This window comes from Rahnella sp. GSA61A (genome assembly GCF_019969905.1).
Lineage (GTDB): Bacteria > Pseudomonadota > Gammaproteobacteria > Enterobacterales > Enterobacteriaceae > Rahnella > Rahnella aceris.
On sequence record NZ_JAHXYO010000009.1, the window covers coordinates 1 to 57109 of the forward strand.

Annotated in this window: 54 protein-coding genes and 2 pseudogenes; 30 read left to right on the forward strand and 26 right to left on the reverse strand. The window is 51.7% G+C overall.

What is annotated here, in order from left to right; genetic code table 11:
• Nucleotides 1-90 precede the first annotated feature (90 nt).
• Nucleotides 91-612, reverse strand: coding sequence for a hypothetical protein (locus tag LC431_RS12960; protein ID WP_223509960.1), 522 nt, complete (start codon nt 610-612; stop codon nt 91-93).
• A 373-nt stretch (nt 613-985) separates the two neighbouring features.
• Between LC431_RS12960 and LC431_RS12965 the strand changes: the two genes are divergently transcribed.
• Nucleotides 986-1837, forward strand: coding sequence for an aldo/keto reductase (locus tag LC431_RS12965; protein ID WP_223509962.1), 852 nt, complete (start codon nt 986-988; stop codon nt 1835-1837).
• A gap of 26 nt (nt 1838-1863) precedes the next feature.
• The gene (locus LC431_RS12970) at nt 1864-2853 is read left to right on the forward strand and encodes an aldo/keto reductase (RefSeq protein WP_223509964.1); all 990 of its coding nucleotides are present in this window, start codon (nt 1864-1866) and stop codon (nt 2851-2853) included.
• 34 nt (nt 2854-2887) lie between these two features.
• Here LC431_RS12970 and LC431_RS12975 read toward each other — a convergent pair whose 3' ends face one another.
• Complete coding sequence (locus LC431_RS12975; RefSeq protein WP_064558686.1) at nt 2888-3781, reverse strand: LysR family transcriptional regulator; 894 nt, start codon at nt 3779-3781, stop codon at nt 2888-2890.
• A 148-nt stretch (nt 3782-3929) separates the two neighbouring features.
• Here LC431_RS12975 and LC431_RS12980 point away from each other — a divergent pair, with 148 nt between their 5' ends.
• Entirely contained in the window at nt 3930-4715 is a 786-nt protein-coding gene (locus LC431_RS12980) for an SDR family oxidoreductase (RefSeq protein ID WP_223509965.1), read from the forward strand.
• 34 nt (nt 4716-4749) lie between these two features.
• Here LC431_RS12980 and LC431_RS12985 read toward each other — a convergent pair.
• Nucleotides 4750-4866 (reverse strand): annotated as a pseudogene (locus LC431_RS12985) (helix-turn-helix domain-containing protein); the annotation flags it as partial.
• A gap of 611 nt (nt 4867-5477) precedes the next feature.
• On the reverse strand, nt 5478-6128 hold the full coding sequence (locus LC431_RS12990; protein WP_013574980.1) for a DUF1028 domain-containing protein: 651 nt from the start codon (nt 6126-6128) through the stop codon (nt 5478-5480).
• 143 nt (nt 6129-6271) lie between these two features.
• On the opposite strand from LC431_RS12990, the gene LC431_RS12995 reads away from it, so the two are divergent.
• Genes LC431_RS12995 through LC431_RS13015 form a run of 5 tightly spaced genes read left to right on the forward strand, consistent with a single transcriptional unit; the run spans nt 6272 to nt 12173 of the window.
• The gene (locus tag LC431_RS12995; protein WP_112151785.1) at nt 6272-7846 is read left to right on the forward strand and encodes an ABC transporter substrate-binding protein; all 1575 of its coding nucleotides are present in this window, start codon (nt 6272-6274) and stop codon (nt 7844-7846) included.
• A 14-nt stretch (nt 7847-7860) separates the two neighbouring features.
• Complete coding sequence (locus LC431_RS13000) at nt 7861-8808, forward strand: ABC transporter permease (protein WP_013574978.1); 948 nt, start codon at nt 7861-7863, stop codon at nt 8806-8808.
• Nucleotides 8805-10601 carry a dipeptide/oligopeptide/nickel ABC transporter permease/ATP-binding protein gene (locus LC431_RS13005; protein WP_223509967.1) on the forward strand — a complete coding sequence of 599 codons (1797 nt, stop codon included), beginning with the start codon at nt 8805-8807 and terminating at the stop codon, nt 10599-10601. The genes LC431_RS13000 and LC431_RS13005 overlap by 4 nt, the downstream gene beginning before the upstream one ends.
• Nucleotides 10598-11383 carry an ATP-binding cassette domain-containing protein gene (locus LC431_RS13010; RefSeq protein ID WP_013574976.1) on the forward strand — a complete coding sequence of 262 codons (786 nt, stop codon included), beginning with the start codon at nt 10598-10600 and terminating at the stop codon, nt 11381-11383. The genes LC431_RS13005 and LC431_RS13010 overlap by 4 nt, the downstream gene beginning before the upstream one ends.
• A gap of 16 nt (nt 11384-11399) precedes the next feature.
• On the forward strand, nt 11400-12173 hold the full coding sequence (locus tag LC431_RS13015; protein WP_013574975.1) for a FadR/GntR family transcriptional regulator: 774 nt from the start codon (nt 11400-11402) through the stop codon (nt 12171-12173).
• 274 nt (nt 12174-12447) lie between these two features.
• Here LC431_RS13015 and LC431_RS13020 read toward each other — a convergent pair whose 3' ends face one another.
• Nucleotides 12448-13152 carry a B3/4 domain-containing protein gene (locus tag LC431_RS13020; protein WP_223509968.1) on the reverse strand — a complete coding sequence of 235 codons (705 nt, stop codon included), beginning with the start codon at nt 13150-13152 and terminating at the stop codon, nt 12448-12450.
• A 43-nt stretch (nt 13153-13195) separates the two neighbouring features.
• Here LC431_RS13020 and LC431_RS13025 point away from each other — a divergent pair, with 43 nt between their 5' ends.
• The 5 genes from LC431_RS13025 (at nt 13196) to LC431_RS13045 (ending at nt 18674) form a co-directional block, all read left to right on the forward strand.
• A complete protein-coding gene (locus LC431_RS13025; RefSeq protein WP_126124754.1) occupies nt 13196-13792 on the forward strand; it encodes an XRE family transcriptional regulator in 597 nt (198 codons plus the stop codon).
• A gap of 338 nt (nt 13793-14130) precedes the next feature.
• Nucleotides 14131-15045: a GGDEF domain-containing protein gene (locus LC431_RS13030; RefSeq protein WP_013574972.1), complete on the forward strand. Its 915-nt coding sequence runs from the start codon at nt 14131-14133 to the stop codon at nt 15043-15045.
• Nucleotides 15046-15258: 213 nt separating this feature from the next.
• Nucleotides 15259-16296, forward strand: a complete 1038-nt coding sequence (locus LC431_RS13035; RefSeq protein ID WP_013574971.1) for an extracellular solute-binding protein — start codon at nt 15259-15261, stop codon at nt 16294-16296.
• On the forward strand, nt 16280-17968 hold the full coding sequence (locus tag LC431_RS13040) for an iron ABC transporter permease (RefSeq protein ID WP_013574970.1): 1689 nt from the start codon (nt 16280-16282) through the stop codon (nt 17966-17968). Before LC431_RS13035 ends, LC431_RS13040 begins: the two co-directional genes overlap by 17 nt.
• 10 nt (nt 17969-17978) lie before the next feature.
• Nucleotides 17979-18674, forward strand: a complete 696-nt coding sequence (locus LC431_RS13045) for an ABC transporter ATP-binding protein (RefSeq protein WP_015689650.1) — start codon at nt 17979-17981, stop codon at nt 18672-18674.
• Here LC431_RS13045 and LC431_RS13050 read toward each other — a convergent pair.
• Nucleotides 18671-19153 (reverse strand): glutathione peroxidase, encoded by a 483-nt coding sequence (locus LC431_RS13050; protein WP_013574968.1) that lies wholly within the window; start codon nt 19151-19153, stop codon nt 18671-18673. The genes LC431_RS13045 and LC431_RS13050 overlap by 4 nt on opposite strands.
• 136 nt (nt 19154-19289) lie before the next feature.
• The gene (locus tag LC431_RS13055) at nt 19290-19907 is read right to left on the reverse strand and encodes a dTMP kinase (RefSeq protein WP_112151781.1); all 618 of its coding nucleotides are present in this window, start codon (nt 19905-19907) and stop codon (nt 19290-19292) included.
• Between the two features lie 337 nt (nt 19908-20244).
• On the opposite strand from LC431_RS13055, the gene LC431_RS13060 reads away from it, so the two are divergent.
• The 3 genes from LC431_RS13060 (at nt 20245) to LC431_RS13070 (ending at nt 21937) form a co-directional block, all read left to right on the forward strand.
• Complete coding sequence (locus LC431_RS13060; protein ID WP_013574966.1) at nt 20245-20541, forward strand: chorismate mutase; 297 nt, start codon at nt 20245-20247, stop codon at nt 20539-20541.
• 4 nt (nt 20542-20545) lie between these two features.
• Entirely contained in the window at nt 20546-21085 is a 540-nt protein-coding gene (locus tag LC431_RS13065; RefSeq protein ID WP_223509969.1) for a LysE family translocator, read from the forward strand.
• 228 nt (nt 21086-21313) lie between these two features.
• Nucleotides 21314-21937, forward strand: a complete 624-nt coding sequence (locus tag LC431_RS13070; RefSeq protein WP_015689647.1) for a pyridoxamine 5'-phosphate oxidase family protein — start codon at nt 21314-21316, stop codon at nt 21935-21937.
• Nucleotides 21938-22284: 347 nt separating this feature from the next.
• Here the strand turns inward: LC431_RS13070 and LC431_RS13075 are convergent, their stop codons facing one another.
• Genes LC431_RS13075 through LC431_RS13085 form a run of 3 tightly spaced genes read right to left on the reverse strand, consistent with a single transcriptional unit; the run spans nt 22285 to nt 24257 of the window.
• Nucleotides 22285-23343, reverse strand: coding sequence for an aldo/keto reductase (locus tag LC431_RS13075; RefSeq protein WP_223509970.1), 1059 nt, complete (start codon nt 23341-23343; stop codon nt 22285-22287).
• Nucleotides 23344-23387: 44 nt separating this feature from the next.
• Complete coding sequence (locus LC431_RS13080; RefSeq protein ID WP_223509971.1) at nt 23388-23666, reverse strand: YciI family protein; 279 nt, start codon at nt 23664-23666, stop codon at nt 23388-23390.
• A gap of 15 nt (nt 23667-23681) precedes the next feature.
• Nucleotides 23682-24257, reverse strand: a complete 576-nt coding sequence (locus LC431_RS13085; protein WP_223509972.1) for an NAD(P)H-dependent oxidoreductase — start codon at nt 24255-24257, stop codon at nt 23682-23684.
• Nucleotides 24258-24397: 140 nt separating this feature from the next.
• Between LC431_RS13085 and LC431_RS13090 the strand changes: the two genes are divergently transcribed.
• Nucleotides 24398-25297: a LysR family transcriptional regulator gene (locus tag LC431_RS13090; protein WP_013574959.1), complete on the forward strand. Its 900-nt coding sequence runs from the start codon at nt 24398-24400 to the stop codon at nt 25295-25297.
• 488 nt (nt 25298-25785) lie between these two features.
• On the opposite strand, the gene LC431_RS13095 is transcribed toward LC431_RS13090, so the two are convergent.
• Nucleotides 25786-26721: a zinc-binding alcohol dehydrogenase family protein gene (locus tag LC431_RS13095; protein WP_223509973.1), complete on the reverse strand. Its 936-nt coding sequence runs from the start codon at nt 26719-26721 to the stop codon at nt 25786-25788.
• A gap of 70 nt (nt 26722-26791) precedes the next feature.
• On the opposite strand from LC431_RS13095, the gene LC431_RS13100 reads away from it, so the two are divergent.
• Complete coding sequence (locus LC431_RS13100; protein WP_013574957.1) at nt 26792-27274, forward strand: MarR family winged helix-turn-helix transcriptional regulator; 483 nt, start codon at nt 26792-26794, stop codon at nt 27272-27274.
• 98 nt (nt 27275-27372) lie between these two features.
• Here the strand turns inward: LC431_RS13100 and LC431_RS13105 are convergent.
• Nucleotides 27373-27516, reverse strand: a pseudogene (locus LC431_RS13105) (TolC family protein); the annotation flags it as partial.
• A 42-nt stretch (nt 27517-27558) separates the two neighbouring features.
• Here LC431_RS13105 and LC431_RS13110 point away from each other — a divergent pair.
• Nucleotides 27559-27762, forward strand: a complete 204-nt coding sequence (locus LC431_RS13110) for a hypothetical protein (protein WP_015689645.1) — start codon at nt 27559-27561, stop codon at nt 27760-27762.
• 21 nt (nt 27763-27783) lie between these two features.
• Here the strand turns inward: LC431_RS13110 and LC431_RS13115 are convergent, their stop codons facing one another.
• A complete protein-coding gene (locus LC431_RS13115; protein WP_119261458.1) occupies nt 27784-28839 on the reverse strand; it encodes an SDR family oxidoreductase in 1056 nt (351 codons plus the stop codon).
• A gap of 97 nt (nt 28840-28936) precedes the next feature.
• Between LC431_RS13115 and LC431_RS13120 the strand changes: the two genes are divergently transcribed.
• Nucleotides 28937-29833 carry a LysR family transcriptional regulator gene (locus tag LC431_RS13120; protein WP_119261457.1) on the forward strand — a complete coding sequence of 299 codons (897 nt, stop codon included), beginning with the start codon at nt 28937-28939 and terminating at the stop codon, nt 29831-29833.
• 325 nt (nt 29834-30158) lie between these two features.
• On the opposite strand, the gene LC431_RS13125 is transcribed toward LC431_RS13120, so the two are convergent.
• The 3 genes from LC431_RS13125 to LC431_RS13135 are packed head-to-tail and all read right to left on the reverse strand — an operon-like array spanning nt 30159 to nt 32871.
• Nucleotides 30159-30587, reverse strand: a complete 429-nt coding sequence (locus tag LC431_RS13125) for a cyclophilin-like fold protein (protein ID WP_013574954.1) — start codon at nt 30585-30587, stop codon at nt 30159-30161.
• A 48-nt stretch (nt 30588-30635) separates the two neighbouring features.
• A complete protein-coding gene (locus tag LC431_RS13130) occupies nt 30636-31664 on the reverse strand; it encodes an alpha/beta hydrolase (protein WP_217244271.1) in 1029 nt (342 codons plus the stop codon).
• 10 nt (nt 31665-31674) lie between these two features.
• Nucleotides 31675-32871 (reverse strand): MFS transporter, encoded by a 1197-nt coding sequence (locus tag LC431_RS13135; RefSeq protein WP_119261456.1) that lies wholly within the window; start codon nt 32869-32871, stop codon nt 31675-31677.
• A gap of 229 nt (nt 32872-33100) precedes the next feature.
• On the opposite strand from LC431_RS13135, the gene LC431_RS13140 reads away from it, so the two are divergent.
• A complete protein-coding gene (locus LC431_RS13140) occupies nt 33101-33991 on the forward strand; it encodes a LysR family transcriptional regulator (protein WP_112197735.1) in 891 nt (296 codons plus the stop codon).
• 86 nt (nt 33992-34077) lie between these two features.
• Here the strand turns inward: LC431_RS13140 and LC431_RS13145 are convergent, their stop codons facing one another.
• Nucleotides 34078-34590, reverse strand: coding sequence for a GNAT family N-acetyltransferase (locus LC431_RS13145; RefSeq protein ID WP_112151772.1), 513 nt, complete (start codon nt 34588-34590; stop codon nt 34078-34080).
• 54 nt (nt 34591-34644) lie between these two features.
• A complete protein-coding gene (locus tag LC431_RS13150; RefSeq protein WP_037035909.1) occupies nt 34645-35517 on the reverse strand; it encodes a LysR family transcriptional regulator in 873 nt (290 codons plus the stop codon).
• Nucleotides 35518-35553: 36 nt separating this feature from the next.
• On the opposite strand from LC431_RS13150, the gene LC431_RS13155 reads away from it, so the two are divergent.
• Both LC431_RS13155 and sacB read left to right on the forward strand, forming a co-directional pair.
• Entirely contained in the window at nt 35554-36816 is a 1263-nt protein-coding gene (locus LC431_RS13155; protein ID WP_112151771.1) for a multidrug effflux MFS transporter, read from the forward strand.
• A gap of 299 nt (nt 36817-37115) precedes the next feature.
• A complete protein-coding gene (gene sacB, locus LC431_RS13160; protein ID WP_126124746.1) occupies nt 37116-38363 on the forward strand; it encodes a levansucrase in 1248 nt (415 codons plus the stop codon).
• 96 nt (nt 38364-38459) lie between these two features.
• Here sacB and LC431_RS13165 read toward each other — a convergent pair whose 3' ends face one another.
• The 4 genes from LC431_RS13165 to LC431_RS13180 form a co-directional block, all read right to left on the reverse strand.
• The gene (locus tag LC431_RS13165; protein ID WP_223509974.1) at nt 38460-39248 is read right to left on the reverse strand and encodes an alpha/beta fold hydrolase; all 789 of its coding nucleotides are present in this window, start codon (nt 39246-39248) and stop codon (nt 38460-38462) included.
• Nucleotides 39249-39359: 111 nt separating this feature from the next.
• Entirely contained in the window at nt 39360-42434 is a 3075-nt protein-coding gene (locus LC431_RS13170) for an efflux RND transporter permease subunit (protein ID WP_223509975.1), read from the reverse strand.
• A complete protein-coding gene (locus LC431_RS13175) occupies nt 42431-43573 on the reverse strand; it encodes an efflux RND transporter periplasmic adaptor subunit (RefSeq protein WP_223509976.1) in 1143 nt (380 codons plus the stop codon). The genes LC431_RS13170 and LC431_RS13175 overlap by 4 nt, the downstream gene beginning before the upstream one ends.
• 26 nt (nt 43574-43599) lie before the next feature.
• Entirely contained in the window at nt 43600-43764 is a 165-nt protein-coding gene (locus LC431_RS13180; protein WP_013574943.1) for a hypothetical protein, read from the reverse strand.
• A 140-nt stretch (nt 43765-43904) separates the two neighbouring features.
• Between LC431_RS13180 and LC431_RS13185 the strand changes: the two genes are divergently transcribed.
• Nucleotides 43905-44690, forward strand: coding sequence for a MipA/OmpV family protein (locus LC431_RS13185; RefSeq protein ID WP_112151765.1), 786 nt, complete (start codon nt 43905-43907; stop codon nt 44688-44690).
• A 290-nt stretch (nt 44691-44980) separates the two neighbouring features.
• Here the strand turns inward: LC431_RS13185 and LC431_RS13190 are convergent, their stop codons facing one another.
• The 3 genes from LC431_RS13190 to LC431_RS13200 all read right to left on the reverse strand — a co-directional run bounded on the left by LC431_RS13190 (nt 44981) and on the right by LC431_RS13200 (nt 49150).
• Complete coding sequence (locus tag LC431_RS13190) at nt 44981-46333, reverse strand: carbohydrate porin (RefSeq protein WP_223509977.1); 1353 nt, start codon at nt 46331-46333, stop codon at nt 44981-44983.
• A 123-nt stretch (nt 46334-46456) separates the two neighbouring features.
• A complete protein-coding gene (locus tag LC431_RS13195) occupies nt 46457-47890 on the reverse strand; it encodes a sucrose-6-phosphate hydrolase (protein ID WP_013574939.1) in 1434 nt (477 codons plus the stop codon).
• Nucleotides 47891-47908: 18 nt separating this feature from the next.
• Nucleotides 47909-49150, reverse strand: coding sequence for an MFS transporter (locus LC431_RS13200; protein ID WP_015689639.1), 1242 nt, complete (start codon nt 49148-49150; stop codon nt 47909-47911).
• Nucleotides 49151-49394: 244 nt separating this feature from the next.
• Here LC431_RS13200 and LC431_RS13205 point away from each other — a divergent pair, with 244 nt between their 5' ends.
• The 5 genes from LC431_RS13205 to shiA all read left to right on the forward strand — a co-directional run bounded on the left by LC431_RS13205 (nt 49395) and on the right by shiA (nt 54791).
• A complete protein-coding gene (locus tag LC431_RS13205; protein ID WP_013574937.1) occupies nt 49395-50411 on the forward strand; it encodes a LacI family DNA-binding transcriptional regulator in 1017 nt (338 codons plus the stop codon).
• Nucleotides 50412-50602: 191 nt separating this feature from the next.
• Complete coding sequence (locus LC431_RS13210) at nt 50603-51376, forward strand: SDR family oxidoreductase (RefSeq protein WP_013574936.1); 774 nt, start codon at nt 50603-50605, stop codon at nt 51374-51376.
• A gap of 133 nt (nt 51377-51509) precedes the next feature.
• Nucleotides 51510-52418 carry a LysR family transcriptional regulator gene (locus tag LC431_RS13215; protein ID WP_126124738.1) on the forward strand — a complete coding sequence of 303 codons (909 nt, stop codon included), beginning with the start codon at nt 51510-51512 and terminating at the stop codon, nt 52416-52418.
• A 150-nt stretch (nt 52419-52568) separates the two neighbouring features.
• On the forward strand, nt 52569-53267 hold the full coding sequence (locus tag LC431_RS13220; RefSeq protein ID WP_013574934.1) for an RluA family pseudouridine synthase: 699 nt from the start codon (nt 52569-52571) through the stop codon (nt 53265-53267).
• Nucleotides 53268-53471: 204 nt separating this feature from the next.
• Nucleotides 53472-54791, forward strand: coding sequence for a shikimate transporter (gene shiA, locus LC431_RS13225; RefSeq protein WP_013574933.1), 1320 nt, complete (start codon nt 53472-53474; stop codon nt 54789-54791).
• Nucleotides 54792-54857: 66 nt separating this feature from the next.
• Here the strand turns inward: shiA and LC431_RS13230 are convergent, their stop codons facing one another.
• Nucleotides 54858-55499 carry a glutathione S-transferase family protein gene (locus LC431_RS13230; protein WP_166860099.1) on the reverse strand — a complete coding sequence of 214 codons (642 nt, stop codon included), beginning with the start codon at nt 55497-55499 and terminating at the stop codon, nt 54858-54860.
• 127 nt (nt 55500-55626) lie between these two features.
• On the opposite strand from LC431_RS13230, the gene LC431_RS13235 reads away from it, so the two are divergent.
• Complete coding sequence (locus LC431_RS13235) at nt 55627-57075, forward strand: AMP nucleosidase (RefSeq protein WP_037035937.1); 1449 nt, start codon at nt 55627-55629, stop codon at nt 57073-57075.
• Nucleotides 57076-57109 lie beyond the last annotated feature (34 nt).

Genomic DNA, 57109 nt, shown 5'->3' on the forward strand with positions numbered 1-57109 from the left:
GTCCACATTCGGCACTGAATTATCTGACGCCATCAGAGTTTGCAGCACGGTGGCGAAATGGAAAATGTGAAGGTAAACAAACCGACATTACTAACTGACGGTTGTATCTAATCCTGGGGGCAGGTCAAAAATACTATATGTACCTATAGCTGCAATGAGTGCTCCTATAGCGGAAACAAACATTGATACTAGTGAATCTTCATTTATACTTTTCTTCTCAGCAACTTTTGGCTTTGAATATGTGGAGCGAATAGATTTTACTGTATCCATTAGTAACTCCCTTTTCTCTAATGGAATAAATTTGTTTCCCATAAAGCGATCTTGGATTTGTAATAAAAGTTCATCAGCCGAGTATGGGTAAGGAGTTCCTTGCTCTAACTCTTTGGCCTTAATGAATGAATTGATATCATCAATTGTTAGTTTTTTATTATAAAATAATAACTCTTGAACATCATCCACTAAGCTTTCATGAGTGATGTTTACCTTTGCTGCAGTTATATCTTTTACATAACCGGGAACATATATAAGCGAAAAATAGAATGTCCCTATCACCCCAATAAAGCTAAATATATTCCAACCATTTTTCATAACCCAGTTAAGTATTGACTTCAATTAACTCTCCTTACTTGAATTGGTGTCATTTCAGGTTTTCCACCAAGGGGTGGTCATGCAATAGTGCAATTCTCTGGATTACATGTTATGTCTTTTTCCTCATTCAAACAACAAGCTACAAATACTTAGCTCTACTTACTAACGCAACATGATGTTGCTGATCATCTTTTGAGATCTACTTATAACATCAGCTAAAAGCTTAATAAACTATAGGGCATGCTAACTTTGTTCTCACAACTGTGCATGCTTTTTGGTAGCAAGATAATGACGCAATTAATGAGCACACCTAATAAACCCTAGCTAATTACCCCATCTAATCGAATAAATCACTTTGCGTTATGCTTTTCCTACACAACAGCTAAAGGATAACGTCATGCAAACTGTAAAACTGAACAACGGTGTTGAAATGCCCCTGCTGGGCTTTGGTGTGTTTCAGATGTCTGATGCCGCTGAATGCGAAAGAGCCGTTATTGATGCCATCGATACGGGATACCGTCTGATCGATACCGCCGCGTCTTACCAGAATGAAACCCAGGTCGGGAACGCACTGAAACAGACCGGTATCGCACGTAACGAACTCTTTGTAACGACCAAGCTATGGCTGCAGGATACTAACTACGAAGGTGCTAAAGCACAGTTCGAACGCTCCCTGAATCGGCTGCAACTTGATTACGTTGACCTGTACCTGATTCACCAGCCTTACGGTGATGTCCATGGGGCATGGCGAGCTATGGAAGAACTGCAACAGGCAGGCAAAATTCGCGCCATTGGCGTCAGCAACTTCCATCCAGACCGACTGGCCGACCTTATCGCCTTCAACAAAGTGGCCCCTGCGGTAAACCAGATTGAAGTAAACCCCTTCAACCAGCAGCTGCATGCCGTTCCATGGAATCAAAGCCATGGCATTCAGCCGGAAGCCTGGGCACCGTTTGCTGAGGGTAAAAATGGTCTGTTCCTGCATCCCGTGTTAACGGCAATTGGTCAGAAGTACGGCAAAAGCGTGGGCCAGGTTGTGCTGCGTTGGATCTTCCAGCGAGGCATCGTTTCGCTGGCGAAATCGGTGCGCAAAGAACGCATGGAAGAGAACATCAACATTCTCGATTTTGAACTCAGCTCTGAAGATATGCTGCAGATTGCTGCCCTCGACTCTGCAACCAGCGCCTTCTTCTCTCACCGCGACCCGGCGATGGTGGAATGGCTGACTGGCCGCAAACTTGATGTTTAAGTCGCGATAAAAGAGGTATTCATTCAATGCAAAAACGTTATCTGGGTAAATCCCGACTCGAAATATCCGCGCTTGGGCTCGGTTGCATGGGCTTAAGCCACGGCTATGGTCCGGCGACCGATACTCGTCAGGCTATAGAGCTCATTCGCGCAGCGGTTGAACGTGGCGTCACCTTCTTCGATACCGCTGAAGTGTATGGCCCCTTCCTCAATGAAGAAGTTGTCGGCGAAGCCTTAAAACCGTTTCGTGACCGTGTGGTCATTGCCACTAAGTTTGGTTTTACTTTTGGCGACGACAACAAGCAGCAGATTTTAAACAGCCGTCCGGAGCATATCCGTGAAGCTGTGGAAGGATCATTACGCCGTCTTAAGACTGATGTCATTGACCTGCTGTATCAACACCGTGTCGATCCGGATGTCCCGATTGAAGATGTTGCGGGTACGGTAAAAGACCTGATAGCTGAAGGCAAAGTTAAACATTTCGGTCTGTCCGAAGCGGGTGCGCAGACCATTCGTCGGGCGCATGCTGTACAACCAGTCACGGCCCTGCAAAGCGAATACTCAATGTGGTGGCGCGAGCCTGAGCGGGAGATCCTGCCGTTACTGGAGGAACTGGGCATTGGTTTTGTGCCTTTCAGCCCATTAGGTAAAGGCTTCCTGACGGGCTCGATTAAGCCTGGAGCTACTTTTGGGAAGGATGATTACCGCAGCACGGTGCCGCGTTTCGCCGAGCAGGCGATTGAAGCCAATGAAAAACTGGTCTCATTGCTGGGTGAACTGGCGGCAGAGAAAGACGTGACGTCTGCACAAATCGCGCTGGCATGGCTGCTGGCACAAAAGCCGTGGATTGTTCCTATCCCTGGTACCACCAAACTACACCGGCTGGAAGAAAACCTGGGGGCTGCCGACATCATTCTTTCGCAGGATGACTCACGGCAGATAACCCAGGCGCTTGAAACGATTAAAGTCGTCGGCGAACGTTACTCTCCTGAGCACCAGGCCCGCGTAGGCCGTTAATATCCGGACGGGTCCGCTGAGATTGGCGGACCCTTTATTCCTGATAGCGAAGTGCATCGATCATCAGCGCAAAAGCTGGCGGATGCTGCTTACGGCTCGGGTAGTAAAGATAATATCCGGGGAAAGACGGACACCAGTCCTGCAGAACCTGAATCAGCTCTCCTGACTTTATATAATCCTGCACCCTGTCTTCAGGTATACAGGCGATGCCAAAACCGGATAAAGCCGCATCAATTCTTTCCGCCTGCAGATTAAACGTTACCTGCCCTTCCACTCTGACGCGTAACGGTTTCCCATCCTTCTCAAACTCCCAATGGTAAAGTCCACCGGCAGTCGGCAGGCGCATATTGATACACCGATGGTTTTGTAGCTCGTGCGGTGTTTCGGGTACGCGGCTAGCGGCAAAATAGGACGGTGCTCCCACCACTGCCATACGCATTTCCGGTCCAATCCTCACCGCGATCATATCCTTATCCACGCTTTCGCCAAGGCGGATCCCCGCATCAAAACGCCCCTCAACAATATCGACAAAACCGTTATCAACCACCAGTTCGAGATTGATTTCCGGATATTCCCTAAGGAAGGATTTTAACTTCGGCCATACCAGACTTCGCGCGGAATGCTCCCCAGCAGATAAACGGATATTGCCGGAGGCACTGCCGTTCAGTTGAACAAGCGATTCTAGCTCCTGCTCAAGATCGGCAATACGAGGTTCAAGGCAGGCAATAATTCTCTCACCGGCCTCTGTAGGGGCTACGCTTCGGGTCGTACGGGTCAGAAGGCGGATATTCAGCCTTTCCTCCAGTGCCTTCATTGCGTGACTGAGTGCAGACTGAGAAACGCCCAGTTTACCCGCTGCTTTGGTAAAACTTCGCTCCCTTGCTACCACAAGAAAGATTTGCAGTTCGTTGAAGTTTTCTTTGAGCATCGTCAATTTCCTTGTGGAGACATTCCCTTCAACGCGCACTCATGAAGGGTGTTCATAGACACAATCATTTTAGCCCCATTACTGACAATAATGATAATTGATATTCTGACTGTATCGAAAATAAGTCTGAATTATCAGAAGGTTTATCATGAAAATACTCGTTGCAGGGGCGACAGGAAGTATTGGTGTTCACGTCGTGAATACCGTTATCGAAATGGGTCATCAACCCGTGGCGCTGGTCAGAAATAAGCGCAAAGTAAAATTACTTCCTCGTGGAACGGATGTTTTTTACGGCGATGTTTCAATGCCTGAAACACTCACCGATTTGCCGAAAAATATTGATGCCATCATCTTCACTCTCGGTTCCGATGGCCAGGGGCGTATTGGTGCCAGGGCGATAGATTACGGCGGAGTGCGTAATATTTTACGAATATGCAAGGATGCACCTGTTCGTATCAGCCTAATGACCACGATTGGTGTGACTGAACGACTCAGCACCTGGAATCAACGCACTGAGGTTCATGACTGGAAAAGACGTGCCGAGCGTCTGGTTAGGGCAAGTGGTCACCCCTATACCATCGTCAGGCCCGGCTGGTTTGATTACAACAATGATGATGAGCACCGAATCGTTATGCTTCAGGGGGATCGCCGCCATACGGGAACAACGGAAGATGGTGTGATATCCCGGGAGCAAATCGCCCAGGTTCTGGTCAGTGCCCTGACCAGCGACGAGGCAAAAAATAAAACGTTCGAGCTGGTGGCTGAACAAGGAGAAGCACAACAGGATCTTACTTTGCTGTTTGCAGACCTGCAAACTGATAATCCTGAAAAAAATGATGGGGTTTTAGATTTGAACAACATGCCTTTCAGTGAAGAACCTGAGTGCATTATTAACGAGCTGAACCTGTTTTCAAAACACGTAAAATCAATCTAACACCTTTGACAACTTGGCCCAATAGAGGCCGGTCTTATGACAGTTTGGATCCGGCCTTTATTCGAAGTATGGTTTGCCGGGTAGTAATAAATTCTCGGGCAATAGAGCTGATGCTTAAGCCTAAATTAATACGCTCAATAACGACCTGTTTTGTTCTTCGTTCAGTGAACCAGATTAATGAGCACAACTGAAATTAGACATGTCCGCTTATGGCACTCAGCCGACAGTTAAACCTCTTTGCACACAGTTTCACATAGGATAAACACCTTCGACGTTACCTCTAATTACGCTTCATTTTCAGAGAGTAAAATAGTCATGTTCACTCATGCTGCGGAACGCTCATACCTGATTTATGGAACCCGCAACTATTGGTGGTCATTCTGGTGGTCTTGACAGAAAGGGAATTCATGTTTAGCTTATTTATTAGCCAGTTACTGGCGAAGGCGATCCCAGTCAGAGGAGCCAAATTAGAAAATCCCGCTTAAGGAAACTTAAGCGGGATTTTTGCTTTTTATGCCCGGAGCCCGGGCCTGTATGGCGTTGATGCAATCAGCGAGTGTGAAAATAGTCCTGATGCATTTTCAGTTTTCCCTCCGCGCCGGGAAAATTTGGTGGTCAGATTTGGGGTCAGGTGAGTTCGATGACACAGTGACCCCCAAATATCTCTTAACGACTCAAAAATCCGCAAATTAAAATCACCCGCAAAACCCTTTAATGTTTCTGATTCTCATGGCCTGTACCTTTATGCAATCTTATGACTGATTAACGCAGCTGGCCTTTCGGTAAGGCGGAAAAAAAATCGGCATGAGAAGGAGAGCGCGTCTGTTGCAGAATCTCCGCTAACGCCTCCAACGGCGCATCGGACCAGTCAGCGCGCAGATCAACGCTGGCATACTGGCGGTCGCACCAGATTTTCAGCGCCGCAGATTTAAGCCCGCGCCGGTCGCCGCCGGCCTGCGCACCGGCGTTCATGGCTCCCAGAAGGCGGTCGGCCAGCGGCAGGTCAGTTTGCAGGTGATAATTTTCCAGCATCGCAAACAGCGTTCGTTCCCCAGTCAGTAAATTCCCACCGACGACACATTGATGCCCCGCGATGCTTCCGGCCCAGACTCCGCAATCTGCCCCGCTCCACTGCGCCGTATTGCCCTGATTATCGACTATCAGTAGCTGCCTTCGGGCAGCGTCCGCATCCTGCGCCAGCAGGTTTTTCAATGTATATGCCGCATCGGCCCCCTGGTGTAACAACGTCAGACCCCGCTCCCCGTAAAGTGGATTGGTCATTGCCTGGGTGGCAATCGCGCCGGTCTGCGCACGTCCGTGTACCACCAATGCACCCACGGCAGGGCCAGCGGTAGCGGTGGCGACACCCACCGCACCTGAGTGTGGGTCCCGCGCCACGATTGAAAAAGTCATAAGTACTCCGCGACAGTCTGGTTAAATTTATACGTATAAATTATTGCAATTCAGTTAATTTATACGCATAAATAATAAACAGGACAACGCCTGATTTTTTTCTGAGGTTTCCACATAGCGTTTTATTAAGCGACGAGGTCGATATGCTGCCAGCTTTGCAAAAGTCATTTATGCCAATCTGTTTTTGTCTCTTTGCGCTGTCGTGGCAGGCTCAGGTGCAGGCCAGAACCCCTGCGGATGCGCTGTTGATTGGTCAGGTGGCTGAGCCACAATCGCTGGATCCACAGGTTGCTACCGCAGCCAACGACTCGCGCATTCTGGTGAACGTTTACGACGGACTGGTGCGTAACGGTGAGGGGAAACTGGATATCGAACCGGCGCTGGCCACTCGTTGGACAATCAGTCCCGACGGCCTTACTTACCGCTTTTATCTGCGCGAAGGGGTGAAATTTCAGGACGGAACACCGTTTAATGCCGATGCGGTGAAATTTACCTTTGACCGTATGCTGGATGATAAAAACCCGTGGCATGACACCGGGCCTTTCCCGTTGTCATTTTTCTTCTCTTCGATAAAAAACATCGAAACACCGGACCAAAATACGCTGGTCTTTACGCTGAAAGAGCCGTTCTCACCGTTTCTCTCCAACCTCGCCACGCCAACCGGCCTTATCGTGTCACCAGCGGCAGTGAAAAAATACGGCAAAGAGTTTGGCCGTCACCCGGTCGGCACTGGCGCATTCCGCTTTGCAGAATGGAAAGCCAATCAGCGCGTGGTGGTGACGGCCAATAGTGATTACTGGGACGGTAAACCTGCGGTACAAAACGTGGTGTTCCGCCCCATCACCGATGGTAATACGCGGGTCGCCGAGATGCTTTCCGGCGGCATTGATGCAATGGTAGAAGTGCCTCCTGACACGGTGAAACTGTTCAAGGAGAAAAGTGACCGCTTCCGCCTGTACCAGACTACCGGCCCACACGTCTGGTACGTGATGCTCAATACACAAGTGCCCCCCTTTAACGACGTGCGGGTGAGGCAGGCGGTGAATTACGCCATCAATAAACAGTCGCTGACAGATAAAATTTTGCAGGGTTCGGCCGACGTAGCCGAGGGCCCGATCCCCCGCGCCTTTAACTGGGCGGCCAATAAAGAGGTGACGCCCTATCCTTATGATCCGACTAAAGCCCGCGCACTGCTGAAAGCCGCCGGAGCAGAAGGGACAACGCTGACCTTCTACGTCGCCGAGGGGGGATCAGGCATGCTGGATCCCATCCCGATGGCCACCGCCATTCAGGCTGACCTGAAAGCAGTAGGTCTGAATGTTTCGCTCCAGACCTATGAGTGGAATACCTATCTATCGAAGGTTAATGCCGGTCTGGACAATCACACCCATATGGCGGAAATGGCCTGGATGACCAACGACCCTGACACCCTACCTTTCCTGACGCTACGCACCGACGCCTGGCCGAAAAAAGGCGGTTTTAACTCCGGTTATTACAGCAATCCGCAGGTGGACAATCTGTTGCAACAAGCGCGCATGACCACAGACACCGCAACGCGCGCCGCGCTTTACAGGCAGGTGCAGCAGCTCGTACATGACGATGCACCGTGGATTTTCGTCGCCAACTGGAAACAGAACGCCGTAACCTCCACACGAATTCAGCACTTCGCACTGCAACCGAATTTCAATCTGTTGCTCAACCGGGTAACCAAACAGTAATCGGAGAGAAACTTATGGGGAGTTACGTGCTTAAAAGGCTGCTCTCGACCATTCCGGTGTTTATCGGGTTGTCGCTGATTGTTTTTTTGATTATGGCAATGATCCCGGGGGATCCGGCTCAGGCGTTGCTCGGTGCCTGGGCCACGCCGGAAAACGTCGCACGGATCAATCAGGAACTCGGGCTGAATAAACCGCTCTATCAACAATATCTGATCTGGGCGGGCAATATTTTGCACGGCGATTTTGGCCGTTCTTACGTGCTTAATCGCCCGGTCATTGATGAAGTGATGGAGCGTTTTGGCGCCACGCTGTTGCTCGGAGGCTGCGCACTGCTGTTAAGCACCGTGCTGGGGCTGCTGGCCGGAATACTCTCCGCCGTCCGCCAGTTTGGCCTGGGCGACCACATCATTACGTTGCTGGTGCTGCTGGGAATTTCCATGCCTTCGTTTTGGATTGGTCTGCTGCTGATCATGCTGTTCGCCGTAGAGCTACAATGGTTCCCTGCTTCTGGTATGTATGCCATTTGGGCCGGTGGCGGCTGGCTCGACTTGCTGCATCATCTGACCTTACCCGCTATTACGCTGGCGATTGTTGCCACCGGCGTTATCGCTCGCCTGACCCGCACCGCGATGCTCGAAGTGTTGCGTCAGGACTTCATTCGTACCGCCCGCGCCAAAGGCCTGTCCGAGCGCAAAGTGATCTATAAGCACGCCTTTCGTATGGCGCTGGTGTCAGTCATTCCGGTGATCGGTATTCAGGCCGGTTTTGTGCTCGGCGGCGCGGTCTATATAGAGACGGTATTTCAGTGGCCGGGGCTTGGCGCAATGATGGTGAAAGCCGTCGCCACCCGCGACTTGCTTCTGGTACAGGGTGGCGTGCTGGTTGCCGCTGCGGCCTATGTACTGATCAACCTGTGTGCTGACATTTTACAGGCGCTTCTCGACCCGAGGTTAAAATCATGAGCCAGAACATCACCACTGTCACGCCTCGTCATCGCCAGCCGTTGTGGGCGCTGCTGTTGGCCAACCGGCTGGCCACGCTCGGCCTTATCCTGCTGGTGCTGGTGGCAGGTGCCGCCCTCGCCGCGCCGTTGCTGCCGTTACCAGACCCTGACGCCACCGATCTGCTCAACCGTCTGCTGCGACCGTTTTCGCCCGGCCACTGGCTCGGTACAGACCCGCTGGGCCGGGACATGCTCTCCCGCCTGCTGTGGGGAACCCGCGTGTCACTGGCAATGGGAGTTTGCGCCACGCTGCTGGCCGCACTGTTCGGTACACTGATTGGTCTGGTCGCCGGGTATGCCGGAGGTAAAACCGACAGCCTGTTGATGCGCCTGATCGATATGCTGATGGCCTTCCCTTATATACTGTTGGCGCTGGTGATCGTCACGGTGCTGGGTCCCGGACTGCTCAATGCGCTTTACGCCATCTCGGTGGTGAATATTCCTTTCTTCGCCCGTAATATTCGCGGTCTGACCGTTGGCCTGCGTCAGCGCGATTTTATTCAGGCGGCGCGGCTGTCGGGCAAAAATCATTTGCAAATTTTGCTGACCGAAGTGCTACCCAACATGATGCCGGTTGTGGTGGTCACCATGTCAACCACCGTCGGCTGGATGATTTTAGAGACCGCCGGGTTGTCGTTCCTCGGACTGGGAACCCAGCCACCCAACGCTGATTTAGGCTCGATGCTGGGTCAGGGACGCGCACAGATGTTCAGCGCACCGCACGTTTCCATCGTACCTGGATTGACGATTTTCATTCTTGTCATGAGTTTTAATCTGCTGGGTGACGGCGTGCGCGACCTGCTCGATCCACGCCTGAAGTCCGGCATTCTATTGCGCGGGAAAGCCGTCACTACGGTCAATCGTGCCAGCGTTCCCTCTGCCATACAGGGCAAGAATGCGCTGCTGGAAGTGGTGGATTTACAAGTGAATTTCCGCTCGGGAAAACAATCCGTCGCAGCGGTCAAAGGCGTAAGTTTTTACGTTGCCAAAGGAGAATGTCTGGGGCTGATTGGGGAGAGCGGATCTGGAAAAAGCGTCACTGCGCTGTCCGTGATGGGGCTGGTATCTTCCCCACCGGGAGAAATCACCGCTGGCGCGATTTACGTCGGCGGCGAAGAGATGCTGTCGCGAACGCAAAGCCAACTGCAACAGTGCCGCGGCGCGCGGGTGGCCTATATTTTCCAGGATCCGCTGACCACCCTGCACCCTCAGTTCAGCATTGGCGCACAAATCATTGAAGCCATTCAGGCCCATCAGCCGCTGTCAAACCGGCTGGCTAAAGAGAAAGCACTGACGCTGCTCCACAGCGTAGGAATTGATGAGGCTGCGGCGCGCTTCGACGCCTTTCCCCATCAGCTTTCTGGCGGGCAGCGTCAACGTGTCGGCATCGCAGTGGCACTGGCCAATGACCCGGAAATCATCATCGCCGATGAACCCACTACCGCGCTGGATGTCACGGTACAGGCACGTATTCTCGAGCTGCTGCAACAGCTGCGTCGTGAACGTGGCCTGACGCTGCTATTCATCACTCATGATTTTAGCGTGATCGCCCAGATTTGCGACCGGGTGGCAGTGATGCGTAACGGCGAAATTGTTGAAAGCGGTGAAACCCGGTCAGTGCTGCGGGACCCGCAGCATGATTACACCCGCAGGCTGATTGCCAGCGTGCCGAAACTCGGCCAGGGACGCGATTTCCTCAAACAGGTCGGCGAACTGTATGCCAACTCAAAACCACAGCCGGGGGCAATATGAGCAACGTGATTGAAGTCAACGGGCTGGTGAAAACCTTCGGCAGTACCTCCGGCTGGTTCTCCGGCCGCAAACTGCAGGTTGAAGCGGTAAAAGGGATATCTCTGCATCTGGCTGAAGGCGAAACGCTGGCGGTAGTGGGTGAAAGTGGTTCAGGTAAAAGTACGCTGGCGCGAATGCTGGTCGGTCTGGAACGTCCGACGTCCGGCACCATTAAACTGATGGGCGAAGCGATGTCGACACATGCTAAACGCAGCGACAAAGCCTTCGGCCAGATGATTCAGTATGTTTTTCAGGATCCTGTGGCCTCGCTCAACCCCCGAAAAACCATCGCTGATACGCTGGATGTGCCGCTGCGTTATTTATGCGCCTACCCCACCATGCGACGTAAAGCGCGAATGCTGGAATTGATGGAGGCAGTGCAGATGCCTGCCGACGCGCTCAGTGGTTATCCGCATGAGTTTTCTGGCGGTCAGGCTCAGCGGTTAGCGATTGCCCGCGCACTGGCGGCCGAGGCCCGTATTCTGGTGCTTGACGAGCCGGTCAGTGCTTTAGATGTGTCGGTACAGGCACAGGTTTTGTTATTACTCGATCGCCTGAAACGTGAGTTCGGTCTGTCGTATCTGTTTATCAGCCATGATTTAGCGGTGGTGGAGTCCATTGCCGATCGCGTGGCGGTGATGTATCACGGTGATTTAGTAGAATGCGCGGATAACGATCGGTTGTTCAACGCACCGCAGCACGCCTACACGCAACGTCTTCTGGCCAGTGCGCCAAGGGTTTAAATCAATGAAGGGATTTATGAGTATTGAAATGACACACCAACCGGAACCGGTACGCCGCAAGCGCACTGATGAAATTGTCGATGCCATCAAAGAGAGCATCATCAGCGAGAATCTGCTGCCCGGCGACCGTCTGCCGCAGGAGAAAGATCTGATAACGCGTTATGCCGCAGGGAAAGGCACAGTGCGTGAAGCGCTGAAATCTTTAGAGGTTCAGGGGCTGATCCGCACCAAAACCGGCCCCGGTGGCGGTGCGTTTATTGATTCAATGACCGAATCTCGCGCCATGAGTTTGCTGTCCAATTATCTGTTTACCCGTCAGCTTTCCATCAGCAATATCTACGCCTTGCGCAAAGCGCTGGAGCCTCTGGTGGCGGTCAGCGCCATCGGCAATATCGACGCCAAAGGCTTCGTGCAACTGCATCAGCTGATTGCCGTCTACGATCATGAACCCGCTGACGAAGCTGAACGCTGGGAACAGCGCATGGCCGAACTGGATTTTCACGGCGTGGTGGCCAGTTATTCTGACAACGTGCTGCTGGCGTTTATCTGCCATTTCCTGCAACGTCTGCTCAAAGATTTGGCCGTCTGCAAAGATATTTACCAGCGCCCCGAGCCGGTGGCGCGCAGCGTCGGCATTGATTATCAATATCGCCTGATCGACGCGATGCGCCGTCAGGATGCCGCCACCGTTCAGCAGATCATGACCGAACACATGCAGCATGCCGAAGACGCCATGCTTGGGCTGGAAGCCACGCTTGAGGAGCGTTTTTTGAGCGACCGGGCGGAGTGACGCGTATTCTGAAACCTGTTTCAGCGTGTAAGTATCCCGCTTAAGCGGAAGTTAGATCATAAAAGGTATGGGTGCCGCTGGTGTTGTGAGCAGCCAGATATTCATCTATTTTTATTATGCTGATGAAAATAAGAGAAAATGTCATGCGCCTGTACATGCTTTACCTGGGGACTATGCAGCCGGGTGATATACCTGTACCGGGATATTTGATTCAGACAGACGAAGGAATAAATATCCTTGTCGACAGTGGCTGGCCGCGCCAGGAGAGCAAAAGTTATTCCGCGCTACCCGATGCGTTGCTGATGAAAACGGTCTGACAGCGCACCCCGGGCATCATTTTTTCCAGGCCGTCTGTCAGCATTCTGCCCGCCGCATGCAGCGCATCCACAGGCATTTCAGGCAGGCTCTCAAGGATGAACCACATGCTGCTGTCTGCCACGCTCAGCCGCGTCCGGACGCCTTGTCGCCAGTTCCACCGGCGGCAGGTCACACCGGTGTCATCGCGCCAGACAACTTCTCCCGCCTCCGGTGACTCGCTTCCCGGCTGACCGTCTTTCATAGTGTCAAAAATTTCGGTTCCGTCAGCAACAACCAGCTGCGGCATCCCGGCGTAAGCCGCAAGGTTTTCACCACCTACCGGAATGGCATACCGGATGCTGACCGCGTTATACAGATCAACCACCGGATCGAGAGCGGCCATCGAGCCATCCTTTATGACGCGCTTTCTCAGGGCTTCTGCCGAACAGGGCGTACGCTTAGGTTTTGCACCGAAGGCGCGGAATACCTCCGCCCATGCGCTGAGGTGGGCCTCAGCCCAGGCAGGCTGCCCGGCCAGAGCGGCCTCGCAGGCTTCCCGCAGCGCGACTTCCCCCACCCGCTCATCGGCCACGGGGGCCGCTTTCACGCAGATGCTGAGCGCACGAAAACCCGGTGCGATGCGGTAAATTTCAGGGCTGATTGACGGTGACACGGCTGGCATAGGATAATCCTGTAATGACTGATTTATTACATGATAATGACCGATGACCAGTAAAGTCAATATAACGACCGATACCGATGCTGCCAGAATAAACGAGGCCGTTTCCGCGCGCATAAAGCTTTACCGCAGCCAGAAAAAAATGTCGCTCGATGAGCTTTCCCGCCGTGCGGGCGTCAGTAAGGGAATGCTGGTTGAGATAGAAGGATGCCGGGCCAACCCCAGCATTGCCCTGCTCTGCCGCCTTGCGTCTGCGATGAACGTCTCCGTGGCCGATTTTGTCAACGTGGCTGGCAAGCCCGCAGTTCATCTCATCAATGCCGGTGACATTCCCGTACTCTGGAAAGGAGAAAAAGGTGGCAGCGCGCGCCTGCTTGCGGGCACGAGCGGGCCGGACATGGTCGAGCTGTGGGAGTGGGTGCTTTACCCCGGGGAAACCTTTGAGTCTCCCGGCCATCCGGAAGGCACCAGTGAACTGCTTCATGTGTCCGGCGGGACCCTGACGCTCGTCGTCAGCGACACCACTTACGTGATAAGCCCCGGTGGTGCAGCGGTTGCAAGAACCGACGCGCCGCATGCCTATATGAACAGTGGCACGGAGGTGACCGTGTTTACCATGACGGTAAATGAGAAAGGCCGCTGAAAACGGTGGCTGCTGCTTCCCCGGGTGTGATTCTGAGTAGTTCGGCTACCGGTCAGCCCGGTGAGGAAAGTTCGAGGTGCGCTAAATAACCTTGTAAAAACAGCGTGCGAGAGTGAGCAGTCTCGGGCAGGGTCAGCCTGCTCACGCCCCGATGTCACGCCTAAACTGTCATCTTGACAGTTTGCTGGCTCATCTGATAAAGAAGAAGTCCCGATTGATCCCCCATCATCACTCAGCCTGTTTTGTGCGTGTTGCGGCGCTTTCTCAGACAATAAGAAGGTCAGAGTCTGACACTCCCGAAATCTGATTTTAGTATCTACCTGTATCAGGGACTAACTATGCCATTTTTGAAGTATGAAAGCGGACTTTTTACTAAAAACAAATCACGTAAAATTCTGTATATGCCAATGGCATTATCGGTGATGCTGTGTATTTTTGTTATGGTGTTTAATCTTGTCGCATTTTCTACAAAACAGAACGAGGGTTCCTGGATACAAAATTCTGGCTGGATATTTGATGGCATCCAATTGCTGATACTTAACTTTATCTTGTGGAACTTTAATCGATTATTATTGAAAACCAGTCTTCGCCGATGGATAAACGCGGGGCTGATGATATGGATTGTGTCTGCAGCATTTGATCTGATGGATGAAATTATTCGCCAGCCGATGTGGGTCGGGTATTATCTTGAGGATCTCAGTAAGCTGGCAGGTATGGTCTGCGTCTCGGCAGGCATCTATTTCATCGTACGTTATGTGAATAATAAATATTCGGATATGAGCATTAATTCATTCCGTGACGAGCTTACGCGTTTGCCAAATCGTCGTTATTTTAAAAACGCCCTTATGGACTTAGATAATGTCAGTGTTTACGTCTTTTTAATCGATATTGACTTCTTCAAAAATATAAATGACAAATACGGCCACTACATTGGCGATGATGTCCTGAGAGCCTTTAGCCTGATGCTCAGTGAACTCTTTAAAAATAACGTCATCGCCGCCCGCGTCGGCGGAGAAGAATTTGCCGTCATCGTGCAAACGTCAGTATTTGAAGAAGCACGATTAATGGCCGAAAAAATATTAGTTCATGTCAGAGAATTAGTGATTAATGATGAAATTCGCTTCACCGTCAGCATCGGTGCCGGGATAAAAAAAGAAAATGAAAGCCAGGAAAGCTTGTTCCGACGTATAGATATCGCGTTGTACCAGGCGAAGCACTCTGGAAGAAATCGTGTCGAATGGGTGGAGGAGTAAGAGATACAACGATCGGGTATCAATCCCCCTGCATAAGCCCTCCCGATTCCGTGTCCGGCCATATCATCGCGTTGATTAAAGTTGTGTAAATGTGAATCATTTACACTTTGCAATGATTGTAACTGTGAGTGATTATCATTTATTGTGCGCATGCCGCAGGGATCTTGTCCTGCCCGGGTCACAATTAGTTTCAATTACTCTGGGATATCAACGATGAATGCTTTGCCTCGCACCGGACTGCGCCGTATCACGCTTGCATCGGCTCTGGTTTTCTCCGTCAGCCTTCCGGCTTTCGCCCAAGATACTTTGACGCTTTATACCACTCGCGAACCCGGTCTGATCCAGCCATTGCTGGATAGCTGGACACAATCGAGCGGCATAAAAGTCAATACGGTTTACATCAAGGATGGCATGCTCGAACGTGTTAAAGCGGAAGGCCAGAACTCCCCTGCCGACCTGCTAATGACGGTAGATGCAGGAAATCTCATTGATTTAGTGGAAGCAGGTGTGACACAGCCTGTGGAGTCACAAACGCTTAAGACGGCTATTCCGGCAAACTTGCGAGGAGCAGATAATCAGTGGTTTGCGCTTTCGATGCGCGCTCGCGTGCTTTACGCCGAGAAATCGCTGGCGATGGATAACTGGCATTACGAACAGCTTTCCAGCCCGGAATACAAAGGCAAAGTGTGTATTCGCTCCGGCCAGCATCCTTACAATACCGGACTGATTGCCGCCATGATTGCCCACCACGGTGAAGCGAAAACCGAAGAGTGGCTGCGTGGTGTGAAGGCTAATCTGGCACGTAAAGCGACTGGCGGCGATCGTGACGTTGCTCGCGATATCCTCGGCGGTATTTGCGATATTGGCCTCGCAAACTCTTACTATATCGGCCATATGAAAAACGCCAAAGAAGGCACCGATGCGCGTAAGTGGGGCGATGCCATTAAAGTGGTGAAACCTACCTTTGAACAAGGCGGCACGCACGTGAATATCAGTGGTGCTGCAGTGGCTCGTTATGCGCCGAACAAAGCTGATGCCGTAAAACTGATGGAATATCTGGTTTCCGCACCCGCCCAGCAACAATACGCCAAAGCGAACTTTGAATACCCGGTGCTGAAAGGTGTGGCGCTTGATCCGGTGATCACCGCCACCATCGGTGAAATCGATGTCGATAAAATCCCGTTAACCGAGATGGTGAAATACCGTAAACAAGCGAGCCTGCTGGTAGATAAAGTTGGATTCGATCAATAAATCACTTCGTCTTCCGACGTTACGCGGCCTGGTTTCCGGGCCGCAGTCATTATTAACGCCGCTGCATCTTGCCGCGCTAGGTATTGCGCTTGGCGTACTCACACCTATCGTTGCGCTAATCTGGCAGGCGACACAGGCTGATTTCTCGCACTGGGATAATCTCATTACTTTTGTGCTGCCTTCGGTGTTGAAAAATACCGGGCTTTTGCTGGCAGGTGTCGCCGTGATCGTGGGGGTGACTGGCGTCGGCAGCGCGTGGGCGGTCACAGCATGGGATTTCCCCGGACGCAAAATACTTAGCTGGGCGTTACTGCTGCCGCTAGCCATGCCGACTTATATTGTGGCCTTTGCCTGGCTTGACCTGCTGCATCCCCTTGGCCCGCTACAAACATTCATTCGTTTTTTGCTGGGCTTCGACAGTCCGCGGCAGTTCCGTTTACCGGATTTACGCTCCCTGCCCGGCGCCATTATTCTGCTCGGCTTAGTGCTGTATCCTTACGTTTATCTGACGACCCGTGCGATGTTCATCAGCCAACCTGCACATTTGCTGGAAGCCGCTCGTACCCTGGGTTGCAGCGCTGCCGGTGTTTTCTTTCGTGTTGCCCTGCCGATGGCTCGCCCGGCGCTGGCTGTCGGTATCAGCCTGGCGCTACTGGAAACGCTCAATGATATCGGCGCATCTGAATTTCTTGGCGTACAAACGTTAACCGTCACCGTCTACACCACCTGGATTTCGCGTTCCGATCTTGCCGGTGCCGCGCAAATCGCCTGCATGATGCTGATGTTTATTTTCTGCATTCTGACGCTGGAATTTTATGGTCGCAGAAAACAAGGCCTTAGCAGCCGCAGCTTGCGAGAGATTCAACCAACCAGAGTACGCGGCTGGCGTGGATGGCTGCTCAGCTCGGTTATTGCGTTACCGGTTATTCTGGGGTTCCTCGCACCGGTTGTATTTTTAGCCTGGGAAAGCGCAAAGCGTTTAGGTGAAGAAAATCCCCTCTCCCCTTCGTTGCTTTCAGCCTTACAAAATACGCTGTCGCTGGCGGCAGGCACCACTCTGGTGGTGGTTTGCGTCAGTTTACTGGTGGCCTGGAGCGCGAGGCACAGTGCCGCAGATAACACGATGTCGGGCTTTCGTCGCGGCGTAATGCGCCTTGCGTCCTTAGGCTATGCGGTGCCAGGCACCATTCTGGCGATTGGTTTTCTCACTCCGGCAATGGCAGCAGACAAATGGTTGGCAGATTTAATGGATATTCGCGGCTTACCGCTGATGTCCGCCGGTATCTTGCTGGTTATCTGCTGCGCGATGCGCTTCCAGGCCATTGCCATCGGCGCACTGGATTCCGGGCTTGGCCGTATCCCTCTTTCGCTGGAACAAGCATCGCGTTTGTTGGGGGAAAATGGTGCGGGGACTTTCGTGCGGGTTCACTTCCCGTTGCTGCGCCCCGCGCTGGTTAGCAGCGCATTATTAGTCTTTGCCGACGCGATGAAAGAACTGCCGACAACCTTGCTTTTACGCCCGGTAAACTTCGAGACGCTGGCAACGTTACTCTATGCAGAAGCAGCTCGTGGAACCTATGAAGAAGGGGCCATTGCCGCCTTAATGATTGTTCTCGCAGGCACGCTGCCGGTTATATTGCTGGTGCGTCATCAGATGACTCGCCACGGCTAAAGGAACCACCATGTCAGAAATTGCGTTACGCCTTCAGGATGTGCATGTGGCTTATGACAACGGCCAGCAACCGGTATTGAAAGGATTTTCAATGTCAGTACGTGAGGGGGAGCTTGCTTGCTTATTGGGAGCCTCGGGTTGCGGGAAAACCACGGTGCTGCGTGCCGTTGCCGGGTTTGAACGGCTGCAAAGCGGTGAGATCTATGTTTCACAGCATCGCGTTGCCGGGCCAGGTCTTCATCTGCCGCCAGAAAAACGTCATGTCGGCATGGTCTTTCAGGAATATGCGTTATTCCCACACCTGACAGCTCAACAGAATGTCGCGTTTGGCCTGCGCAGGATACCGCGTGAGGAGCAACAAGCCAGAGTGACGGCGCTGTTAAGACTGGTGGAATTGCATAGCCATGCCAGCCGCTATCCCCACGAACTCTCCGGCGGGCAACAACAGCGCATTGCGTTGGCTCGCGCGCTGGCACCGAATCCAGAGATCCTATTGCTGGATGAGCCCTTTTCCAGTCTGGATAAAAAAACGCGCGAGCGACTCGGCGGCGAGGTGCGCGATATTCTGCGTGAAGCCGGGCAAACGGCACTTCTGGTGACGCACAGTGAGCAAGAAGCGCAATTGATGGCAGATCATATTGGTTATGTGCAACAGGGTGAATATCACAAAATAAAGGTGGACGATTCGAATTACGCGAACATTTAGATTTCAAGTGCAGCAAGTATTACGGTTTCCATTTTCTCCGGGGTGGTGAACGGTGCAAAACGCTTGAGCGGTTTGCCGTCGCGTCCGATCAGGAACTTAGTGAAGTTCCACTTGATCCGCCCACCGAGTACACCGGGCAATTCGTTTTTCAGATACCTAAACACCGGGTGCGTAGCAGCGCCGTTGACCTCCACTTTTTCGAATATCGGGAAGCTCACACCATAGTTGATGTGACAGGTCTGCGCGATTTCGTCGGCGCCGCCGGGTTCCTGCTTACCGAACTGGTTGCAGGGAAAACCAAGCACCACCAGACCCTGTGCAGCGTACTTCTTGTAGAGCGCTTCAAGGCCTGCGTATTGTGGCGTGAAGCCACAATGGCTGGCGGTATTCACCACCAGAACCAGCTTACCCGCATAGTCGGCCATAGAGATGAGCTGGCCATCCAGACTGGTGGCGGTGAGTTGATGAAAGGTGATCATGTCGGGCTCCTCAGAGGGAATTGGCAAAGTCGAACGAAAAGAAAAACAAACCGACGTGCTAAAGGCCTCGCGTCGCGTGAGTAAGATAGAGTCAGTCGCAGCGCCGGTTCAATGAGTCTGCCCGCAAAACCGATGACTATGGGCATCCGGGCACTCTGTAGATCTCAGAAATAACCTGCATCGTTGCGTCTTCGATCATTCCTTCATTACGGCATAAAACCCAGCCGTGATCTGCAACTTCCCGCTCGAACGCCTGGGTACAGGCGACATGATCTTCCAGCTTATGAATCACCGTACTACTTAGCCCACGCGGTCGGGCTGCGGCCCTCGCCCATGAAATATCAGGCGCGGTAACCACCCCGACATGCAGGTCTGGCATTCTCACATTTCGTTCAATGTTAAGCTGTAAAATCTCTGCAAATGGAACCATCCGGCGAAACGCGGCTTCCGACGGGTACCAACGATCCATCAAGATAATGCTGTCCGGTGGCTGTTTAGTCAGCACATGCCGGGAAATCCATGCACGGCTATCAGCAAAGCGCTCACAAACCTCCAGCTCCAAATCCCGGGAGGGATTTCTGGCGAGCCTGTTCACGAGGGCCATTGTTTCCCTCCTGTAAGGATCGCTTTTTTTCTCGCAAAGCCGGACCACCTTCTTGTTGTCAGCCCTGAGTACTTTCGTCATGGCCTCCAACAGTGTGGTTTTGCCGACCCCCTTGGGCCCATCCAGAGAAATAAACAACGGACGACTCATTCCTGAAATGACGATTGATACAGGGTTTTTGTAAAGCTCAAATCTGGCAAAAGCATCTTATTTCCTTCAGATGAACAGACACTGATGAACATTCCGGCAAGGGTTCTGACTCACGGGTTGTGACCTGCACGGTGTAGTTTAAGGGATCCGCTTAGCAAACGGAAAACATCCCACGTTAAGCCTCACAAATTCATCACCATGCCAATAGCAGCGAGCTTCTGGATAAGTTTTACTTTATATATCGTCCTCTCAGCCAGAACCTTTCAGGTTCAAAACTGTATTTAATCGAAATTTTATGTAAGCTGACACACTCATGTACTAGTCAAGTGGATTGAAGATGAATTTTTTGTCAATTGAAGATGTTAGAAATCGAATCGATCAGATTGATCGCGAACTGGTTAAGATGATCGCGCAACGCAGCGAATGTGTTAAAGCTGCAGCAGCTTTCAAAATTGACCACTCAGCCGTTCGCGCGCCTGACCGCGTCCAACAGGTCATCGACAAGGTATGTCAACAGGCCACTGAAGCAGGACTTCCCGAAGTGATTATCGAAAAGGTCTACCGGACAATGATCGGTGCGTTTATCGATTATGAACTCGAGCAACACGACCAGCTCCGACAGGAAAAACGCTGACATCATGCGCCAACATACCATTCAACTTCTCCCCCTTACTGTAGCGGGTATCGAGGCGGTAAACGCCAACAGCGATATCTCTTTTGGGCGGCATACTCACGACCAGTTCGGCATTGGTTTGATGGACAGCGGCGGGCAAAAATCCCTGTATACCGGTGTGGCTTACCTGCTGTTTATGGCGTGGCAAACGCTACGGGATAAGACACTTTTATCCGCTGGCTGCCCCGGGTTAGCGTTATCTCATCGCGCCTTGATACAGCAGGCTGTGGTTGCCAATCTTCTTAATCCCAAGCTTTCGCTATTTTTCCTGGCATTTCTTCCGCAGTTTATCGCCGCCAGGGATGTACACCCCACACAGAGCATGTTGATTCTTTCTGCAATTTTTGCGGCCATGACTTTTGCTGTGTTTTCTCTGTATGGCATTTTTGCTTCGGCTGTTAGTCATAGTGTATTAGGAAATCACAGGGTGATGACCGGCATTCGTTGGGGTGTAGCGCTGGCCTTTACTGCAGTTGGGATTCGACTGGCGATGGCCGTGCAATAATAAATATTCGTATTAGATAGCACTGGAAAAAAGTGTGTTTATAAGAGCTATTGGATGTCCGAATTTGGCACTAACCGGCCCGCTACGTTGGAAACGTCGGCTCTGAGCGAAGAGCTGACGCTACTCCTGGAAATAAATACTTATTAGCCATAAACATGAACAAATAAAAAAGCATCTGCTATAAATATCAGCATGCATTGTGTTTTGAAATCAATGAAGGTGAATGAGATGGCTGATGAAAACATGCTCATTACTGATAGTAATGAGCTTGAGCAACTTTACGGTGCGGTAGCAAAGCCTTCTTTAACAAAGGTGACAGACCATATTCATCCTGCCTACCGCCCCTTTATTGAAGCATCAACATTTGTGGCGCTTGCAACATCGGGACCTGATGGTCTGGATGTATCGCCAAGAGGTGATCCTGCAGGCTTCATTTACATCGAGGATGCTAAAACTTTATTTTTGCCTGACCGCCGGGGTAATAACCGCATTGATAGTCTACGCAATATATTAAATGACAATCGGGTTGCGCTTCTCTTTTTAATTCCCGGCATTGGCGAAACTTTGCGTATAAGTGGCACAGCTGAAATACGTAAAGACCCGGCTTTGCTGGATAAATTCGCAATCAATAATCAATCCCCTAAAACGGTATTGCGCATTTCAGTGGAAAGCGTTTTTTTCCAGTGTAGCAGAGCGATCATTCGCTCAAAACTCTGGGATCCTGCCGCACAAATTGACAGGCAGGCTCTGCCCAGCACAGGAAGTATCCTGAGTATGATCTCACAGTCAGAAATTGATGGTTTGGCTTACGACGAGGCCTTGCCGGAGCGATTGAAAAACACACTTTACTGATTGTAATGTTGGGCGACTAAATAACATCAGCATCGATATGCCGAAGTAGCCAACAATCCCCTGATACCCCGGAGAAACGCAGGGAATGCGAACCTGGATTGACAATCCTTAACCCTCAGGCAATCTTTCATCTGATAGATGAACCCTGTGAACTTCAGAATTGAATTAATTTTTTCAGCCCTGCTTGCCGGGCAGAGCAGTGACTTTTTGCCCCTGCGCAACAGCAGAACAGCTCAGAGCCAACAAAAGTGATAAAGAAATCCCGGCTTTCATCAATGACCCTCTCTTTTCGGCTGCATTAAATTTTGCGCCACTATTGCTGATAAGGCGCGTTAACCGCGCCACCCTCACAATCCATTTTCATCGCACTCAGCTCCCTGGTTGATTCGCAAGGGTGAGAGTCGTGGCGCTTGTTCAGGCAGTGGCGGTACGATGCCATCAACAACATGAGGAACATACGGTGCTTCCAGCGCTGCAATTTCTTCTGGCGATAATGTCAGCTTAAGTGCTTCCACGGCGGTGGACAGGTGCTCCGCTTTAGTGGCACCGATTATAGGTGCGGTAATCACTGATTTTGACAGCAACCATGCAAGTGCAACATGTGCACGAGGAACACCCCGCCCGGCGGCCACCTGCGCCACAACCTCAACCACTTTCCGGTCCTGCTGCGCGGCATTTTCATACATTTTCAGTGCAAAGACGTCGTTCTGCGTTCGGGTGGTGGTTTCACTCCAGTCGCGGGTCAACCTGCCGCGCGCCATCGGGCTCCAGGGAATAACACCCACGCCCTGATCCTCACAAAGCGGCAGCATTTCCCGCTCTTCTTCCCGGTACAGTAAATTGTATTGCGGTTGCATAGAGACAAAGCGCGTCCAGCCGTTACGCTCAGCGACATGCTGCATCTTTGCAAAACGCCAGGCTTCCATTGAGGATGCACCGATATAGCGAACTTTCCCGGCTTTCACCAAATCGTGAAGTGCTTCCATGGTTTCTTCAACAGGTGTGCCGTGATCAAAACGGTGAATCTGATACAGATCCACATAATCCATACCCAACCGGGTCAGGCTGTCATCGATAGACTGAAACAGCGATTTTCGCGAGAGAAAACCGGTATTGGGTGAGTTACGCCATGGGAAAAATGCCTTAGTAGCGACGACAATTTCATCCCGGTACGCCATATCGCGTAGCGCCCGACCAACAATTTCTTCTGAGCTTCCACCTGAATAAATATTAGCCGTATCAAAAAAATTAATTCCCGCCTCAAGTGCCTGGCGAATCAACGGTCGCGAAACACTTTCATCAAGCGACCACGGCTGAGGAAGGCGTTCCGGTTCGCCGTAACTCATGCATCCCAGACACAGTCGTGAGACTTTCAGGCCACTGCGCCCCAGGTTTACATACTGCATAATCATCTCCCTGCCACGTTATTTAATGAAGATTGCGACGTCTGTTATTGCCAGTTGCCCACCATTTTCGGGATGAATTCACGAATATCATATTCAGCGAGATTGGGGTGATAGGCGTCTTCGCTCAGAATAGCGTCCAGCTCTTCCCGGCTTTCAGTCTGAGCAATAATCACCCCTGCTCTTTCGCGATCGGAATAGGGACCGATGAGAACAAACTTGCCTGCATTGAAATACTGCTGAAACCAACTGACATGGCGTGTGAAAAGCGCCTCATGCTGAACAGCCGTGATATCGCCATTCACCGTAATATTGATGAGATACATTTTCCCTCTTCTCCTTTACACAGCCATTTTTAAAGCAGGGGCAGTTTCTTTAATCGCGGTAATCAGACGCGCGGCATGAACTCTTGCCAGTGTTCTCTGTTCCAGGACTTTAGCTTCATCACGTCCTGCATAGCTGATGCCAAAGGTGTAAACCGGATCCTGCAAATCCAGATTGCACAGCAGTGCCGTGGTTTCAAACGGTGTGATGTATTGCTGAATGTCGTGACCGAACAAACCTTCAGGGGAATACAGACCCTCTGGTGCTCCGGCGGTAAAGGAAATGATCAGCTTTTTGCCACCCAGTTTTGCGGTTGAGCCATGGGCAAAGCCGTGAACTAATACCTGGTCAATCCACAACTTCATTAACCCCGGCACTGAATACCATGAAAAAGGAAACTGCCAGACAATCACATCAGCTTCGAGTAAGGCTTGCTGCTCCCGTGCCACGTCGATCCGGTAGTCAGGATACAGAGCATCAAGACAGCGAATTTCAGCTTCGGGCAACGCTTTTGCGACTTCATCCAGGATAGTGGCGTTACCAATGGATTCACTAAGATTCGGATGACCTGAAATAATCAGTACATTTTGCATTTTTGGCTTCTTTAACAGGGGTTTGTTTTACTGTAAGTGAGTATAACCAACCCTGATTCTGTTTTTTAGAGCAGCAATAGCTCATACACTCTTAGCCAATAGCTAATAATCTAACTTTGTTTCCTCTGCTGGGGGTCGCCATGAACAATGTCATTTACAACCAAATCCGTATTTTCCAGAGCATCGCCCGTGAAGGCAGCATCACTGCTGCGGCCAGGAAGCTTGAGATAACGCCACCTTCGGTCAGCAAAGCGCTAAAACTGCTTGAGCAGCATATTGGTCACCCGCTTTTTGTGCGCACCACCCGGCGCATTGAGCTGACGGATGCCGGGGAACAATTGTTGCAACAGACATCGCGGGCTGTGGCGTCACTGGAAAGTGCGGTGGAAAGCATCAAAGACCTGAATCAGGAACCCTCCGGGCTGGTCAGAATTACGCTGTCACGCTTTGCCTACCTGCTTATCCTGAAGCCCTTTATGGCAGAGTTTTGCCAGAGCTACCCCGGAATACAGCTTGAGATATCCGTTTATGACGGAACAGTAAACATGGTTGATGAACGTTTTGATTTGGGCATTCGTTTTGGCGATATCCTTGAAGAGAGTGTTGTGGCCCGCCCGTTGATGAAACCGTTTCGTGAAGGTTTGTATGCTTCTGCGGCCTATCTCGCGGAACACGGTACGCCCAAACTGCCAGCGGACTTGCATCAGCATCAACTCATCGGCTACCGCTTTATTACCAATAACCGCCTCCTCCCTCTGATGCTGGAAGATAAAGGTCAGCAATTAACCGTTGAGATGCCAGGGCAGCTCATCAGCAATGATATTGATGTCATGGCAGATGGCATACGCAGCGGTCTTGGAATTGGCAGATTGTTTGAGCCGGTGTATGAATTGCAGCCCGATAAAGAGCAGTTTATCCCGGTGATGATGCCTTACTGGAAGACCTATCCACCGGTTTATCTCTACTACTTAAAAAACACCGGCAAGGCAAAACGAGTCAAAGCGCTGATTGATTTTTTAATGATGAAAACCAAAAAATAGCTGACGACATAACCTGTTAAAGGTCCACATCCGTTTGAAGCGCTAAACAGCGCTACAGGTATATCGCTGCGTGCGCCGTAGCCGTTAAGGTCAGGAGCAATAACTGGCCGACCACCCGGAGGTCTGTGAAATTTCGGATCCCTCAAAGTACCGGTTAAGCCGTTGAGAAATATGACAGGTGCGATGTTACCTCAGTCTTTTGGTGGTTTTGACAGGATAAGAATTCAAATTTAGTTTATTTATTAGCCAGCTCATGGCAAAAGTGATCCAGTCAAAGGAGCCAAATTTAAGAAGCCCGCTTAGGAAACTCAGCGGGCTTCTTGCTTTTCATGCTCCGGTACTATGCCTTTATGGCTTTGATGCAATCAGTGAGTGTGAAATTTCCGAAGACAGCCACAGATTCCATGCATTAGCATTTAGGTAACTTTATGATTTTTCCATACCATTTCTGAGAAACCCGCTAAGGACCAGACTGCATTTGTTTAACATCAGATATTGAAAACAGTACGGCAACGGCTGTCATCTTCATTCCAGGCATCATTCACTTCGCTTAATGGCCGAATACGAAATGGGACTGAGAAATCACTCAAAGCAGCAGCTTGTAATAGTTCACCAACCGAAGCGACCAGTTCAGCATCAGATACGCTGCCAAGTCCGCTCCCCATCAGGGTCAGTCCTGATGAGCGTAGTAATTTGCTATGTAATGATATTTCTTGTCCACTTAATGAGCCGATCTGCACAAAACGCACCAGTCTGGCACCTCCGGCAGCGGCAGACTTCATAATATCAAGCGCACTCTCCCCCCAGAGATAATCCAAAACGACATCAACACCCTGTTCCATGAGTGCCGGGAGTTCATGCGATAATTCATCCACCGTAAGCGTGATATCAGCCCCCTGAGTACGGAGTTTCGCCAGGACTTCAGTATTACGCCCAGTCGCGATGATTTTCCCCGCGCCCAGGTGACGAGCGATACGCACCGCCAGACCGCCGGAGGTGCCTGTCGCGCCATTGATGAGAACAGTTTCCCCTTTTCGCAGCTGCGCCCTGCGCGTTAATGCTGTCCAGGATGACATTCCGGGATTACCAATGGCGGCTGCCATTGAGAGATCAAGTGTTGCCGGGAGCGGCACAATACTTTTAGGCGTAACCAGGGTCATCTCAGCCATACTGCCAAAAGGGGAGCTCAATGCGAAAAAAAAGACCGGGTCTCCGTTAGTCAGATAACCTGCGCCATCAATTCCGGGTATAAACGGATATTCCATTGCTGAACTGTAGTGTGTTCCCGCGGCCCGCGACTTGGCCAGTTGACTGATTGCAGCGGCTTTAACGTTGACCACTATATGCTGCTCATCTCCCTGAGGGTCCATGAAATCACCGTAAATCGGCGTTTCGCCTTTGCCATTAACAAGTGCTGCTTTCATTAAGTTCACCTTTAGCTCAAGAAATATATGTGTACAATGCACACATTATTCCCACTCCCGGATGCCGTCAATGAAAAGAGTGCAAAATACACATAAACCCGATTATTTTGATGATTTACATGATACGTTGCTGGCTATCGTCGGTGCTTTCAATCGGCCGCAACGTGATGAAATAATGATAAAAAACTCCGGTATTAATATTGACCGTGCATTATTTCCACTGCTGGTCCTGATAGGCCGCTTTGGCCCTATAGGTGTAGGAGAACTCGCTGATCGGGTGGGGCGGGATTATACGACGGTAAGCCGTCAGGTAACTAAACTCGGGCAAATGGGCCTAACCCATCGACAGAGAAATGTTAAAGATAAGCGAATTAACGAAGCGGTCGTTACGCCTGAAGGAAAAATGATGACCGATAAAATCGATCACACGCGAGCACTCATTTATAACGACATCTTCAATAGCTGGCCGGACAATGACCGCGTCGAATTCGAAAGATTATTGAAAAACTTCGTTCATGATTTTAATGCATTGGAACCCATTAAGTCCGTTTGATCCGGACTTATGAATATGCAGGCGAAGTGCGCAATAAACTTAGCCTGCACGTAAACAGCCGTACATGGCAGGGTCCGCTAGTCTACAGCTCCACGCTCCTACCCTCCTCCCAAGGCCTTGTAAAGGGTAATAAGACTGTTTTGCTGCGAAAGTCTGCTCTGAATCAGAGACTGTTGCGCAGAGAATAATGTCCGCTGCGCATCCAGCACATTCAGGTAGTCCGTCGCACCGTTAGCATAGCGATGGCTCATCACCATTCCCAACCCTACCGTGATGTGTTGAGCATGTCTGACTCATTCAAAGGCACTTGCGCTGAACGCCTGCGTCAGCGGCTTCTCTTTGCCTTTGAGAAAATATCAAAGGACAAAAAAATCCAGCAAATGCTGCGCTTGTCTTTGACTGAGGGTGTACGTCTTCCGGAAATTGTTGATCGTCATTATGACGAATTCGTAGAGCCTCTGGCAGGAGCAATAGGCAGCTTAATCTGAAATATGCTGCCCGGTGCTTTGTCAGGGGATAATGCGTGCCGCTCTCAGTTGCGTGAACAGGCTGAAAAACATTTCGTGGGTGGCCTGCATACGGGTAAAGCCTGCCCGGCGCAGCTTGCTGCCATCACCAAACATGTCGTAATCCCAACCAAACACAAAATCTGCAAAACTCCCGTCGTTCAGCTGTAAAATGTCAGTTTCCATCAACCGCTGCCCGGCAAGTTCACGCCATGTCGTGCGGTAGTCCTTAAACAACTGATGAAATGACAGCCGGACCGGCGGTGCGTATTCCAGCTCAAACCAGCGCACGATATGCGGCCAGAGCTCGCTCCAGCGCCAGATGTCACCGTTATTCACGTTGAAAGCCTGGTTCTCTGCCGCAGGCGAGGTTGCAGCCCACAATGTCGCCTCTGCCAGCAACCCGGCGTCAGTATGATCAACGATGCTATGCCAGGTTTGTTCTGAACCGGGAAAGCGGAGAGGTAAATCCTGAGCCTTACACAGCGACGCATACAGTGCGATGCTCATTGCAAGATTCATGGCATTGCCGGGCACCGCGCTGCCAACCACACCCGGCCTGATTGCATTCCAGTGCCACGTTTTCCCACGCTGAAAATGGCTGAGCCATGTGAGCTGAGCCGCGTTAAATTCTGCGCCGGGTATGGCGGGATCGCTTTCACGCGCCGGGGTTTTGAACGGTCCAAGATGTGCGCCATAAACTTTGTATCCTTGCATCAGGCTTACAATCTGGAGGGGTGCCGTTTTCTCAATGTTACTGACCAGATTGCGCAACATGGTGACGTTCGGTTCAACCATTTCTGTCCAGTTCGCGGCGTTCACCCAGGCGCTGTAAAAAATATGGGTGATGCGGCTGAGTGGTTGCAGTGCCTGCGCGCTGTTTTGCGCATCCAGTAAATCGACGTTTACAACCTGAATATTATCAGGGTGAGATAATGCATTGCGGCTCAGCCCGATAACCTCCCACTCATTTTGCAGAAGTGTTTCGACAAGCTGGCTGCCGACAATACCGCTGGCGCCGGCGACCAGCGCGACCTTTTGTTGCTGCGTCTTATTCATGGTGTTTCTCCAGAGAAGGTGACAGATACAGTGTGATATATTATTTTTTTCACACATATCCCATGAAACTGATGGCACTTATAAGCAGAATCATTAAATGAATAATAAGCTCAATGCCATTGCCACCTTTCTGCGCGTAGCACAAGCAGGCTCTTTTTCTGCAGCCGCCCGCCAGAGCGGTATGAAGCAATCTGCGGTCAGTCAGCAGATTGCCGCACTTGAGGAGGAGCTCGGTGTGGTATTGCTGCATCGTACAACGCGTGTGATGGCGCTTACTGAGCAGGGAGAAAGTTACCGGCGTGATATGCAGCTTTTGCTGGAGGCCATGCGGGAAGCAGAAAGGCGTCTGAACCCTGCCGATCACCACTGGCATGGCAGGGTTCATGTGCAATTGCCGAGCGGGCTGGGCCAGCTCTTTTTACCCCATCTGCTGACGCTTCAGAAAATGAACTCAGGATTGCACCTTACGCTTTCACTTGATGACCGCATCGCCGATCTTGTCACTGAAGGGGTGGATGTCGCGCTGCGCTTGACCCATGAGCCTCCGCAAACGCATGCGGCGCGCGTGCTGGCACGTATTGAAACGGCGCTTTTTGCCGCCCCCGGTTTTAAACCGGTTCATTCTGTGAGTGAGCTGGCGGCACATCCACATGTGCGATTCAGCGGCATCGCGCCGGAGGCACCACTACGGTTAGTTTCTGATAGTGAAACTATCGACATCAAAGTTAATACCGTGTTCCGGGCTAATACCAGTGAAGCGCTGTTACAGGCGATAGAGTCAGGCATGGGTATCGGTGGCATGCAGCTACCGCTCGCGGCCAGGGCTTTGCAAGCCGGTACGCTGGTTCCGGTCTTACCCGCCTACCGGTTACCTGATCGCTTCCTCTATGCGGTCTACCCGGACGCCCGCTTTATCCCGCAGAGGGTCAGAAGCATTATCACTGTAATCGAACAATTACTGCCTGAGATGACGGAGCCTTTACGCATTCTATAATGCTTTTTTCATAAAAATACGGCTCGTGCCTTCCGGTTGACAGTCAATACGCCCAACCCCTTCCCTCCCATCAACATGAACTCCCCCCACAAACGCCGGCTTCAATTCAGAGAGTGGAAGACCCTCACTGTGGGTAACGCGCTGATTGACGCATTTATTGACCGGGGCTTATGCGATCTGGCAAAGGAATTTGCGTTCCCTTTAACCTGGCTCATAGACATGGTGATGGCGGGACTGCGCGCGGGGGCACCGCTACGCTCTGTTTCTCAATAGACGACGGCAAAGCGTGCATGCAGAAACTTCCTGCGATATCAATATCGTTGTATTACTGTCTGCTGAACTCTACCTCTATTTTATCTGTATCCCCCATCGCGGGGAGTGTCCCGGGATTTACAACGTTCCCGATGGGGGTGTAGCGATATGAAGAGTCAAATGAGGCATAGAATAAAACCAATGTTTGCGTTCCGTACAACATGAGATCACCGGCATGAAGGGTCCCCGGCCGCACCGGGCTGGAAGGCAAGCGATGGGGCAGTTCGGCAAATTTCTCGTTACCATTTAACTCAGTCATTTCGAGTTGCAGAGGTAACATATTAACAAAGGATTTAGCCGCCGGATTGTCATGAATTCTGACTTCAAATGGTTGGCCATTAATGATCATTCTCGCCTTCATGACGTTATCCTTACGCAGTGTGGTGTCGGCATGGCTTGCAAAAGCGCACACCCAAAGCAGGCTCGTGAGTAAATATTTCACATGACCTCCGGAAGAGCAGCCACACCCGGTAGGATGTGGCTTTGGCGTTTAACTGAGGTGAGTTTTAAAGAATGACGCCAGCTTGGCGAAAGGGATCAAATCGGTACGGTCATACAAATCGACATGGCCAGCACCCGGGACGATATACAACTCTTTCGGCTGTCCGGCACGTTTGTAAGCATCTTCGCTGAATTCCTTCGAATGCGCCTGGTCGCCGGTGATGAAAAGCATCGGGCGCGGAGAAATCGTTTCGATATCATTGAACGGATAGAAGTTCATAAACTTCCCTATGCTGCTCAGCATCGGTTTTGTTGTCAGCTCTTCTTTCTCGCCCTGTGGCGTATAACCCCCCCGTGATGTGCGATAGAAATCGAAGAATTCCCGCTGAACCGCAGAGGTTGAATCATCGAGCTTGTTCACGGTTCCGGGAATATAGGCAATATCGCCGCCTTTAAACTCGACCAGCCGTTGTTCTGTAGCCGACTTAATAAACGCTTTGCGCTGTTCAGGCGTCACGGAATGATTAAGACCATGACGGAACACAGACCCCATGTCATACATGCTGACGGTGGCAATGGCCTTCATTCTCGGGTCAATTTTGGCTGCACTGATAACGAAGCTGCCGCTACCACAGATACCCAGTGCACCAATTCTCTGCGGATCAACATAAGGCTGAGTGCTGAGATAATCGACTGCAGCACTAAAGTCATCCGCATAGATTTCAGGGGAAATCAGATGACCGGGTTTGCCGTCACTCTCCCCCCAGAAGGAAAGATCAATCGCCAGCGTCACGAACCCTTGTTCCGCCAGTTTCTGGGCATACAAATTTGAGCTTTGTTCTTTCACCGCCCCCATCGGATGACCAATGACAATAGCGGGATGCTGCACGTCTTGCTTCATCCCTTTCGGTATAAACAAATTACCGACGACTTTCATTTGATACTGGTTTTTAAAGGTCACTTTTTGCCGGGTGACCTTATCGCTTTGGTAAAAGTTATCTGCTCCGTTAGACATATCGGCTCCTGTCGCAGCAAACGAGCTGATTAACAGCCCTAACAGCAGGGTAAATACTTTCATTGATGAATCCTCAGTGGGTTGGATGGATATCTTTACGTGACGTTAATAAAGCCAGGGCAGCCGCGATGACGAGTAAAATGACACTGATGAGAAAAGTGCTTTGATAACCACTATGGTCAAAGGCAAAACCCCCAAGAGTGGAGCCCATAGCGATTGACAGTTGCACGATGGCGACCATAAGACCTCCGCCCGCCTCCGCATCTTCCGGCAGGGTTCTGGCAATCCATGTCCACCATCCGGTGGGGGCCGCCGTGGCGATTAATCCCCACAACCCCAGCAACGGCGCAACGACCCATACACTGTTTCCAAAAGCAATCAGCGCCCCGGCGATTGCAGCCATCAGCAAGGGAATGGTGATAAGTGTGGGATAAAAGGCGGTCTTCAAAAACGTGCCAATCACCAGGGTGCCGATAAAGCCCGCCATACCGATGGTCAGCAAAATGAGCGACAGCGTGGTGATATTTACCTGCGTGACTGTCTCGAGGAACGGGCGCAAATAGGTGAATAAGGAAAACTGCCCCATAAAGAACAATCCGCAGGCGGTAAGGCCAGCGGCCACAAGCGGGTTAGCAAAAAGACGAAAAACATTGGCAGTCCTCTTACCGGCTTTCTCCGTGGTCATTGCAGGCAGGCTGAACCACTGCCATATAAAGGCAATGACCGCCACCGGAACGATGCAAAAGAACGCCCCGCGCCAGCCGATGACAGACCCGAGATAACTCCCCAGCGGAGCGGCTATAACGGTTGCCAGCGCGTTACCGCCGTTAAAAATAGCCAGTGCACGGGGAACCCGATGCGCCGGAACCAGGCGAATAGCCGTAGCGGCAGAAAGTGACCAGAATCCTCCAATCGCGATACCAATTAATGCGCGGCCCACCATGTAAATCAGATAACCGGGTGCCAGCGCGATAATTGCACCGGAAACGGCCATCAGCAACGTCATGCTCAGCAGCAATACCTTGCGGTTGAGTGTTCCGGCCAGCGCAGAAATGGAGAGACTGGTCAGTACCGCAAACAGACCGGAAATCGCGATCCCCTGCCCCACGCGTCCCTCACTGACACCTAAATCGGCTGATATCGGCGTCAGCAAGCTCACAGGCATAAATTCCGAAGCGATGAGTGCAAAGACGCATAACGTCATCGCGAAAACCCCGCTCCAGTAAGCGTGCTCTTTTTGACGTTTTGTATGACTCGGCAATGCGGACATAAATAGTAATTCCCAATAATCCAGGGTTATTTGCACACCCGCTGAACGCTATTCGCAGAAATAACGTAAAAAATAAAACGTGAAATAAAGATGAAAAAATAAGAGCGTTAATCTTCCCTCGCGGAATAAGCTCTTGTTGAAAATTTTACACGCGGTGTGCATCATTACTAGCTAATGGATACTGAATGGGCTTATAAGCATTACTTATTAATAAGGCGGGAAGGACTTTATGAAACGCAACCTGAACGATCTTCTTTATTTTATTACGGTTGCCCGTGAAAGCAGCTTCACCCGCGCCGCTGCAAAGCTGGGCGTCACCCAATCCGCACTGAGCCAGGCGATTTCGGCACTTGAAGAGGATATGCAAATTCGCCTGCTGACGCGTACAACCCGTAGCGTATCGCCGACCTCTGCCGGAGAACGGTTGCTACTGACCATAGGCGATCATGTTGATGGCATACTCGCCGAGCTAGACATGCTGACTGAGATGCGTGATAAACCCGCAGGAACTGTTCGCATCACCTGCGGCCCCCATGTTCTGAAAACCATACTGTTGCCCAAATTATCGCCTCTGCTGAAACACTATCCGGATATCAGACTGGAGTTTGATGCTAACCACGGTTTTCGCAACATCGTCGCCGACAGGTTTGACGCGGGTGTCCGTCTGGGTGACACCATCGATAAGGATATGATAGCGATACCGATTAGCCCGAAGTTGCAAATGGCTGCGGTTGCATCGCCTGAGTATTTTGCTACCCATGCGATGCCGCAAACGCCACACGACCTTCTCCAGCACAACTGCATTAATATGCGGCAAGCGACGTCAGGGGGACTTTACGTCTGGGAGTTCGACAATGAAGAAGGCCCGGTAAATGTCCGGGTTACCGGGCAACTGACGTTTAATACGTCAGCACACATGGTGGACGCGGCATTAGCCGGGCTTGGCATTGCTTTTCTGCCGGAAGAAGAGTTTGAATCACATATTGAGGAGGGGCGCCTGATACGCGTACTTGAACCGTGGTGCCAGCCATTTCCCGGCTATTACCTGTATTATCCCAGCCGTAAGCAACCCTCACCCGCATTTTCACTGGTCGCTGATGCCTTACGCCACAAGGCATAGAAAAGCCCGCGGGCCTTCAGGCAACGATGAGCGAAGAGATGACCAGATCTTGTTATGTTAGCCAGTGGCAGGCCGACATATGGCGTCTAAATTTCCATGCCCATGATGTGCAACTTACTTATCTGTGATTCCGTTCTGAAGTCAGTATCAGTTATGTGTCGCATGCCTGAAGCTTCATAGAATTTACGAGCGCGATCGTTTTTCTCTCTCACCGAAAGCCACAAAAATTTCTTATCTTGCTTTTGCGCAGCTGTAACGATTTCTTTAAATATTTCTTTTCCAAAGTGTTTACCCGTCGCTTCCGGTGCAAGATAAAGCCGGTCAAGCGATACCCCAGAAATAGCCGTTCCCGGAATCGTATTGATCCACGTGAGTTTGGCAAATCCAACCGGTTTATCGTTTTGCGCCAGAAACCAGCAAACTTTTGGATCCCTTAGTCCGTCATTGAGTGCGGACAAAGAGAATTCACTTTCCAGATACGTATTCATTTCGCGCTCTGACAACCACATATGTCTGAAGTGCGCCGGATATATATTGAAAGCCAGGCTGCGCAACAGGCTGGCATCTACCGGGTGGGCGATTCGTGTATTGATGTTCATGCAGAAACCTTAAACCAGCAATAAATTGGAATGACTTAACATATCAAACTTACTTTAATAACGGTCGAACTCTTCAGCAAGGGTATTCATCACTGCCCTGACTCTTGCAGTGTGCGACAGATCCTGATGCATAACCAGCCAGACCTCATAAGGGCTTTTACGCGTTCTTTCTGGCCACAGGCGGATAAGTTCCGGGTACATTTTCGCAAGGTAATCGGGCAGCTCACCCAGGGCCAGCCCTGCGCGAATAAACGTTGCTAACATCATGCTGGAGTCCAGCTCTGCCACTACGCGTCCTTTATGTCTCGGTTCTCCTGCCAGCAGTCCATCCTGAGAGCGCGTAATGCCTGACTGGTAAAGCGCGATACGGTGCCCGTCAAAGCCTTTGCCGGGTTCTGGTATGCCAAACCTGTCGATATACTTATGCGTCGCAAAAAGTCCCACCTCCCTGGAGGCCAGTTTACGGGTAATCAAATCCGGCTGTTCTGGCCGAATGGTGCGTACCGCTATATCCGCTTCGCGTCGGCCGATATCCAGCAGGCGTGTGGTGGTGGTCAGATTTACCCGAATATTGGGAAAGTTATGCTGTACGCGCTCGATTGCCGGTAAAACAAAATCAATGGCCAGCGAGTCAGTGGCAGTCACATGCACTTCTCCTTCAAGCCGGTCATCATCCCCGGAGCCGCGACGTTCAAAGCTGACCGTCAGGCGCTCAATCTCTTCTGCAAGCGAGAGTATTTTTCGCCCGCCAGCGGTCAGAACCCAGCCCTGACGGCTTTTTAAAAATAGTTTACTCCCCAATAATTTTTCAAGCGTATTGAGTCTGCGGCCTACGGTAGTCTGATCAACTGAAAGCTGCTCAGCCGCGCTGCGTAAAGTACCTGCGCGGTATACCGCCAGGAAAATCCGGACATCATCCCAGTTCATCGTTCCTCATGCTGCATTTTTGCAGGTATTGCCTGCATGATAATGCATTTAAGCAGGATGAAACAGACGTTAAGCTACGCACTTCTTCTGCTGATAACCCTTTTCAACACCGGAAATTTTATGCCTCGACTCTCTTTTATTATTACCGTTGCTATGCTGAGCGCGTTCGGTCTCATCGCGTCCGATATTTATCTTCCGGCGATGCCAGATATGGCACGCGAATTTGCGGTGGATCCATCGCGGATATCTCAGACCATTTCAGCCTATTTACTGGCACTGGCCATATGCCAGCTTTTTTACGGTCCGCTTGCAGATCGCTTTGGACGAAAACCCGTACTGCTCGCTGGCATTGCGATTTACATTGGCGGATCGCTGGGATGTGCAATTGCTGAGAGCTATTCTTCTTTTCTGCTCTTTCGCCTGCTGCAAGGGGCAGGTGCAGCGGCTGGTCTCGTCATTGGTCGCACGCTGATCGCGGATACCTGTAATAAAGCCATTTCTGCCAGGGTCTACTCGGTCATCTATCCGCTGGTCTCATTGTCACCTGCAATAGCACCGATGATAGGGGGACATCTCGCCGCCACATTTGGGTGGCATACGGATTTCATTTTCGTCGCCATTTTCGGCATGGCTACCATGCTGATGATCATTTTCATGCGCGAGACGCGACCTGAAAATATCTCTGCTACGGCCTCGCCGTTTTCAGGATTTAGCGTTATTTGCGGCGATACGGGGTTCTGGCGTTATACGCTTATCGTCTGTTGCATCTACAGTGCATGGTTTATTTATCTGACTCAGTCTCCTTTTTTATTTGCGCAGCTCGGGATGAGTGAGGAGGCGCGAGGATGGCTCTATATTCCCTTAACGGCAGGTATTATCGGTGCCAATGTGTTAACGAAACGGCTTTTAAACTTCTGGCAATATGATCGCATTGTTACTGCCGGCATCATGTGTTTTGTGCTGGGTGGTCTGGCTTATGCCACAGTAATGTTTACGGCAGAAAAAGGGATTTTATCTATTTTGCTTCCTATGTGCCTGGTCAGTCTGGCAAACGGCTCCAGCCTTTCACTGGCAATATCCGGGGCAATCAGCAGCGGGCATGGTCATGCCGCCACGGCCTCCGGAATGATTGGTTTTATGCAGATAGGCAGCGCGGCTGTTTTTGCCAACTTCATAAGTGCAGAGTTTGGTTTCAGCCAGCCGGTACTGGGCTCTTCAGTTTTATTGCTGGCTCTCACCGCACTTGTGGCCTGCCGTAAACAGCGTATCCGGCGCCATCATATTCAATCCTCCCGTTGAGCCTCTGACCGGCTGTGAAGGTTGTAATGTTTATTTCTGTCTCGAAATAAGAGTAATTAATCAAAGTTCAAAATAGCGCATTATTTCCACTATTAACGAATTTTTTCAGGATTAACAAATAACAGGTCATCAACGATGCAATTTTCTTCCCGCAAATACATATCCCGGAGTTTTATATAAATAATGTATAAATAATGGCACAACACTCATTGAGTGCATGCCTTTTTTGATCATGCCAATATTCTCACGACTTCAAACGTCAAACAGTATTAACATCTATTTAATTAAAGGATATTTGCATGACAAATTTAAATTATAAACCGACAATCTGGACACGTGCTGATGCTCTGAAGGTCAACGAAAATGACCCGACCACCACACAGCCTATTGTTAGCGCCGATTTTCCGGTTATGAGTGATGAAGTATTCATTTGGGATACGATGCCGCTTAGGTCATTAGACGGCACGGTGGTTTCTGTCGACGGATGGTCCGTTATTTTCACGCTGACAGCGCAGCGTAATAACAATAATTCAGAATATCTCGATGCAGACGGAAATTATGATATTACCAGTGACTGGAATAATCGCCACGGGCGCGCCAAAATTTGTTACTGGTATTCCCGTACGGGTAAGGATTGGATTTTTGGTGGCCGCGTGATGGCAGAAGGTGTTTCCCCTACGACCCGCGAATGGGCAGGGACGCCAATTTTGCTCAATGAAGACGGCGACATTGATCTTTATTATACCTGTGTCACGCCAGGTGCGACCATTGCAAAAGTGAGAGGCAAAGTGCTGACCTCAGAAGAAGGCGTAACACTGGCCGGTTTCAACGAGGTTAAATCATTATTTTCAGCCGACGGCGTGTATTACCAGACTGAAAGCCAGAATACATACTGGAACTTCAGGGATCCAAGCCCGTTTATCGATCCTCATGACGGTAAACTCTACATGGTGTTTGAAGGTAACGTGGCGGGTGAGCGGGGTTCTCACGTCATTGGCAAACAGGAAATGGGTACCCTTCCGCCGGACCATCGTGATGTGGGCAATGCAAGATACCAGGCGGGCTGTATTGGTATGGCCGTCGCCAAAGATCTTTCAGGAGATGAATGGGAAATTCTCCCTCCTCTGGTCACCGCTGTCGGCGTCAATGATCAAACCGAACGCCCTCATTTTGTCTTCCAGGATGGAAAATATTACCTGTTCACGATCAGTCATAAGTTTACCTATGCGGAGGGTCTGACGGGGCCTGATGGTGTGTACGGTTTCCTGAGTGATCGCCTTACCGGCCCTTATTCTCCGATGAACGGCTCCGGTTTGGTATTAGGTAATCCACCTTCTCAGCCCTTCCAGACTTACTCGCACTGCGTAATGCCCAATGGCCTGGTGACATCTTTTATTGATAACGTTCCGACCACCGACGGTAATTATCGTATTGGCGGGACAGAGGCTCCTACCGTAAAAATTGTCCTGACCGGAAACCGTTCATTTGTAGAACGCGTGTTTGATTATGGGTATATCCCGCCGATGAAGAATATTATTTTAAATTAATGAGGTGATCTGCCTTTCCGCATACGCTTTGCGGAAAGGCAGTGCAACTGGATTAAAACGGCACCGGCCCCCCACGCTGGCTGAACGATTAAAGATTTATATTGATTCCAAAATCCCTGCCAATACATCTCCCGGCCTTTCAAGCACGGCCAGGTGAGTTCTGGCATTCTCCAAACGTTTCACCTCAAAAAAATCATGCGCCATAGCGAAACGCTGTTGTAAAGCAAGGTATTCGTCGTTTCTGTCGAGGGAATAGATATGGGTAGCCTTCGGTGGATTTTTGTGTTTTTCAAGGCGCTGGAGTGGCGAACCGTATGTCTGATAGGCATCGGCGATCACCTGCCCTGCAAGTCGCCACAACGGGTAGCTGGATTCAGACATTTCGGTTTTGAAATGATGGATCATGGTGGGTGACTCGCTTCCTGCCAGCCAAAATTCGTACAGCTGGTTCCGTGCAGACTGCCAGCGATCTTCATGCTGCATCTCGTTGATTGAAGTGAAAAACGCCGTTGCAGGCTGATTCATGATCCAGTCAAGGAATATCACCGCAGGCACACGTTCTTTCAAACTTTCGGCCAAATCAACCGCTATCCAGCTGGCATGTGCAACGGAAACCGGTACTACGCGGGTCAGACCGAGATGGTCAATGAGTGTCAAAGCGTCTGTTAATAACGCCGCACCGTCAAAATCCTTGCCATCGGTCGATGATTTTCCATGACCACGCCAGTCAATAATGACAACACGGAAAAAAGCAGCGGCCAGTTCAGAGAAGTCCTTGAAGACAGTTTTTGGCTGGCACCAGCCTGGCATAAGGAACAGCGTTGTGTCACCCGTACCGATATCCTGATAATCGATATCGCCATGCTCTGTATGCAAAATAGGCATGTTTTCGCCCCGTAGTGAAGTGAGTGGATAACTAACCTATCCGATCCCTCACCAGTTAAACAAGCATTTGCTTGTTTAAATAGCACTAATGTCTTATCTCACGAGAGATCGCTAACTGACCTTTTGATTAACGCGATTATTTTCGAACTGCATAATAAGACTCAGCGCAGCAGGCAAAACAGTCAGCGTGACGAAAGTGGCAACGATCAGCCCGCCGATAATCGCATAGGCCATCGGCCCCCAGAAAACCTGCTCAGCAATCGGGATCATTCCCAGTATGGCAGCGCACGCCGTGAGCAATATGGGCCGGGAACGGTGTTGTGCCGCCGCTTTGATGGCTTCATCGCGGTCAAGCCCCTCCCTGACGTTATTGTCCACTTCACTGATGAGGATCACCGCATTGCGGATAATCATGCCTGCTAATGCGATGATGCCGAGCAACGCAACAAATCCCATCGGCGTACCCGTCGGCAACATCGCCAGCACAATGCCAATCAGTCCGAATGGCGCCATGAACAACGCGAGAAGCATGCGGGAGAAGCGCTGCAACTGGACCATCAGCAGGATCAGCATAACAAACAGTGTGACCGGCAACACCGCGAACACCGAGCTGTTGCCTTTGTCCGACTCGTCCACCACACCGCCCTCCTCTATCGTATATTCCGGCGGTAAGCTTGCCCTGATACGTGAGACCAGAGGAGAGAGTTGTTGAGAAACAGCCTCTGCCCGCAGACCTGCAGCTAAATCCGTCTGTACCGTGATAAACGGCAGGCGCTGCCGACGCCAGATAACCGGGTCATCAACTCCCCAGACCGGCGTCGCCACCTGACTCAGGGGGATTTTCTGCCCGCTTGCCGTGGTGATCATCAGCCCGGACAGCGTGGTCAAATCCTGACGTTCGCGCTTATTCCCGCGCAGAACAACGTCAATCAGCCGGTTTTTATCCCTGACGGTGGTGACAACGCTGCCAGACCAGACAGTGTTGAGCAACGTGGCGAGACTTTCGGAAGAAACACCCGCCGCCCGTGCTGCGGTCTGATTCACCTGTAACGTGATGACCCGCTCAGGTTCACCGGCGGTCAGATTAACTTCGCGGGTCCGGGGACTGTTTCCGAGAACGCTGGCGAGGTGCTGCGCAATCTGCCTGACCTTCGCATAATCCGGTCCGCTGACGCGATATTTTACCGGCCAGCCGACCGGCGGCCCCAGTTCCAGCGGCGAAACGCGCGTCGTGATATCACTGAAATCCCGGGCCAAAATAGTGTCCAGTTGCGCACGTAACTTATCCCTGTCCTCCAGACTTTTGGCGACAACAACCAGTTGTGCCGTGTTCTCATCATCCAGTAACACGTCCATGGGCAGGTAAAACCGCACCGCGCCTGACCCCACGTAGGTAGAAAAATGATCTACGTTCGGATTGTCTTTCAGGGCGTGCTCCAGCCTCTCCGCCCGGCGTGCCGTGTCGCTTTGCGAAGCGTTACCGGGAAGCGTAAGGCTGACCAGCAGTTCCGGGCGATCGGACGCCGGGAAAAATTCGCCCTGCATAAACGTGGTCGCATAAGCGGCAAGCCCTAACAAAAGGCAGGCGAAACTGAGAGTCGCCACGCGTCTTTGCAAAACCTGATTCAGCAGACGCTGATAGAAACGCATCAGTCTGCCCTGTTTTTCAGCGTGTGATGCCAGTTTCTCAGGTAACAGCCAGGTTCCGATCAGCGGTGAAAACAGAATGGCCACTACCCAGGAACATAAAAGCGCAATCAGCACCACGGCGAAGAGAGAATAGCAATACTCTCCCGCACTTGAGGCGGCAAAGCCTACCGGAATAAAGCCCGCTATCATCACCAGCGTGCCGGTCAGCATCGGGAAAGCAGTCGTTTCAAATGCGTAAGTTGCCGCCCGCCATTTAGAATCACCGGCCTCAATACGGGAGACCATCGCCTCGACGGTGATCATGGCATCATCCACCAGCAGCCCCAGGGCGATGATTAATGCCCCCAACGAAATACGTTGTAACCCGATGCCGGCAAGCATCATGCCGATAAACGTCATCGCCAGCACGATGGGGATCGCCGCTGCCACCACCAGCCCGGCACGGGTGCCTAATGAGACGAAGGACACCGCCAGCACAATAACCACAGCCTCAATCAATACACGGATAAAGCCGCTTACCGCCTGCGATACTACGGCCGACTGATCCGCGACTTTAACCATTTCAATGCCGTGCGGGAGCTGTGCGCTAATCACGGCCATCCGGTCACTCAGCGCCTTGCCAAAAGAAAGCATGTTGCCTGTAGAAGCCATGGAAATGGCGAGACCGATCGCGGGCTGACCGTTGACCCGAAATGCCGGTGACGGGGGCTCGGCATCCTGGCGGCTAATGGTCGCGATATCCGTCAGCGGAATGTAGCGCCCGCTAATATGCAGCGTCACAGCGCGCAAGCTTTGCTCTGACGTCAGTGCGCCGCTCACACGCAAGGCAATGTTTTCACGATCGCTTCGCAAGACCCCCGAAGGTTCTACCGCATTTTGCGCCTTCAGTGCATCGGTGATTTGCTGGAGATCCAGCCCCATTCCCGCCAGTTGTGCCGGTGAAAATGCGAGAACAATATTCTCCTCCTGCACGCCCAGCAGGCTGGCTTTTCCCATATCCGGCAGCGACATCAGACTGCGGCTGATATCATCGACCTTGTCACGAAGCTCACGCGGCGTGAAACCTTCCGCAGTAAAGCCATAAATGGTGCCAAAGGTGTCATCAAATTCGTCATCCACCGAGGGACCCTGCACACCCGCTGGCAGTGACGGCGCGATATCCTGCATCTTTTTGCGCACCTGATACCAGATACCCGCAACCTCTGCAGGTGGCGTGTTATCGCGAAGATTGACGAAAATGACCGATTGCCCGGCGTGTGTTTCGCTTTGGACAAAATCAAGATAAGGCGTTTCCTGCAGTTTTTTCTCCAGCGTATCGGTGACCAGATTAACCGTATCCTCCACGCTTGCCCCCGGCCAGCTCGCGGACACCACGGCAGTTTTAATGGTAAACGCCGGATCTTCATTACGGGGGAGTTGCTCATAGCTGATGACACCCGCCGCCATTAACAGCAGCATAAAAAAGGCAATCAGTGACTGATGATTCAGCGCCCAGGCTGAAAGATTGAAGGCCCCGACCGGGGAAGACGGTTTCATTCGCTGTCCTCCCCGGGCATGACTTTTTCACCTTCACGAAGTTTACTCACACCGGCAATGACCACCCTTTCGCCAGGCTGTACACCGGCAGACAGGAATATTTCAGAGGTACTGTAACGCCCGATAACCACGGGCCGTAAATGCAGCGTCAGCGTTTTCTCATCAACAACAAAAACCGCCGGTTTATCACCGGATCGGGTCAGCGCAGAAGCAGGCAGTGCTGTCAGACGCGGACCTGACGCGTTAAGTGTCAGTTGAACACTGGCACCGAGTGCCATGGCCGGTGGCGGGTTATCGAAGGTGATGCGGAGGCGCCAGGTGCGGGTTTGCGGGTCGGCCTGCGGGCTGACGTCGCGGAAATGCCCCTGCGCAACCACGGAAGGGGCCGAAAGTAACGATATAGTAAACAGGCTGTCAGCTTGCTGAGGAACAGACTGGGGATCGGCCACATCAAATACGGCATCACGTATACTGCCACTGGCCAGGGTGATCACAGACTGTCCGGCACTGACCACTTGCCCTGCCGACGCGCTGACCTGGGTAATCACGCCGTCAGCCGGAGCCGTGAGTTTTGTCCAGGACACGTTTTCCTGCGCATTTTTGAGCGCATCTTCACTGCTCTGACGCTTCGCGCGGGCAGCCTGCCAGTCAGCTTGCGCACTATCAAGCTGCGAGCGTGCGATAGCCCCGGAAGGCATCAGTAACTGCATACGCCTGAGACTGAGCGCCGCAACCTGCTCTGCCGCGCGGGCACTGTTCAGATCAGCCTGCGCACTGCTGAACTGGTTGCGGCTGGTCTCGCTTTCTTGCGTGGCGAGAACCTGACCGGCGATCACACGATCCCCCACCTCAGCCTGCCGCGTCAGAATGCGCCCGTCCAGCCGGAACCCGAGCGTCACCTCTTCATGGGCGCGTATTTCACCCGTTTGAATCAGGGAACTCAAAGCAACAGGAGGCGGTGCGGAAATGGTGCGCACCGGCCTGACAGAGGGCGCTTGTTTATGGGCTTTGTCACCACAACCTGTCAGCACAATAGCAACGATGATCAGACAGGCGGCGGGAATGAAGGGAAGCATCCGACCGGTGGCGGATAAATGGCGAACGGCGTGACGCGCATAATCGGTGAAGGTAACAGCCATGACAGTCTTCCTGAATTGAGATGTCGCTATTCAATCCAATCACTGTCCAGATTCCCGTAATATTTCATCAAGAAACCGTCAAGATGCGCACTTTTTTGCAAGATGGCTGACCGGCGCAGTGACAGCGGACGTGCAGCATGTAAATCAACATCGGCAACGTCCACCGCATCGTCGTCTTCAATAATCAGCATCTGCCTGGTCTCCATACAGGTCATCTTGACGGTTTCTTCATAATTCCCCGACAGTTTATTGACACTGCCTCTTCATACTTCGGGTTTCAGACGCGGCTGCAATCCGCTACGAACCAACGTTTAGGTGATGAGGAATCACAATGACATCCAGAAAACTAATGCTGCAGATGACCTGTTTCAGCCTGTCCGCCACAGTGCTGCAGGCAATGGCCGACAACACGCCGTCTGCGCCGACGTTTACCGTCGGCATGGGCGCACAAAGCGCGCCGCGCTACAGCGGTTCCGATCAGCGCCACTGGCTGGTCGGGCCAGTCATTCAGGCGCGCGATGGCGCCTTTTTCTTCGATTCGCTCAAAGGCGTGGGTTATGACCTGCAGGCGGATAACGGCCTGTATCTGGAACATACGCTGGGATACAGCCTCGGGCGGACAGACAAAAATTCCACCTGGCGGGATGGCTCGAATAAGCTCAAAGGCATGGGGAATATCGATGCGACCATGAATACCGCGCTCGCGGTGGGCTGGTCTGCAACGCCGTGGCTCTCTTTTGAAGGCAAAGCCACCCTGCCACTGACGGACGGGCAAGGTGTGCATTATCAGACTTCCGTCACGGTACTGCCGCTGCAAAACGACACTGACACTGTTGCACTTCAGTCGGCAGCGCTCTTTGGCGACCGGCGCTATATGAATACCTTTTATGGTGTGAGCCGCGAACAAAGCGACCGCACTGACTTCGCGCCTTATCAGTCGGCCGGGGGTTTCTATGGCGTGGACAGCAGCCTGACCTGGAGCCATCAGTTCACGTCCCACTGGGGCGGTGTTATCAGTGCCGATTACACCTGGCTGGACGACAAAGCCGGTAACAGCCCGATTGTCGTTAAGCGCGGCGGCACGACTTACAATTTGGGTGTGCTTTATACCTTCTGATGCAATGAACATGAACCTATGAAAAGTCGTCCCGAACGGCGACTTTTTCATAGGCCCAAAAACACAAAGTCACAACCTTTCTGATAATAAAGGCAGAACACATGAAAGGAGATATCGCAACGCTGGTTTCAATTATTTTGTTTTATATTTTCTCATACTATTGCGTCTTTTTGACGTTATCCCCTCCGCAATTCTGCGGTCATTTCCGGCATATTCTGAATGTCCTCTTAAACTGAAAAATACATGTGTGATTACAGAAAAATAAGCACACATTCCCGGGCTGGCGCTGTTTAGAAAAGATATTTAAAGCGCACACGGGCACCATAACGGTCATCCGTATTACCGGTTTTTACCGACGGCGATTCCAGCCAGGAGGCATAAGCCCCAAGATAAATATTGAAGTCAGGCATATCCATGATATCAGGCAGGTGCCATGAGGAATGGATGGTGTGGATGTCATATTTTCCCGGCGCCAGAATCGCGCAGTCGCTGTCACAGTCACTGGCTACCCCGGCCATATTGAACTTGTCGATATTGTTGTGCGCATAGATGTAACCCAGTTCCACGCGGTGCCATAAGGCATTTATGCCTGCGCTGAAATCTTTTTCGTCAGCGGCGTCGAGATAAGCCGTACTCAGGTTAACAACCGCACCGTCTTCTGCATCGGTTTTAAGCGTGTTCCAGCTCATCGTCATGCCGTAACCGGTCCGGTTCGACTGGTCTACCCAAACACCCTGCGTATTCTGATATCCATAGGCATTATTCACCAGGTTGCTTTCGACAGCGGCGGCGACCGACCACTCGCCGGATTGCCAGGCCACAACCGGACGGGCATAAACCACATTTTTACGGTTATCTAACGCATTGCCGTGATAGTTATTGTCGACAAATAGCGAACTGCCATCCTCTATAAGCGTGTTGAATTCGAAATACCAGTTATCGAGTGTCTTACTGAGCAGGAAATTGCCGCCGCTGCTGCTGCGCCCGCGCCCCTCTTTCATCATGTAGATATAACCGTAACCGTCACTGTAGAGATCGTTGGCGGTATTACCGGAATACTCAATGAACGTATCCTGATTCAGCGGGAACATATCCCAGGCCTCGAAGCGACCTATTTTAATTTTCCAGTCATCCTGCTGACCAAAGAAAAATGCCGCATCGTCGAGATTCATTTTTCCGTTTATATCAGCCAGTGGCTGAACAGTGAATCCGGCATATTTTCCATTAACCCCGTTTCGCAGACCATCAAACCCCAGAAGAATACGACCATTCATATCCCAGCGTTCTTTATCTCCGGGTGCCCAGTTTTTATTTGTACTGGTTTTTACCGACGTCAGGCTGCCCGTGCGGCTGGCACCGTCCATATTAAATTCAACATCCCCGTAAAATTTAATATTACTATTCCCGCTGAGCTGAATAGCGGGAGTCGCGGGAACTGCGGGCGTATTGTTTACCACGGAGGCTAATTGCTTCTCCTGCCTGAGGGCGCGAATTTCTGCCTCCGCACCCGCAGCGCGTTGCTCGGTGACTTTCAGCCGCTGCTCCATTTGTTCCAGCCGTTGTTCGAGGGAAAGCGTATCCTGTGCATTGGCTACTGAGGTACATACAGACGTCAACATACATCCGACCCAGATTTTATTCATCGGAAAAGACCTTCTTATTATTGATATTAGTGTGTCATTTTTTGTATAAATACAGCCCGAAGATAAACGCAGTAATAACCCGCCCATCATCAAAGACGGGTTATTCGCGACGCTGAACAGAATTTATTCCAGCTGCCAGGCTCCGGCATCGGATAATGTTGCCGTTCCATGCCAGGCAAATAAATTTAATTCGCGGCGACCGGCATCAGGATATATCCGGCTACTGAGGCAGGCCTGGCCGTCATTAACAAATACCTCGACGGATGAGCTGTCGATAAACACACGTAAAGCCAGAGGAGCGCCGGGCACTAACGGTACGCTGCGCGTGCCACATAATCCGTACTGCGGATAGCGGCGCTCCAGCACCAGACGCTGCATCTGGGTATCAACATAGACACGTAAACCGTCCCCCAGGCTAAGTCCATACTGCTCCGCATCACTGCGTGCGCCATCCCAGTGAAGCGCAACTTCCATCGACTCCCCTTTTTCCGCCATCAGGATCTGCTGATTTTTCAAGGTACTGACAGGCCACGGGAACCAGGCCTGACGCAGTGCTTCCACCTCTTTCGCGGGACGCATCTGCAGACGATTGTTCTCATCAAGACTCAGCTCACGCGGCAGAGACAGCATCCCCGCCCAGCCGTCCTGTTGCTCCGGCATCGGCGACTCCCACATAGCCAGCCAGCCAATCACGATGCGGCGGCCATCCGGCGTCAGGAAACTCTGCGGGGCATAGAAGTCGTGCCCGTGATCCATTTCAACAAATTCTCCAGCACGGACAAACGGCTCGCCGGGCTGCCAGTCCCCCACCAGATAACCGCTCTGGAACAGATTACGGTTCTCAAAACCCTGCGCGGCTATCCCCTGCGGAGAAAACATCAGGACGCGTTTACCATTAAGGGTAAAGAAATCAGGGCACTCCCACATAAAGCCCATACCGGCTTCTGCCTCATCCAGGATCCCTTCATCCTGCCACTGACGCAGGTCGGCTGAACGATACAACCGTATTTGCCCGGTATCGCCAACGCGCGCACCGACGACCATGTACCAGCTATCCCCTTCGCGCCAGACCTTAGGGTCGCGGAAATGATGCAAGTCCGCCGGGGTATCGATAATGATCCCCTCACGTTTAAAGTGAATACCATCGCCACTGGTTGCCAGGCACTGCACCTGATAAAGGTTTTCGTCATTACCGGCGTCGCCGTGAAATTTATGCCCGGTGTAAATCAGCGCCAGGGTATCGCCATCCACCACCGCCGAACCCGAAAAACAGCCGTCTTTGTCTTCCGGTCCTTCCGGGGCCAGTGCAACGGGCAAGTGCTCCCAGTGAAGCAAATCTTTGCTCCGCGCATGTCCCCAGTGCATCGGTCCCCACTGGGTGGAATACGGATGATGCTGATAAAAAGCGTGATACCAACCCTCAAACCAGATCAGGCCATTAGGATCGTTAATCCAGCCAGCCCTCGCGGCCAGGTGATAGCGCGGGTACCAGCGCAGATTTACCCTCCCGTGCTTAGCCTGAAGTTCCTGTTCAGCATGAGCAATTGTATACGTCATCGTTTTCTCTCTTTTCAATCAGATAGTAGAAAGTTGCGGTATCTGTGGATCCCTAGAAGGCTTACCTGAGCGCAACAAGAAAATAGAAATAAAGGTGATACAGAACACCATCAGCCCCATAACCAGGTAGGACTGGGCAAATCCATATTTTTCGTAGCTGTAGCCGGCGAGGGGGGACAACACGGTGGCTATCACTGAGCTCGTACAGGCAAAGCCCACCAGATAGAGCGTGGATGAGAGTCGTTTATCGAAGTTAAGACTGTTGTATTTGAAGATAGCGATTAACAGTACCGGGAGTTCGACGGCATGCAGCAGCTTAGTAATGGAGATAAGCAGCGGGCCTTCCACTAAACCGGAAGCGACCATGCGCATCGCCATCACCATTCCGGCGAAAATCAGACCATTTTTGGCACCGATACGATTGACCAGCCACGGCGCACAGAACATGCCTGCGGCCTCCAGGAACACCTGAAACGAATTAAGATAACCGTACATGGCATTCCCTTCATGTTGCGTCGGGAACTGTGAGGAAAAATAGACCGGGAACTGCTGATCGTAGACGCCGTAAATACAGGTGCCGACCACAAAGAATACCAGAGCCCAGAAGCGCGGCAGGGTCAGCAGGCGTAATGCGTCCTCAAGGGTGACTTTGCCGCCTGACACGGCTTCCTGCATCGCGTGCGGTGCCGAGGAGACGCGTAACCGCATCAAAAGCATAAAGAAGATCAGACCAGAACAACTGGCGACCGCGAAGTTCAGTTTCGGGTTGATATTAAACAGTAACCCGGCGAAAAACGTGGCGACAGCCCAACCCAGCGATCCCCACATTCTTGCTTTTCCGAATTCAAACTGGCTCTGGCGGGCAACACGCTCGGTGTAGGATTCAAGTACACCAATACCGCCATTGAAGGTCAGGCCGATATAGATCCCGCCAAAAAAACTGCCCAGAAAGACATTAATTTTCAGAAGATGTCCAAACAGCAGATAGGCCGGACCGGAAAAGATCAACAATGCCGTGATAAACCAGAGCAGGTTCTTACGCAGACCGAGTTTATCCTGAATAAAACCATAACAAATTTGCACAAACAGCGTGGAAAGCGACATCACGGAAAAAATGATCCCGGTGTCCCCTGCTTTCAGACCCACTTCCTGATGTAGCCAGATCGAGAGCAACGACCCTGTAGAGGACCAGGTCACAAAGAAAAAGAACAATAAAGCGCTGAGTATCAGATAACTGTGAGAATGACGGGTTTTCATCATGGCAATCTCATGCTGAGGTGGAGCGCAAATGATAACGTTAACATAAAATAAAACGCATGCCGTTTTACGGCGATTCTAGATGTTAATCACAAAAGTTAACGTTAACATTATCAGTGTGAGATCATGATCAACTTTTCGGGTTTACAGCAAACGACACACGCAGTCCAAAATCACGTATGATCCTTTTACATCAGCAAGTTAGTTTTATAGCCTGTCGCGTAGTGACAAGTTTGGAGCGAGAAGAATGGCATCCCTGAAAGATGTGGCAAAACTGGCAAACGTGTCGCTGATGACGGTTTCCAGGGCATTAAACTCCCCGGAACGCCTGAAGCCGGAGACCCTGGCTCGCGTACAGTCCGCTATCGACGCCACTAATTACGTGCCCGATTTATCGGCAAAAAAAATACGTGGCGCTCATGCGATTGCAAAAACCATCGGTGTGCTGGCACTTGATACTGTGACCACCCCCTTTTCAGTGGAAATCACACTCTCCATCGAAGAAACCGCACGTGCGCATGGCTGGAACAGCTTTGTGGTTAACATGTTTTCCGATGACAGCCCGGAAAAAATCGTTGATCTGCTTCTCTCACATCGCCCGGATGGCATTATCTATACCACCATGGGATTGCGGCAGGTACCGCTGCCCGGAAAGTTGTTAAACCTCCCCTGTGTGCTGGCCAACTGTGAAAGCCTGCATCAGCAGGTAGCGAGTTATATTCCCGATGATGAACATGGACAGTATGTTGCGGTGCGGGCACTTTTATCTGCAGGCTATCGTCGCCCGCTCTGCTTACATTTGCCTGCCAACCATCTTGCGACTGTCAGACGCCGCAAAGGGCTGGAGCAGGCATGCACGCAAGCCGGTATAGCTCCTGATACGCTCGACCACCATTACATGGAATATGGCGATGAGCATTATCACGATATTCCCGACATGCTTTTGGCCCATATAAACCAGGGCAAACCTCAATTCGATTCAGTGGTGTGTGGAAACGATCGTATCGCATTTATGGTCTATCAGACGCTGCTGTCACAGGGCTTAAGGATCCCTGATGATGTTGCGGTGCTTGGCTACGATAATATGGTGGGTATTGGCGATCTATTCTTACCCCCCCTCTCGACCGTGCAATTACCCCATTACGAGATAGGACGCCTTAGTGCGCTTCATATTATTAACGGTGAGTGTCATAAGAATACTGTGGCCGTTGAAAGTCCGTTACTCCTTCGTGAATCAGTAAAAAACCACAGTAAAAGCAGATGAATATGATCAGCCGCTTTTAAAAGAATGGAAAATATAACGGGCCTGAGAATTGTCCGCAGAAAGCGTTCAGGAGCCTTATCGGGTAGTGAATTAGACTGATTTTCTGGATTGTCTATTCAGCGTTGGAGTGCTTATTTTCACGGGATTAATGTCTAGACTCAACTTTCTGACAAATACCTAAGGAGCACACCATGGCAGACCATTCTGTTAAAGGCAAAGTTGTGATCATCGCAGGCGGTGCCAAAAATCTCGGCGGTTTGATCGCCCGCGATTTAGCCGCTCAGGGGGCGAAAGCCATCGCCATTCATTACAACAGCGCCTCCTCAAAAGCAGATGCTGATGAAACGCTGGCCGCCATCGAAGCCGCCGGAGCCAGGGCGGTGGCATTGCAGGCAGATTTGACGACCGCTGCAGCCGTCGAAAAACTCTTTGCTGACACCATCGCCGCCGTTGGCAAGCCGGATATCGCTATCAACACCGTGGGCAAAGTCCTCAAAAAACCCATGGCGGAAATAAGCGAAACTGAATACGACGAGATGACATCCGTTAACTCGAAAACGGCTTTCTTTTTCCTCAAAGAAGCCGGTAAAAATCTCAACGACAACGGTAAAATCTGCACGGTAGTCACCTCACTTCTGGGTGCCTTTACCCCGTTTTACGCCGCTTATGCAGGCACGAAAGCCCCGGTGGAGCATTACACACGGGCAGCGTCCAAAGAGTTTGGCGCGCGCGGTATTTCGGTCACGGCGGTAGGGCCGGGTCCGATGGATACCCCTTTCTTTTATCCTGCTGAAGGCGCTGACGCGGTGGCATATCATAAAACTGCAGCAGCACTCTCTCCTTTCAGCAAAACAGGCCTGACCGATATTGAAGACGTGGTGCCTTTCATTCGCCATCTGGTGAGCGATGGCTGGTGGATCACCGGCCAGACTATTCTGATCAACGGCGGCTATACCACCAAATAACCGATGACATCTGAATATCGGACTGTAAAAAGGATGGGTGATATGCTGAAGGCCCTGGAATATCCCCGTCCCTGCCGCAGACAAAGAGCAATAGCGAATTTCCTTTGTCAGGTATAACAACGAGATATTAAAGATGGACAGGTTCAACCAATATCGCGTATTCACGCAGGTCGCAGAAATGGGAAGCTTTGTTCGGGCCGCCAGCGCACTCTCTGTGCCGCGAGCCTCCGTTTCTGCCGCCATCCAGCAATTAGAATCGCAACTGGGCGTGAGGCTGTTGCACCGCACCACCCGCACAGTGCGGCTGACTACCGACGGCGAGCAATTGCTCGAACGGGTGCGCCCTTTACTGGCAGAAGTAGAGGATATCGACCAGTCATTTCAGCTCAGCCAGCGCCAGGCCTCAGGGAAGCTGACCATCGATGTCCCCAGCCGCATTGCCCGTCGCCTGATTGCCCCGGCCCTGCCAGAGTTATTGCGGTGCCACCCCCATTTACAGCTGGTTCTGGGGTCATCGGACAGGGCTATCGATTTGGTACAGGACGGCGTGGATTGCGCTATCCGTGTGGGCGTATTGCATGACAGCAGTTTAGTCGTACGCTCCCTGGGTCACATAACCCTGATCAACTGCGCCAGCCCTGCATATCTGAGCGAACATGGCCTGCCCTCCCAGCCGGACGATCTCGTCGGGGAGCATCTGGCCATCGGTTATATTTCATCAAGAACGGGTAAAGAGTTACCCTGGCAGTATCAGTCAAAGGACGGACATATACACAGTGTCAGCGTCCCCCACCAGGTTGGGGTTAACAATGCAGAAAGTTATATCGCCTGCTGCCTTGCAGGCCTTGGGCTGATCCAAATCCCCCGCTTCGATGTTCAGCATCTTCTGGATTCAGGGGAACTGATTGAGGTCCTGCCAGATTACCGGGCAGCGTCTATGCCGGTATCACTGATCTATCCGCATCGCCGCCAGCGATCCCGGAGACTGGCTGTTTTTCATGCATGGTTTGAGAAACTGATGCAACCCCATCTGGATACTTGAATTATCTCGTTTATTGACCAGAGAATTGCAGACTAAAATTAGCCGCACCGACAACATCAGCGACCTGTCTCACCCTGGCGAACCTTACCGATTCGCCAGCCGGTTTAAAATTCGTTATCATCCGCTCCCACTCTTCATCCGGGTATCCTGATGTCTGCGATTATCGATACTTTTATTGCCCCGCCGTGCCATGGCCAGATCGAGACGCTGTATCAGGACGAGCATCTGGTGCTTATCAATAAACCCACCGGACTGCTCAGCCTCTCGGGGAAAAACCCGCAAAATCTGGATTCCGTACATCACCGGCTGGTAAAGATATTTCCCGGCTGTACGCTGGTTCACCGTCTGGATTTCGGCACGTCCGGGCTGATGGTGATTGCGCGTAATAAGGCTATCAATGCCGCCCTCTGCCATCAATTCAGCCAGCGCACGGTGACCAAAGTGTACAGCGCATTGCTTTGCGGGCATCTGCAACATAACGAGGGAGTGACAGACGCGCCGATCGCCAAAGACCCTGCACTGTTTCCCCTGATGTCAATTTGCGCCGTCCACGGCAAGCCCGCCCGCTCCGGCTACCGGGTGGTTGAGCGCTTTTATCGTGAGCAGGAAAACGGCGAATTACTGCCACTGACGCGGGTACTGCTGACTCCGCAAACCGGGCGCACTCATCAGCTTCGCATTCACTGTCAGTATCTGGGCCACCCGATTTTGGGCTGTGATTTGTATGGCGGACGCCTGCTGCCGGGCACGGAACAGACTCCGCGACTGATGCTGCACGCCAGTGAACTGCATTTTGTTCATCCCGTCAGCGGAGAACGGATCGAAGCCCGCCATGCCAGCCCGTTCTGAAAGCGAAATCCTTTTTAACACCCCGCCCGGCACATTCCCTGCATTAAATTGCCCTCCCGCTTTGCAAAAGCGTTTTTAACCTGACGTTTGACGCTGTAGTCTCAGTAGCGGTTTTTATTTTGCTGCGTTCCAGCCAGGTAAACGGCCTTTAACCGATTTTAATAACGAAAAATTTTAGAAATCTGACGAACAGACAGGACAATTATGGACTCCATGCTCACCGCCCCCCACCCCGATGAGGAGATACCTTCATATCACCGTGCCCGCCGGGCTGCCTGGGGCAGTTTCGTCGGCGCAGTCGTAGACTGGTTTGATTTTTTGCTCTACGGCATCACCGCAGCATTAGTGTTTAACAGCGAATTTTTTCCGCAAATCGACCCGGCAATGGGCACACTCGCCGCATTTGCTACTTTCGGCGTCGGCTTTCTCTTCCGCCCGCTCGGCGGCATTGTCTTCGGACATTTCGGCGATCGCCTGGGTCGTAAGCGGATGCTGATGATGACCGTCTGGATCATGGGCATTGCCACCGCGTGCATCGGTATTCTTCCCTCTTTCGCGACGATTGGCTGGTGGGCTCCGGCGCTGCTGGTCACCTTGCGCGCCATTCAGGGATTTGCCGTCGGCGGCGAATGGGGTGGTGCGGCACTGCTGGCGGTGGAAAGTGCACCTTCCGGTAAAAAGGCGTTCTACAGCAGCGGGATACAGATGGGATACGGCGTCGGCCTGTTGCTGGCGACCGGACTGGTGTCACTGATCAGCAGCCTGACCACCGATGCGCAGTTCCTCAGCTGGGGCTGGCGTTTGCCATTTTTGTTCAGTGTGGTGCTGGTGCTGGGCGCGCTGTGGGTGCGCAATGGCATGGAAGAGTCGGTCGAGTTCGAACGTGCTCAGGAAAAGCTCCCCAAAGCAGCAAAAAAGCGGCTACCGGTATTTGAAGCGCTGTTGCGCCATCCCGGCGCATTTTTGAAAATCATCCTCCTGCGCCTGTGCGAACTGCTGACGATGTACATTGTCACGGCGTTCGCCCTTAACTACTCGACGCATAATCTGGGGATGTCGCGTGAGCTGTTTCTGAATATCGGGCTGCTGGTCGGCGGTATCAGTTGCCTGACGATCCCGTTATTCGCCTGGCTGGCAGACCGTTTTGGCCGTCGCCGCATTTACATCACCGGCGCACTCGTCGGCGCGATGAGCGCCTTCCCGTTCTTTATGGCGCTGGAAGCCCGCTCCATTGCCGGGGTGGTGATCTTCTCGCTGCTGCTGGCAAATATCGCTCACGATATGGTGGTCTGCGTCCAGCAACCGATGTTCACGGAAATGTTTGGTGCAGGTTACCGCTACAGTGGTGCGGGTGTCGGTTATCAGGTCGCCAGCGTCGTGGGCGGCGGATTTACACCGTTTATTGCCGCCGCATTGCTGAATTTCTCCGGCGGTGAATGGCATTCCGTCGCCATTTATCTGATGGCTGGCTGTTTGCTTTCTGCCCTGACGGCGATGTTTATGAAGACACCTGCGCCGCGCTGAACCGCCGGCCATGTAGAAAAGCCCGCTTAAAAATATTAAGCGGGCTTTTTTGCACCTGAAACAGATTTATACCACCCGCAGTTCTTCGTAAGAGATCATCACATGTTCCGCAAATGCCGGACGCTGTGTGAGTTTTTCATAATATTGTTCAATAGCCGGGAAGGACGGCCGTTCAATGGCAATATCGAAATAGCGATACAAACTGTGTCCAAACTGAATATCGGCCAGTGTGAATGCGCTTCCGGCAAGGTAGCCATGCCGGGCAATCTGCGCTTCGGCAATCGCCAGCTTCTTGTTCAGATTCTGCAATGATTTTTCTAATGCCTGATGATCCTGATCTTTAGCCGCCGTTCTCACCACCATCCAGAACACCGGCGCAGTGAAATTCATCGCTACGCTGATTTTTGCCCATTCCGTCCATTTATCGGTTTCGGCTCGCCGTTCAGGATCCTGCGGCCAGAATTCATCAGCACCGTATTTTCCTGCCAGATAACGCAGGATGGCGCCGGTTTCCCACAGCGGCTGGCCTTCACCATCGCGGATCACAGGAACCGTGCCATTGGGGTTCATCGCCAGAAATTCCGGGGTGTCATTCCCCCCGTATTTATGGCCGATGTCAAACCGCTCATACTCCAGCCCTAATTCCCCGATACACCACATCAGCGCCTGCACATTTGACGACGTTTTTCTGCCCCATACCCGAATCATTCACTTCCCCCTGTTCGTTCATAAAAGCACCATCCGGCTCTTGTACCCTAATAAAACATTGGCGACACCGTGCAGACAAGCCATATTTAGAATGAATGACGATAAACGAAGCCCAAAGGAAAAGCGTATGGATAACAAGTCCCTCACCCCCTCACAGGCGATTGAGAAGCTCGAAAAGATGTATAACGACTCTGTAGCCGCCCTGCGGGATGCGATTAAAGATTTCATCGTTCAGGGTACGTTGCCTGATATCACAGCGCGTGCTGCCGGGCTGTTTGTTTATCCGGAACTGCGGGTCAGCTGGGATGGCGTGACGCCAGCCAAAAACCCGACCCGCGCTTATGGCCGTTTTTCGCATCCGGGCCGTTATGCCAACACCATCACGCATCCTGAGCTGTTCCGTGATTATCTGCTGGAACAGCTTTCCCTGCTGGAAGAGGAATATGATGCGGTGATTGAAGTGGTGCCGTCACAGCAGGAAATCCCTTATTCGTATGTGATTGACGGCTCGGATCTGACGCTTGACCGGTCGATGAGCGCCGGGCTGGCGAAGCATTTCCCGACCACAGAACTGTCGCAGATAGGCGATGAAACCGCAGACGGCCTGCATTATCCCGGTGACACTTTCCCGCTGTCGCATTTCAATGCGCTGCGCGCTGATTTCTCGCTGGCACGCCTGCGCCATTACACCGGCACGCTCACCGAACATTTTCAGCCATATGTGTTATTCACCAACTACACCCGATACGTCGATGAGTTTGTCAGCTGGGCGTGTGCGCAAATTGCCGATCCGGAAAGCCCGTATGAAGCACTGGCCTGCGCAGGCAGTGTATTTATCACGGCAGAAACACAAAACCCTGAGCAGGCAGTGTCTGATCTGGCCTGGAAAAAACACCAGATGCCCGCCTATCATCTGATTGCCCGCGACGGTGCGGGGATTACACTGGTGAACATCGGCGTCGGCCCTGCCAATGCCAAAACCATTTGTGACCATCTGGCGGTGCTGCGTCCCCATGTCTGGCTGATGATTGGTCACTGCGGCGGATTACGTGAAACCCAGTCGATCGGTGATTACGTTCTGGCGCACGCTTATTTACGTGACGACCATGTGCTGGATGCCGTACTGCCGCCGGATATCCCGATCCCAAGCATTGCTGAAGTGCAACGTGCCTTGTATGACGCGACCAAAATGATGAGCGGCATGCCGGGTGAGCTGGTCAAGCAACGCCTGCGTACCGGCACGGTGGTGACCACCGATGACCGTAACTGGGAATTGCGTTATTCCGCCTCGGCGCTGCGTTTTAATCTCAGCCGCGCCGTCGCCGTCGATATGGAAAGTGCGACCATCGCCGCGCAGGGATACCGCTTCCGGGTGCCTTACGGCACGCTGCTGTGCGTATCGGATAAGCCGTTGCACGGTGAAATCAAACTGCCGGGTCAGGCAAACAAATTCTACGAAGGCGCCATCTCAGAACATCTGCAAATTGGTATCTGTGCCATCGACCTGTTGCGCGCTGAGGGCGATCATCTGCATTCACGCAAATTGCGTACCTTTAACGAACCCCCTTTCCGCTGATAACCACTCTGATTCCCCTTCAAGAGTTCGTGTT

What these genes read in the sequence shown, in the direction of transcription:
- LC431_RS13110 (WP_015689645.1), top strand. Translation starts at nt 27,559, where the DNA reads ATGTCTGACTCATTCAAAGGCACTTGCGCTGAACGCCTGCGTCAGCGG.
- LC431_RS13090 (WP_013574959.1), top strand. Translation starts at nt 24,398, where the DNA reads ATGAACAATGTCATTTACAACCAAATCCGTATTTTCCAGAGCATCGCC.
- LC431_RS13015 (WP_013574975.1), top strand. Translation starts at nt 11,400, where the DNA reads ATGAGTATTGAAATGACACACCAACCGGAACCGGTACGCCGCAAGCGC.
- LC431_RS13055 (WP_112151781.1), bottom strand. Translation starts at nt 19,907, where the DNA reads ATGAGTCGTCCGTTGTTTATTTCTCTGGATGGGCCCAAGGGGGTCGGC.
- LC431_RS13145 (WP_112151772.1), bottom strand. Translation starts at nt 34,590, where the DNA reads ATGAACATCAATACACGAATCGCCCACCCGGTAGATGCCAGCCTGTTG.
- LC431_RS13185 (WP_112151765.1), top strand. Translation starts at nt 43,905, where the DNA reads ATGACATCCAGAAAACTAATGCTGCAGATGACCTGTTTCAGCCTGTCC.
- LC431_RS13170 (WP_223509975.1), bottom strand. Translation starts at nt 42,434, where the DNA reads ATGAAACCGTCTTCCCCGGTCGGGGCCTTCAATCTTTCAGCCTGGGCG.
- LC431_RS13065 (WP_223509969.1), top strand. Translation starts at nt 20,546, where the DNA reads ATGCGCCAACATACCATTCAACTTCTCCCCCTTACTGTAGCGGGTATC.
- LC431_RS13045 (WP_015689650.1), top strand. Translation starts at nt 17,979, where the DNA reads ATGTCAGAAATTGCGTTACGCCTTCAGGATGTGCATGTGGCTTATGAC.
- LC431_RS13060 (WP_013574966.1), top strand. Translation starts at nt 20,245, where the DNA reads ATGAATTTTTTGTCAATTGAAGATGTTAGAAATCGAATCGATCAGATT.
- LC431_RS13195 (WP_013574939.1), bottom strand. Translation starts at nt 47,890, where the DNA reads ATGACGTATACAATTGCTCATGCTGAACAGGAACTTCAGGCTAAGCAC.
- LC431_RS13210 (WP_013574936.1), top strand. Translation starts at nt 50,603, where the DNA reads ATGGCAGACCATTCTGTTAAAGGCAAAGTTGTGATCATCGCAGGCGGT.
- LC431_RS13115 (WP_119261458.1), bottom strand. Translation starts at nt 28,839, where the DNA reads ATGAATAAGACGCAGCAACAAAAGGTCGCGCTGGTCGCCGGCGCCAGC.
- LC431_RS13190 (WP_223509977.1), bottom strand. Translation starts at nt 46,333, where the DNA reads ATGAATAAAATCTGGGTCGGATGTATGTTGACGTCTGTATGTACCTCA.
- LC431_RS13085 (WP_223509972.1), bottom strand. Translation starts at nt 24,257, where the DNA reads ATGCAAAATGTACTGATTATTTCAGGTCATCCGAATCTTAGTGAATCC.
- LC431_RS13130 (WP_217244271.1), bottom strand. Translation starts at nt 31,664, where the DNA reads ATGAAAGTATTTACCCTGCTGTTAGGGCTGTTAATCAGCTCGTTTGCT.
- LC431_RS12980 (WP_223509965.1), top strand. Translation starts at nt 3,930, where the DNA reads ATGAAAATACTCGTTGCAGGGGCGACAGGAAGTATTGGTGTTCACGTC.
- LC431_RS13030 (WP_013574972.1), top strand. Translation starts at nt 14,131, where the DNA reads ATGCCATTTTTGAAGTATGAAAGCGGACTTTTTACTAAAAACAAATCA.
- LC431_RS13100 (WP_013574957.1), top strand. Translation starts at nt 26,792, where the DNA reads ATGAAAAGAGTGCAAAATACACATAAACCCGATTATTTTGATGATTTA.
- LC431_RS13020 (WP_223509968.1), bottom strand. Translation starts at nt 13,152, where the DNA reads ATGCCAGCCGTGTCACCGTCAATCAGCCCTGAAATTTACCGCATCGCA.
- LC431_RS13215 (WP_126124738.1), top strand. Translation starts at nt 51,510, where the DNA reads ATGGACAGGTTCAACCAATATCGCGTATTCACGCAGGTCGCAGAAATG.
- LC431_RS13150 (WP_037035909.1), bottom strand. Translation starts at nt 35,517, where the DNA reads ATGAACTGGGATGATGTCCGGATTTTCCTGGCGGTATACCGCGCAGGT.
- LC431_RS13205 (WP_013574937.1), top strand. Translation starts at nt 49,395, where the DNA reads ATGGCATCCCTGAAAGATGTGGCAAAACTGGCAAACGTGTCGCTGATG.
- LC431_RS13070 (WP_015689647.1), top strand. Translation starts at nt 21,314, where the DNA reads ATGGCTGATGAAAACATGCTCATTACTGATAGTAATGAGCTTGAGCAA.
- LC431_RS13050 (WP_013574968.1), bottom strand. Translation starts at nt 19,153, where the DNA reads ATGATCACCTTTCATCAACTCACCGCCACCAGTCTGGATGGCCAGCTC.
- LC431_RS13035 (WP_013574971.1), top strand. Translation starts at nt 15,259, where the DNA reads ATGAATGCTTTGCCTCGCACCGGACTGCGCCGTATCACGCTTGCATCG.
- LC431_RS13095 (WP_223509973.1), bottom strand. Translation starts at nt 26,721, where the DNA reads ATGAAAGCAGCACTTGTTAATGGCAAAGGCGAAACGCCGATTTACGGT.
- shiA (WP_013574933.1), top strand. Translation starts at nt 53,472, where the DNA reads ATGGACTCCATGCTCACCGCCCCCCACCCCGATGAGGAGATACCTTCA.
- LC431_RS13075 (WP_223509970.1), bottom strand. Translation starts at nt 23,343, where the DNA reads ATGCAGTATGTAAACCTGGGGCGCAGTGGCCTGAAAGTCTCACGACTG.
- LC431_RS13165 (WP_223509974.1), bottom strand. Translation starts at nt 39,248, where the DNA reads ATGCCTATTTTGCATACAGAGCATGGCGATATCGATTATCAGGATATC.
- LC431_RS13120 (WP_119261457.1), top strand. Translation starts at nt 28,937, where the DNA reads ATGAATAATAAGCTCAATGCCATTGCCACCTTTCTGCGCGTAGCACAA.
- LC431_RS13155 (WP_112151771.1), top strand. Translation starts at nt 35,554, where the DNA reads ATGATAATGCATTTAAGCAGGATGAAACAGACGTTAAGCTACGCACTT.
- LC431_RS12975 (WP_064558686.1), bottom strand. Translation starts at nt 3,781, where the DNA reads ATGCTCAAAGAAAACTTCAACGAACTGCAAATCTTTCTTGTGGTAGCA.
- LC431_RS13010 (WP_013574976.1), top strand. Translation starts at nt 10,598, where the DNA reads ATGAGCAACGTGATTGAAGTCAACGGGCTGGTGAAAACCTTCGGCAGT.
- sacB (WP_126124746.1), top strand. Translation starts at nt 37,116, where the DNA reads ATGACAAATTTAAATTATAAACCGACAATCTGGACACGTGCTGATGCT.
- LC431_RS12990 (WP_013574980.1), bottom strand. Translation starts at nt 6,128, where the DNA reads ATGACTTTTTCAATCGTGGCGCGGGACCCACACTCAGGTGCGGTGGGT.
- LC431_RS13235 (WP_037035937.1), top strand. Translation starts at nt 55,627, where the DNA reads ATGGATAACAAGTCCCTCACCCCCTCACAGGCGATTGAGAAGCTCGAA.
- LC431_RS13200 (WP_015689639.1), bottom strand. Translation starts at nt 49,150, where the DNA reads ATGATGAAAACCCGTCATTCTCACAGTTATCTGATACTCAGCGCTTTA.
- LC431_RS13000 (WP_013574978.1), top strand. Translation starts at nt 7,861, where the DNA reads ATGGGGAGTTACGTGCTTAAAAGGCTGCTCTCGACCATTCCGGTGTTT.
- LC431_RS13220 (WP_013574934.1), top strand. Translation starts at nt 52,569, where the DNA reads ATGTCTGCGATTATCGATACTTTTATTGCCCCGCCGTGCCATGGCCAG.
- LC431_RS13140 (WP_112197735.1), top strand. Translation starts at nt 33,101, where the DNA reads ATGAAACGCAACCTGAACGATCTTCTTTATTTTATTACGGTTGCCCGT.
- LC431_RS13180 (WP_013574943.1), bottom strand. Translation starts at nt 43,764, where the DNA reads ATGCTGATTATTGAAGACGACGATGCGGTGGACGTTGCCGATGTTGAT.
- LC431_RS12995 (WP_112151785.1), top strand. Translation starts at nt 6,272, where the DNA reads ATGCTGCCAGCTTTGCAAAAGTCATTTATGCCAATCTGTTTTTGTCTC.
- LC431_RS13175 (WP_223509976.1), bottom strand. Translation starts at nt 43,573, where the DNA reads ATGGCTGTTACCTTCACCGATTATGCGCGTCACGCCGTTCGCCATTTA.
- LC431_RS12965 (WP_223509962.1), top strand. Translation starts at nt 986, where the DNA reads ATGCAAACTGTAAAACTGAACAACGGTGTTGAAATGCCCCTGCTGGGC.
- LC431_RS13135 (WP_119261456.1), bottom strand. Translation starts at nt 32,871, where the DNA reads ATGTCCGCATTGCCGAGTCATACAAAACGTCAAAAAGAGCACGCTTAC.
- LC431_RS13230 (WP_166860099.1), bottom strand. Translation starts at nt 55,499, where the DNA reads ATGATTCGGGTATGGGGCAGAAAAACGTCGTCAAATGTGCAGGCGCTG.
- LC431_RS13025 (WP_126124754.1), top strand. Translation starts at nt 13,196, where the DNA reads ATGACCAGTAAAGTCAATATAACGACCGATACCGATGCTGCCAGAATA.
- LC431_RS13005 (WP_223509967.1), top strand. Translation starts at nt 8,805, where the DNA reads ATGAGCCAGAACATCACCACTGTCACGCCTCGTCATCGCCAGCCGTTG.
- LC431_RS12970 (WP_223509964.1), top strand. Translation starts at nt 1,864, where the DNA reads ATGCAAAAACGTTATCTGGGTAAATCCCGACTCGAAATATCCGCGCTT.
- LC431_RS13080 (WP_223509971.1), bottom strand. Translation starts at nt 23,666, where the DNA reads ATGTATCTCATCAATATTACGGTGAATGGCGATATCACGGCTGTTCAG.